The sequence below is a fragment of the Pseudoalteromonas sp. L23 genome (genome assembly GCF_021728455.1).
In the GTDB taxonomy this organism is placed as follows: Bacteria; Pseudomonadota; Gammaproteobacteria; order Enterobacterales; family Alteromonadaceae; genus Pseudoalteromonas.
Map to the genome: position 1 here is coordinate 346,029 of NZ_JAKKCW010000002.1, position 57,671 is coordinate 403,699.

The window sequence follows — 57,671 nt, forward strand, 5'->3', positions numbered from 1 at the left end:
GTTAAAGTAAAAGAGCCTCAAGCTGTTGAGCGCGCCATGTTACGTGAAGACCAAATCCTATTTACTTACCTTCACCTAGCACCAGACCTTCCACAAACAGAAGATCTAATCAAGAGCGGTGCTATCTGTATTGCATACGAAACGGTAACTGATACGCGTGGTGGTCTTCCATTGCTAGCGCCAATGTCAGAAGTTGCTGGTCGTATGTCAATTCAAGCTGGTGCTCAAGCGCTTGAAAAGTCGCGTGAAGGCCGTGGTATGCTGCTAGGTGGCGTGCCTGGTGTTGAACCAGCTAAAGTCGTTGTGATCGGCGGTGGTATGGTTGGTCGTAACGCAGCGCAAATGGCTGTAGGTCTAGGCGCAGACGTTACTATTCTTGACCGTAACATCGATGTTCTACGTTCTTTAAATGCACAGTTTGGTAGCCAAGCTAAAGTTATCTACTCAACTGCTGATGCACTTGAAAAACACGTACTAGAAGCAGATCTTGTGATCGGTGGCGTACTAATTCCAGGTGCAGCGGCTCCTAAGCTTGTAACTGCAGAGCACATCAAAGCGATGAAGCCAGGTGCTGCTATTGTTGACGTTGCAATCGACCAAGGCGGCTGTATTGCTACTTCTAAAGCGACTACACACGCAGATCCAACATACATTGTTGATGACGTAGTTCACTACTGTGTAGCTAACATGCCTGGTGCTGTACCTCGTACTTCAACGTTTGCACTTAACAATGCAACGCTTCCGTACATCATCAAGCTTGCAAACTTAGGCTACAAACAAGCGCTACTTAATGACAAACACTTTATGGACGGCCTAAACGTTCTGAAAGGTCAAGTAACGTGTAAAGAAGTGGCAGAAGGCTTCAACATGGAATATGTTGACCCACGCGCTGCACTAGAAAATGCTTAATTTTGAATTTTAAGTAGTAAAAAGGGCTTCACTTGAAGCCCTTTTTGTTTGCTGTTAGTTTGTCTCAAAATTCACTTCGGTATCTTGCGTCAACGTAACGTCTTTTGTTTGATACAAACTAAAATCTGCATCTATCGTTTCGGCATCATCTAAATGACCTAAGCACGAATACCCTAGTTTGTAGTCTCCAGAACCAATAAATGCTATCTCATATTCACTCTCAGCATCTAAGTTTGCGGTTGCTACTGGCGCTGAATCTTCATCACTGATGTCGCTTGGCACTGCAACATCCGTTTTATAAAGATAAACAACATGTTTGTACTCTCCGACAAGAGGGGCTAGGTCTGCGTTATCTGCTATACATGCATTTTTCACAGACTCGCTAACCATACCCTCAATCTCGAAACTGGTTAACAGATTTTCCAAACGGACAGCTGTTGGTTTTAGATAAACGGTGTCATCATTTGTGCGCTTCAATAGCGCCTTATTTAAGTCAAACTCCAATACGATTTGGTTTTCACCTTCATTTAACGAGAAGTTATTGAGTTGGATTTCACCCACACCATCATTACCTTTACGGGTTACGGCTAGCGGTGCTTGGCTACCATCTAAAAAACGAACGCTAGAGGTTAAATCAAAATTAGACCCCGCACCACCGTTTACAACATCGGCTCTGATCCACTCATAATCACCGGCATCGATCTCTTGGTCGTTTACAACCAAATAGATATCATCACCCGTATACTCAAGCAGATTGATCTTCATTGGATTACCCTGCGCATCCAAGGTATCAAATGTCACATCTTCTTTTCCAGATGCTCTAAATGTCAGCCGTTGAATAACAAGGTTGACTTCTGCAAGATTATTCACAGCAGCATCTGAAACACCAACACTTACGGTGGTTTTTTGAGTTGGTTGTGAGGTGTTGTTGTCGTTTGAGTCAGAACCTGAACCGCCACCGCATGCAGCGAGTATCATTGCCGAGGCAATCGCTGTTAAAACTGGTTTGTACATGATGTTTTCTCCTCTTCTAAGTCTTAAAGAATAGGAATTGCGCCATGAATAGATAATTAATATAAACGCAATAATTTGAAATACCTTCAAATGCAGTGCAGAAGGTTTGGCATTTTCTTATTAAATGTCATAAGTTTAATGTATCAAACTTATTGGAGTGTGGCCGTGAAGTTTAAACACAAAGTCGTATCCGTCTCTGCGCTTGTGCTGCTTGCAGCATTACTGATCTTATCTGTTATTCAATATATTTCCGTGCAATCAGCAATCAAAGCGCAAACCGAACAAAGTGTGAATGAAATAATTCAGGGAATCGGTAATACTGTCACTGCGCAAATGAAAGGAGCAACCGATCTCGCCGCTCTTGCTACCAACCTCGTAGCTTCCACTGACACCTTAGACGCGGCCTTCCCTATTCTCTCGCAGCCACAGCTCACAACCTCTTTCCTATTGATAGGTTATGGTGAAGAGCAAACAGGAAAATATGTAGCAAGCGATCCAAATTGGAACCCAGGTGCAAACTGGGATCCGAGAAAGCGGCCTTGGTATACCGACGCAAAAACTGCACGAAAGCTCATTATCACAGCACCTTACGCTGATGCGGTAAGTAACGAAATCGTGGTATCAATTGGTACACCTGTATTTAAACAAGGCCAATTTAACGGCGCAATTTTTTACGACGTTAGTTTGGCAAAACTCGGCGAAATGATTAACTCGTTTAACCTGCTAGACGCGGGTTTTGCCTTTATGGTGAGTAAAGACGGGTCGACTATCTCACACCCTGATGTAAAACTAAATGGTAAGTCTTCTCGTGCATTTCTCGGTGACATAAGTATCTCAGAAAATATCCAATACGTTGAAGTTAACGGCGAAGACAAATTAGTGCAGTTTAAAGAGGTCGAAGGCTTAGATTGGTATTTAGGGGTGATGCTGGATGAAGACACCGTTTTTGCTGCACTTTCACGACTGCAAAGAGATGCAGCCATATTTGCCTTTATTTCTGTGGCACTCGCGACTGTGCTACTTTCTTTTGTGATTAGTTTATTATTAAAGCCACTCGATGAAATCAACACTGCCATGGCTGCTATCGCACGTGGTAATGCAGACTTAACCGTACGATTAAATACCGAGCATGAACCCGAATTTGCAGCACTGGCGCAAAATTTTAATGCCTTTACCAGCAGCTTACAGTCTTTGATAGCGAATATTCAAGGTTTAGGCCATGAGGTATTAAACGATGCTCAACAAACATCTAAGGTCGCAAATAAAGCCAAACTTTCCATTCAAGAGCAATTAGCGAGTATCAAAGTCCTTGATGAAGCAACAACACACATGTCTGCAACTGAGCATCAAGTAACACAATCTGCCCATGAAGCCGCTGAAGCAATTAAAACCACCGATCAAGTTGCTCGCCAAGGAGAAACAATCGTTGCAGAAACAACGGAAACAATTCAAGAGCTATCTAATCAAATCAGTTCGGCAATGACCGTAGTTACTGAGTTAGAAAGCTCGTCTACGGCTATTGAACAAATACTATCTGTTATCAACAGTATCGCCGAGCAAACCAACCTCCTAGCGCTCAATGCAGCCATTGAAGCCGCAAGGGCTGGTGAGTCTGGTCGCGGCTTTGCCGTCGTTGCAGATGAAGTGAGATCGCTTGCACAAAGAACACAAGAAGCCACAACTGAAATCCGTGGAATGATAAGTCAACTGCAGTCGGGTTCTGAAAGCGCGGTCACTGTAATGAAGCAAAGCCAACATTATGTCGATAAAACGGTTGAAAAGGCAGACCAAACCAAAGCCGCGCTTGAAGATATGCGCAGCGCCATTCGCCACATTGTCGATTTGAACTCTCGTATTGCTGATATGCTGAATGAGCAAAATGACATTGTAAATAACGTGAATAGTAGTAGCTCATCAATTCGTGGTATTTCCGAGTCGGTGTATAGCGAAGCTAAGAGCGTTGATGCCACCATGCAGTCTCAAGTAGAAAAGATAACAACCCAAGAACAACTACTAGAGCAATTCAAGGTTTGATTATCGGTAAACTAAACCGTTACTATAGAGACAGTTGTAAAGCGGCGCGATGCCAAGAGATAAAACATGAAAGCGAATTTGCAGGAATTATTTGAACAGTATTTTCAGATAGCTGAACAGGTTCAGATCAACCTCTATCCGGTTGATGACAATATGGTTCCAGAGAACGAATATCAATTAGAAGCTGCAATTCCGCCGCTATTTAAGCTCGCGAACGAAATTAATGAGTTAGATCTTAATGCCCTGCGACCACTTCGTAATCTGGGTGATATTGCCAATGAGTTAGCAGCTTATTTGCAGGCGCAATCACGTAAGATTGATTTAATTATCAGCCACATTCTCGCAACTGAAGAACCTGACGACAGTCATCTATTTTGTGACAGCTACGGCGGTGGCGGCCTGACCGCAACGTTAGAAGCAGATTATGAGGTCGGACAATCATTGCGAACTAAAATATTTTTGCGCAATGAAGCCAGTGCTATCTTTTGCTACTCACAAGTCATTGACAAGCAAGATGGTAAATTCACCCTCGCCTTTACCGCTATTAGAGAAGCGGATCAAGAGTTGCTCGTACGGGCGAGCTTACACGCCCAGACCAGACAACTTAAGCTAAAGCAGCAAAAAGACCAATAAGGCATTTAACGCATTAGGTGCCTTCTTTAAATGCTCAATTATCTTCATAAAACTTACTGACACACCTGAGGTTAATGATAAACTATAGGCTTATTATTATATGGTGATGATTTAATGAGTTTTACTTTACTCCCAGAATGGGCACCACAAGACGCAATCATGCTTACTTGGCCGCATTCTGATACCGATTGGAGCGACATTCTCAGTGACGTTGAACCTGTGTACGTTGCACTTTGCCAACATATTACCCAAGTTCAAGAAGTCGTTATCGTGGCGCATAATGAAGCGCTAAAACAGCATATCGAAAACTTACTCAGCACAGCTGAGGTTAGCTTAGCTAAGTGTCACTTTGTTGTTACGCCTTGTAATGACACATGGGCCCGTGACCACGGTCCACTTACAACGCAAACAAGTACAGGAAATCTATGTATCAAAGATTTCACCTTTACAGGTTGGGGTAACAAGTTTGCTGCGGATTTAGACAATAAGATCAATCAGCAGCTTGCCAAACAGGTCCTCAACCCAAACTGTACCTTTGAACAGGTCAACGTGGTACTTGAAGGCGGCGGTATTGAGATTAACGAGTCCAATGTCTTATTGACCACTTCAGAGTGTCTGTTGAACCCAAATCGCAATCCACATCTAAGTAAAACCGAATTAGAACTATTGTTGCAAAAAGAGTTGGGTGCTGAGTCATTTTTGTGGATAGATCATGGATACTTAGCCGGTGATGATACTGACAGTCATATCGACACTTTAGTGCGTTTTGCACCGGATAACACCTTGGTATATGTTAAGTGCGATGACAAATTAGACGAGCACTATGATGCCCTCAATAAAATGGAACAGCAGCTACGCACATTCCGCACCCCAAATGGCGCTCCATACCGTTTGATTAGTTTACCTTGGCCTAGTGCTAAGTTTGATAATGAGGGTGAGAGATTACCTGCCACCTATGCAAACTATCTGATCTTGAATAAAACGGTGTTAGTACCTATCTATGGCGATGACAAAGATCAAGAAGCGCTAGACAAAGTCTCTCTTGCCCACCCAGAAAGAACGGTAATTGGCGTTAACTGCCTACCAATCATCCATCAATTCGGTAGCCTGCACTGTATTACGATGCAGTTACCAAAAGGTTTTTTAAGGTAAGTACCATGACTGAAAAAAACATCAAAGTTGGTATTGTTCAACATAGTAACTCTACAGATCTCGTAAATAACTTTGCGAAAACCTGTGACGGTATCCGAAAAGCCGTTAGTCAGGGTGCTAAGCTTATCGTGCTACAAGAATTGCACCGCAGCTTGTATTTTTGCCAGACTGAAGACACCGCTCTCTTCGACTTAGCGGAAACCATTCCAGGCCCAAGCACAGACTCACTAGGCGCACTTGCAAAAGAGCTTAATGTTGTCATCGTTGCGTCGTTATTTGAAAAGCGTGCAACAGGGCTTTATCACAACACCGCTGTTGTACTTGAGTCTGACGGTACGATTGCCGGCAAATACCGTAAAATGCACATTCCCGATGACCCAGGTTTTTATGAAAAGTTTTACTTCACCCCTGGCGACATGGGCTTTACTCCAATTCAGACTTCTGTTGGCAAATTAGGCGTACTGGTGTGTTGGGATCAATGGTTCCCAGAAGGTGCGCGTCTGATGGCGATGGCAGGCGCTGAGTTTTTAATTTACCCAACGGCAATTGGCTGGGATCCTCGCGATGACAAAGCAGAGCAAATCCGTCAACGAGATGCTTGGATAATTGCGCAGCGTGCACATGCAGTTTCTAACGGAGTACCTGTGATTAGCGTTAACCGTGTTGGCCATGAATCAGCTCCTTCGGGTCAAAGTGAAGGTATTCAATTCTGGGGCAATTCTTTTGTTACCGGTCCGCAAGGTGAAATGTTATTGCATGCATCTGAAGAAGCTGAGGAAATCTCGGTTGTTGATGTTGATCTTGCACGCAGTGAATCCGTTCGTCGCATCTGGCCGTATTTAAGAGACAGACGAATCGATCACTATCAGGATCTTTGCAAAATTTATCGCGATTAATAAATAGGAGTAATCAATGGCGAATGTGCAATGGAACAATTTACCTTGGGTAAAATCAAACAAGGATAAAATTTCGTGGGGTAATTTGGTTGGCAGTAGCTTATCACTGTGTTTGAGTGAGCACATCCAACAACATGACAACTTAGTTGTACTCGTCACCCCCGACACCCCCTCTGCACTTCGCCTTGAGCATGAACTGGCGTATCTTTTAAAAGATACGCCAGTCATGATGTTTCCTGACTGGGAAACATTACCCTATGATCACTTTTCACCACATCAAGATATTATTTCTCAGCGTCTTGCGACGCTAAATACACTCAAACAGGAAAAGCAATCCGTACTCATCATTCCTGTTTCAACCCTTATGCTACGTACCGCACCACCTAGCTTTATCCACGGCATGAGTCTTCAGGTAAAAAAAGGTGACACAGTAGACGCACAAAGCTTGCGTGATACCTTAACTCAAGCGGGTTATCGTCATGTTCAGCAGGTAATGGAACATGGTGAGTTTGCTGTTCGAGGCTCCATTATCGATTTATACCCCATGGGTAGCCCACTCCCCTTTAGACTAGATTTCTTTGACGATGAGTTAGACTCAATTCGTCATTTTGATATCGAAAGCCAACGCTCAAACGATGAGATTGATGCTATCGATTTATTACCGGCACACGAATTCCCAACCAATGCAGAAGACATTGAACGATTTAGAATTAATTACCGTGAAGCGTTTGGCGCAAGTAGTGAAAAAGACAGCATCTATATGCAGGTTAGTAAAGGAAACTGGCCTGCGGGTATAGAGTATTATTTGCCGCTCTTTTTCGATTCGTTAGCGACGGTGTTTGACTATTTGCCTGAAGATACCGTATTTATGCCTTTTGGCGACATTGAATCTGCGGCGCAAACCTTTTGGCAAGACGTATCTAAACGCTACGAAAGTCGCCGGGTTGACCCACTTCGTCCGCTACTTTCACCAGCCAAGCTATATCAGCCAATAGAGACCTTGTTTGAAGGCCTTAACGGCTTCTCTCGAATAAAGCTTAGTCAAGCGATGCTGGGGACCAAAGGGGGCAATAGCAATGTCGCAGCTGAATTAATCGACGATGTTCGCATTGAGCATAAACAAGCTAATCCATATCAAAAAATCCTCGATTACATCGCTGCTGAGAAAAAACAAAAGTCTCGCGTGTTATTCAGTGTTGAATCAGAGGGCCGACGAGAGTCACTGCTTACCTTATTAAAACCAACAGGGCTAAAGCTTAAGCCTTATAAGCGCATTGCAGAATTTGTATCTAGCGACTCAGATGTTGGTGTGGTCGTCACTCCACTCGCTACCAGTGTGAAACTACTGGATAAAAAATCGCTGTCTATCATCACCGAGCAAGAACTGTTAGGTGTTAAAATCTCCCAAAAACGCCGCCGCAAACATAAATACGAGCAAGGGCAAGATGCGCTGATCCGAAACCTCGCTGAGTTAAAAGAAGGTCAACCTATTGTTCATTTAGATCATGGTGTAGGTCGCTATTTAGGGCTAGAAACCATAGATGCAGCGGGTATTGCTACCGAGTTTGTGACGATCATCTATGCCAATGACGCTAAACTTTATGTGCCTGTCTCTTCACTCCATATGCTCAGTCGTTACTCTGGAGGTGAAGAAGCTTCTGCACCACTTCATAAACTGGGTAATGACGCGTGGGAAAAAGCAAAACGCAAAGCGGCTGAAAAAGTCAGAGATGTTGCTGCTGAACTCCTAGACATATACGCAAAACGTCAAAGTAAACCGGGTTATGCATTTAAGCTAGATGCGAGTGCCTATCGAGACTTTTCCGATAGCTTCCCATTTGAAGAGACAGACGATCAACGCAATGCAATTACAGCCGTACTTGCGGACATGCAATCAAGCCTAGCGATGGACAGACTTGTTTGTGGCGATGTTGGCTTTGGTAAAACCGAAGTGGCCATGCGTGCTGCGTTTGTTGCCGTCAACGATAGCAAACAAGTGGCCGTCTTAGTGCCAACTACGCTACTTGCCCAACAACACTTTGAGAACTTTAAAGACCGTTTTGCCGATCTGCCAGTTGAAGTCGGTGTGCTTTCGCGCTTTAACTCAGCGAAAGAACAAAAAGAGACGTTACAAAAACTTGAAGAAGGCAAAATTGATATTGTGATAGGCACCCATAAGCTTATTCAAGAAAACATCAAGTTCGCCGATTTAGGTCTGCTGATTGTCGACGAAGAACACCGCTTCGGTGTGAGACAAAAAGAAAAGATTAAGCAGCTAAGAGCAGATGTCGACATTCTTACCCTGACCGCAACCCCAATCCCGCGTACGCTGAATATGGCGATGAGTGGTATGCGTGATCTCTCTATTATTGCAACACCTCCAGCCAAACGATTAGCGGTAAAGACTTTTGTACGAGAGCGCAACGACGAGCTTATTCGCGAAGCAATTCTGCGTGAAATAAAGCGCGGTGGACAGGTTTACTTCCTCCACAATAACGTCGAGACGATAGATAAGGTCACCGCTGATATCTCGGCACTCGTGCCAGAAGCTAACGTTACTACTGCCCACGGGCAAATGCGTGAAAAAGAACTTGAGCACTTGATGGGTGAATTCTATCACCAAAAGTATAACGTGCTTGTATGTACAACCATTATTGAAACCGGTATCGATATACCCTCTGCTAATACCATCATTATGGATAGGGCCGATAAACTCGGATTGGCACAATTACATCAGCTTCGCGGCCGTGTAGGACGAAGCCATCACCAAGCATACGCATACCTACTCACGAAGAATAGCCAAGCCTTAACTAAAGACGCGGTCAAGCGCTTACAAGCCATAGAACAACTCGAAGACTTAGGCGCGGGCTTTGCCCTTGCCACCCACGATTTAGAGATCCGTGGTGCGGGTGAGCTACTGGGAGATGACCAAAGCGGTCAAATTCAAACCGTTGGCTTCACGCTGTATATGGAAATGCTAGAACAAGCAGTTGAAGCCTTAAAAAATGGCAAAGAGCCAACACTCGATAACCTACTTCAGCAGCAAAGTGAGGTTGATCTTAAGTTCCCAGCACTGCTACCGGACGATTACATTCACGATGTAAATATTCGTCTTAGCATGTATAAACGCATCGCAAGCACTAAGTCGCTGGCGGAACTTGATGAGCTGCAAATCGAATTAATCGACCGTTTTGGACTGCTTCCAGATGCGGCGAAAAACCTTTTTGCGGTGCAGTCTGTTAAGCTAAAGGCAACTCAATTGGGCATTAACAAGGTCGAAGCAAACCCCAAAGGTGGCTTCTTTGAGTTCAGTAGTCATACAAAAGTTAACCCAACATTCATCATAGGATTGATACAAAGTAGCCCGTCAACCTATAGAATGGAAGGCGCGAATAAACTGAAGTTCCTGATCGAAGAAAAAAATGGCCAAGAGAGATTAAAACTGGTTAATGCGATGATTGATGACTTTGAGAAAAAGGCTGTAGCATGAAAACAATAAAAAGTCTGGCCATCCTAGCGGCTTTGGTAAGTAGCGCGTCTGCACATGCCACCCGTTGGTTTGAAGTAGAAATGATAGCATTTGAGCAAGAGCCTAGTTTCTCTTTGCGAGAAGACTTTAGTATTGAACCTGAACCGCTCAATAAAAAAACCATCAAGTCACTATTATTCGACGGTTTTAATACCACCGGCTATAAACTATGCTTGGAAGGCAGTGAGCAGTTTGCTGAGCAAGATTTTATTCGAGGATTAACGTCGGGCGCGCACTCCAGCTCTTGCGATCCAGATGCAAACTATGTTGAAAAATTCGGCACTTTGCCTCTTTCACCAAAAGTTGAGCCACAAGAACACATGGACTCTATCTACTTGTTGGATGAGTCCCAGCTTAATTTTTCCAACAAGATTGCAGAGCTAAAACGTAAAGGGCTCAAGCCACTGTTGCACACTGGTTGGCGATTCCCAGAACAAAGTAATAAGCGTGCTCCTAATATCGAGGTTATTGCTGGCAAACAGTTCGCATCGCCATCCAGTTATAGTGTAATAGAAAATGACGATCAGTTTTCGTCACTATCGAAGCGTTTTAATATCGAAGAATCGAAAGAGCATGTGCATTGGCAGCTTGAAGGCTTGATTAAAATTCACGTGAGACATTACCTTTACGTGACCACAGATTTAGATTTAAAGTACGAAGACGGTAACGATATTCGTACTGCTCGTATGTCTCAATATACGCGCGTGTATAGCGGCGACATACATTACTTAGATCACCCTAAACTTGGGGTCATCTTTCAAATAAGAAAATACAAACATTAGACGGGCAACCCTATGAAAAAATTACTAACTGCTGCTGCGCTACTTACCCTAGTCGGCTGTTCTAAAGTAAGTTTAGAAAACTACAACAAACTAGAAGTGGGCATGGACAAAGCTGAAGTTGAGAATATTCTTGGCTCTGCTGATAACTGTGAAGAGAAAACACTACATACCAATTGTATTTGGGGAAGCGAAGACAAGCATATTAAAGTAACGCTACTTTCTGACAAAGTCACCCTTTATTCAAAGAAAGGGTTAAACTAACCACAACTCAGTGCTTTATCGTTTATGTGATAGAGCACTCTAGTGTTGAGTTCCGAGAAGCAACTTAAGCTAAACCTAAAAAATCGTGTAAATTTCATATAGTACTAATCAAAATCACAATTTAGGAAAAGCGAAAGGTATTCCTTCAAATTCGCTTCGCAACAAAACCACCAGAGTAGCAAGTTTAATAACGATTTGTCTTAATACTTACTCAATCTGTAGGAGCGAATCTGACGCTAACTGCGTTAAGAACTGCTTATTTAGAACAACTAAATAGAAAAGCTTTTGGCTTCCCTAGATGGATGTAGGTACCTTGGAGAGTAGTTGGATGTATCAGTGGTATTATCGGCAAATATCACTTAATTAAGCAAATTGGTATAAGTGAAAGTTTATGAAAAAAAGAGTACTACTTTGAGTACTCTTTTCTCGTATTTAGATTAGAAATTATATTTCAAATTCACAAACACTTTACGACCCCAAGGATCATAGAGTGAAGAGTTTGCACCTCGGCCATCTACGTAATCTGGTAGAATTTTGTCGAATACGTTTCTAAACCCAACCTCTACTGAAGCTTTGTCGAAGCGATACTTAGCAGAAATGTCATGCGTTATAAAGCTACCAGTATATGAATGCTCCTGGTCTTCTTTCGACTCACCTCTTTCTTCTCCAGACTCAGTCAGTGTATCTTCTAAATCAATCAAAGCTGAGCGATCAATAAATCTTGCATACCATGTTGCAGACCAGTTATCTTGAGCATAAGTTGCTCTGAACGTACTTTGCCATTCTGGATCACCAAGCTCGCCATGTTCGCGTTTTACAAGCTCAGGGCGGTTTTGGAATTGGAATGTATTTCTTTCGATCAAATGGCTAACAAACCACTTTAATTTCAGATCACCAGGAAGTCCAATAGATGTCAGATCTGTATTATAATGAATATCAGCTTCAACACCTTTAACTTTTAGTTTAGCTGTATTTAAGTAACCAGACTCAACACGCGTAATTGACATAGTAGCCGGATCGCGAGTTACTTGTCCGCAGAAAACAGTATCTAGATCAGGACCATCTACACAGTTATCCGCTACGGTTTGTATTGTTAGCGATTGAATTGCGTCTGTGATCTCAATATCAAAGTAATCAATACTCGCCGACAGCCCCTCAATTGGCGTGAATACAAAGCCTAAAGTTAACGACTCAGCTTCTTCTGGGTTGAGATTTGGGTTACCGCCTGTAAGCGTCTCTTTTGATACATTATCTTCAGCTTGGAAATTAGCCGGGATCCCTAATGCCGCACAGTTCTTGACACGGTTTGGGTTATCGGAAATATTATCGACGTCACATGGATCGGTAACTCGACCAAAACCTGGTGATCTTGGAGAGAACGACTCTGCAATGTTTGGTGCTCTAACCGCTTCGCCGAAAGTACCACGTAAGCTATAGCCTTCTAATGGAGACCACATAAAACCAACTTTCCAAGCATCAGCTTCACCGGTATGTGAGTAATCAGCTCTTCTGAACGCTGCATCAACAGAAAGTTCATGTGCTAAAAATACATCAGCCAAAATTGGTAGGCGTGTCTCGACGAACCATTCTGATACATCATACTCGCCATATACATTTGGTGTAGCAGAATTTGATAATACATTTGAGCGAGTTAATTCATCGGTGATAGTCTCTGACGACTCCCAACGCTTCTCATAACCAAACGCAAATCCAACTGCACCACCTTGTAATTCAAAAAACTCAGCGGTATCGAACGATGCAGAGCCTCCCACGAAACGCTGTTTCACAGCATCGCTTCTGGTAACATCGGCTGTGATCCAATCCATAGCTTCAGCTGAGGCTTGGCCAAATCCAAATGGATTGTAAGGTACACATCCGCCAATATTTACTGTCTCAGGACTCTGGTAACCTTCCGGCTGAGCTTCAGAAACATTGCTACGGCAGTCTGCTTTACCCGTATTCGGATCGATCACCGCATCGATTGCTGCCGCCCAATTCCCCAAAATTAAATCATTTTCAGTAATTCGGTCATTTTCAGTGCGGCCGTATGAGTAATACACATCGTAATCAAATATTGTGTCACTCAGAGTAAAGGCACCACGTAACCCAGACATAAGCGTAAACGTTTCTCGTTTGTTTTTAGCCGAACGGTTACCAATTTCGTCTAGAAATTTATTAATTTGAACTTCTTCTAGTCCACGATCTGCAAATACTTTCTTATCTGCAGCAGATAAGTAAGGGTTATCTGCCACTTTGATTCTATTTTGGCCAAATCGAAAACTTGGCTGGAATTGTTGAGCGATATCAGAGCGAACGTACTTGAAATCACCATAAAGCTCTACATTATCGTTAAAGGCATAGTTAAACAACGCCCCTGTTGAAACTTTGTCACGCTGAGGAAGATAGTTCACATAGTCTTCAGGAGAGAAACAATATTTACAACCATCAGGGAAGCTTGCAAACGCACTATTGGCGAATAAGCCTCGAGTTGGCATGAACTCACCAATGCCGTCATTCGAGAATGTGTAGTTAATACCGCCACCTCTCAATACACCATTAGGGCTAACATACTCCGACACAACGTTTGGAACCCAAAGCTCATCAAAGATCCCGTCATCTTCACCAGTATTTTCAGGATTTGGCATATGACCACCAAGATTGAAGTTTGGCATATCTTTTGTCATAACTTCTTCTATGGTGTCTTTTGTTACGAAAAAGGTTACATTCCCTTTGCCGTCCTCTGAATTCACACCACCAACTAAGCTATATGCGCTATTTTTACTGCCCACGCCCTCTGTTGAGTCGCTGTAACTAGCGCTTAGCTCTAGACCTTCAAAATCTTTCTTCAAGATAATGTTAACAACACCTGATACCGCATCAGAGCCATAAACTGCTGACGCACCACCAGTTGTCACTTCAACTGTTTTAATCAATGCGGAAGGTATAGTCGATAGGTCAACTGTAGAAGAACCGGCTTCACCCGAAACATGTCTCTTACCATTAACGAGCACAAGGGTTCTATCTACTCCAAGCCTTCTCAAATCTACAGTACTCATACCTGCAGAACCGTTACTATTTGAGTTGGCTCGAATTGTTCCGGTCGCACCAATCGCAGGTAATTCTGCAAGTACAGAAGCTAGGTCTGGAATACCCGCTTGTTCAATTTCCTCACCAGTTATTGAAATAATGGGCGCTGGTTGACTCAACTCAAAACGGGCAATACGTGAACCTGTAATCTGAATCTTTTCAACTTTATCAAGTGATTCATCTGAAGCAACTTCTTCTGCAATCGCTGTTGATGCAATGATACCTGTCAATGAGATGGCTAATGCAGAGTGAATAGCTTTACTCAGTTTGCTTTTTTTCATATAGACTTTCCCTAATTATACTTTTTCTTTGAGACAAAATTAGTCTCGCGATCAGATTAACTTAATTTAAAAAAAAGCAAATACAACTAAACGCAATTTCCATTATCCCCAAAAAGTGTACAAATTTATTTTTACACTTTTACTACACAGAGCTAACCCGCATCCATTGTTAATTAGTTGAAAAAATACCATTTTAGTCATCCCACCCACTCTAGTAATTGTAAAGAAATAAATACGAAGTACAATTATTGTAATGGGATCTTTTTAATATTTTTTTGCAAAATAATTAGCAGTTGCTTCTTAAGCTCTATTCCAATTATCTTTTATATACAAAGAGTTAGAATGTAGAAATGCAGATACTTTGACGATAGCTGGTGACGTAGCAGTGTTATCGAAAAGGCTTTCTTGCTTCAGAATAGCTCTCTAAATTAAGCAAACAGGTATTACAAGTTTGCTTTCACGGTGGTTTACATATATATATGGCGGGAAATAAAAAAGGGCCGTAAAGGCCCTTTACAACAAGTAGAAACTAGCAAAAACAAGGACTAGCGCATTGCCATCATCATTTTAGCCGGTTCCTCTAGGAAGGTTTTCCATAAATTATTGAAACGTGCGATCGTGCCACCATCAATAATGCGATGGTCGCCAGACCAACTTACTTGCATGATAGAGCGCGCAACTACATTACCTTGTGCATCGAAGCGTGGTAACTGCTGCACTTTGCCAAGCGCGACGATAGCAACTTCTGGTTTATTAATAATCGGTGTAGCAACCGTGCCACCAATCGCCCCTATATTTGAGATTGAGATAGTACCGCCTTTCAGTGAATCAGGAGATACACGCCCTTCTCTCGCCGCTTCTGTCAGCTCAGTAACAGACTGGGCAACTTCTACAATCGATTTGCTTTGGCACGATTTAATATTTGGTACAAGAAGACCGAGCTTGCTGTCCACCGCCATACCAATATTGTGGTCATCAAAATAAGTGATTTCCGTACAGTCATCATTTACTTTTGCATTCAAAATTGGGAATTCGTTGATTGCAAGTGACAACGCCTTGATAAAAAATGGCATCATCGTCAGCTTCACGCCTTGTTTGGCATATTGCTCTTTCAAAGCACCACGAAGTGCAATTAAATCGGTTAAGTCAATCTCGTCACAGTAAGTGAAATGTGGGATCGTCGAAACAGAGGCCACCATCTGTTTGGCCATCGCCGCTTTCATACCACGTAGAGCTTCAACTCTTTTACCACCTTCTGAGGTAGGAGCCGGCTTTTGTGTTTGAGACTGTATCGTTGTGTTAGCTTCATTCGTGGTCGAAGCACCACTTACACCGTGCTCAAGGAAATGTTCGATGTCCTCTTTATACACACGACCATTTTTACCAGAGCCTGGTACTTCAGAGAGGTCAACACCAACTTCGCGCGCCTTGCGGCGTACTGCCGGAGAGGCAATCGCTTTACCATTTTTCGGTAAACTACGCGTAGCCTCATCGTTTGCGGTAGCAGCTTGTACTGTACTTTCTTTAGGCTTGTGGACATCAGCGAGTGGATCGTCTGATTTTCCGGCGTGAGATGACGCCAACTTCATTTGAAATAGCGGACTATGCACCTGTGCTATTTCACCTTTTTGATAATAGAGTTTTTCAACAATACCATCGTACTTGGCTGGAATTTGCACTAGCGCCTTGTCAGTCATTACATCACAAACGGCCTGATCTTCTTTGATTTCATCGCCTTCAGCAACAAGCCATTCAACGATTTCGCACTCAACAATGCCTTCACCAATATCAGGTAAGATAAAGTCTTCAAGTACAGCACTGGTTGAAGTAGTTGGCGAGGACTGAGGTGCCGATTGCTCCGGCTGAGCAGCTTGCTCGCCGGCAACATCCATTGCAAATAAAGGCTCATGCACCTTTGCAATTTCACCTTTTTCGTAATGCAGCTTGGTGATCACACCGTCATGTACCGCAGGGATCTGCACTAGTGCCTTATCCGTCATTACGTCACAAATAGGTTGATCTTCTTTTACTTCGTCACCAACAGCCACCAACCACTCGACGATTTCGCACTCTACGATGCCTTCACCAATATCTGGTAAGATAAATTCTTTAGCCATAACTTATCCTTAAAATTCCATAGAACGTTTGATAGCGGCGAACACTTTCAGTGCATCTGGCACATACTCTTTTTCAAGTGCTAGAGGGTATGGCGTATCTAATCCACAAACTCGCTCAATTGGAGATTCTAAATGCAGGAAACACTCTTTTTGTATGGTTGCTGCGATCTCAGCACCAAAACCATTTGTGATTGGCGCTTCGTGGCTCACGACCAAACGACCCGTTTTAACCACTGACTTGGCTACCGTGTCCATATCCCAAGGAAGAATACTTCTTAAGTCGATTATTTCACAGCTAATACCCGCTTCTTCAGCTTTTTGTGCCGCTTGTTCTATGATTTCCATCTGCGCGCCCCAAGCCAATAGCGTTATGTCAGTACCTTCTTTAATTACTTCAGCTTTACCAAGCTCAATGCTGTAATCTTCTTCTGGCACTTCACCAACAGAAGCGCGATATAAGCGCTTAGGTTCAAAGAAAATAACCGGGTTATCATCTTTAATGGCAGCACGCAGAAGGCCTTTTGCTTGATACGGGTTACGCGGTACTACAATTTTAAGACCTGGTGTATGTGCAAAGTAAGCTTCCGGTGATTGTGAATGATATAGACCACCTGCAATACCACCACCGTATGGCGTACGAATTGTTAAGTTACCCACATCAAACTCATTACCTGAGCGATAACGGAACTTGGCCGACTCGTTCACGATTTGGTCAAATGCTGGGAAGATATAATCCGCAAATTGAATTTCAGCAAGCGCAGGAGCACCAATCGCTGCAAGACCATTGGCAAAACCTAAAATACCTTGCTCGGTCAATGGCGTATTAAAAACACGGTGTTTACCATATTTTTCTTGAAGGCCTGAAGTTGCTCGGAATACACCTCCAAAGTAGCCGACGTCTTCACCAAAAATACAAGCCTGTGGATGCTCCGCCATCGTGATATCTAGCGCCGAATTAATGGCGTGTAGCATATTCATTTTAGCCATTATTTAATTCTCCCTGCTGTGACTGGGTATGCGTCTGGATAAGCTTTAATATGCGCTTTCAATTCATCATACTGTTTCTGCAGCGATGGAATTGGCGTGTCATAAACATCTGAGACCAGATCTTCTAATGCAGGCTTCTGTACTTTCTCTGCAACCTTCAATGCAGCCAAGATATCTTCACGGATTTTCTCTTTTTCCGCATCATCTTGGGCTTCATCCAGCCAACCTTGTTTTAGAAGCCATTGCTTAAATCGATTTACTGGGCAACTATTTTTAAATTCAGCTTCTTCGTCTTTAGTACGATAACCAGACGGATCATCAGATGTTGAATGTGCACCCAAACGATATGCGATAGACTCAATCATCACAGGCTCACCGTTTTCAACTGCGATTTTACGCGCGGCTTGTGTTGCGGCGTAAACAGCAAGCGCATCGGCACCATCCACACGGATGGTCTTAATACCATAGCCCACACCGCGAGCAGCAATACCATCACCTTTGAACTGTTCATCCGCAGGTGTTGAAATCGCATAACCGTTATTACGTGCATAAAAGATGACCGGTGAACCATGCACCGCGGCCATGTTTAGACCAGCGTGGAAGTCACCTTCTGACGCAGCACCTTCGCCAAAATAGCAAATCGTGACGTTGTCAATTTCAGACGTTAGCTCGCCAGTTTCTTTATCAATGTGTTTTAGCTTTTGGCCGTATGCATAGCCCGTTGCTTGAGGAATTTGCGTTCCTAGCGGCGACGAAATAGTCAGGTAATGTAATTCTTTAGAACCATAATGCACAGGCATTTGGCGGCCTTTGCCTAAGTCCTTCTCATTCGAGAATAGCTGATTCATAAACTGCTCAAGCGAAAAACCACGATAGTGAATTGCAGCTTGCTCACGGTACTGAGCCATGATCATGTCATCTTCTTTAAGCGCCGCAGCACTTGCCGTAACAGCGGCTTCTTCGCCAAGACATTGCATGTAGAAGCTAATACGTCCTTGACGCTGAGCCCCTTGCATACGCTCGTCAAGTAAACGGATAAACCGCATTGTTGAGTAAATTCTTAATGCCGTTTCTTTATCAATATCAGGTGCTGTTGCACCGTCTAAAACATCGCCTTGGTCACTTAAAATCTTTAATGTAGGGATATTGAGTGCATGACCATCTATAAATTCCAGCGCATGGCTGATATTTAAGGATATATTATTGGGGTTAGTCATAACCTACCTTCTCTTGTTGTCATAACAAACTTACGGAGTTCAAACCCGACTTTCTCATACGAGATCTGGCTTCAGATTGCGTAAGACGAAAAGAGTCTTAACTCACCTCGCATTTATGATTGTGTTAATTGGTCTTGATCACATTCGTGGTTAGTATGAATAACTGGTCTAACAACTTATCAAAGACTGAATAATATTTGCGATTTAAGTAAGTAAATTAAATTAAAGCGTTTCAACTTTACGTTAACGTAAACGGTTATTCAACTAATCCTAGATGAATAACCGTGAAAATGCATCAATGTTTTTGGAAAGATTTTGATACGAAGGCAAGTAGAATTTTACATCTATGATTTATATAAAGTTTTCATCAACCTCTAACGGGATAACCGTTAGTAATGCACGTTGCCCCAAAGCAACATTGGCATTTGGGAAGATAATAGCTTCCCCCTCAACTTCAGCGAAATATTGCTTATCTCCGTCCGTCGCTAGTAATTCACCTTTTGAAAACCCTGTAAAATTCTCAGCAGAATCAGCGAATGGAAAAGAAAATTCGGCTTGAGTACGATTGATCGTACGATGAACCGTAAACAGCTCGAACTCATCTGCATTAAATTCTTTATATTTTACTTTTTCTTGGCTAATTAATGCTTTTAGCGTTTCTTTGGTTTTTGCAAAGCTTGCCATGTTATTCTCACCAAATGGCTTAACCTGCCCAAGTTCGATAGTGAAAGCGTCGGCCCCAAACTGGTAAGAAGAAAAGTAACTAAATGTCGTAGCAGCCGAGCGCATCATTAATACAGTGTTGACACCGCATGACAATAAAAATTGCAGCTGCGATTTCTTCCACGGCTTACCATGTAAAAATGGATAGACTGCAAACTTTTCGTTTTTAGATCCTCGAATAGCAGTGTGAAGGTCGTAATGACATCGATAGCGCTCACCGCTTCCCTGTTCAAAAAAAGCCCTAACATAACCTTCTAGTTTTTGAGCTCTGACCTTTTCTGGATTATCTGTTTCTTGATTATGTGCGCCGTTAAATAGGCGGTTTAGATTTTCATCGACAAAACGCTGGCCAATATTAATGGATTTCGGGTTACCGAAAATAAATAACACCCGTTGTGCCAACGCTAGTCTGCCAGTAATAATATGTTGGATAAGCTCATCACATATCTCAATTGGCGCGGTTTCATTGCCGTGCACAGCGCTCGATAGCACAATATCTTTCGTTGTTTCACCTACAGGCGTAAACTGGATCACACCAGTATCATGGACTTCCACCAAAGTACCGTTGTCTAAAGTGAAGTTCACGGGTTCCAGTGTAAATTCGTTATTTCTTGTGATAGTGAGAAAGTCACCGCTTTGTTTTAATTCTGCTAAGTACGTCATAATTCCAAATTGATGTTGTTGAGTAATACCAATTATCTTAATTAAGTGATCTATTTTGAGGCGAGAAAATCTTGTCGATAACAAGGCTAAAATTTTGCTATTTAGTTATTCTAAATAAGAAATTTTTAACGCGGTTAGCGTCAGATTTACTCCTTCAAATTGAGCAAGTATTACGACTAATTGGTATAACCCGCATAGGGATACAAAAAAGCCATACGAGTAGTATGGCTTGTAGAAGCTTTTTGTTAACTAATCACTGAGTCAACCAATGTCTTTGCCTCATGTTCAAGTTCAGCTAAATGCGCGTCACCTTTAAATGATTCAAGATAAATTTTGTAGATATCTTCAGTACCCGATGGACGCGCCGCAAACCAACCATTTTCGGTAACGACTTTAAGGCCACCAATAGCCGCGCCGTTACCAGGGGCATTGGTTAATATCTGAGTAATTTTATCACCTGCCAGGGTGTCCGCCTTGATATTGTCCGCGCTTAATGCCTTAAGCTTTGCTTTTTGCTCAGTATTTGCGGGTGCATCAATACGTTTGTATACAGGTGCGCCAAATGCTTGTTCAAAAGCGTGATAATGCTGAGATGGCGATTTACCTGTGACAGCTAGGATTTCGGCGGCGAGTAACCCCATGATAAAACCGTCTTTGTCAGTACACCATGTGGTGCCATCTTTTCTTAAAAACGCAGCGCCAGCACTCTCTTCACCGCCAAACGCGAGCTCTCCAGCCGCTAACCCGTCTACAAACCATTTAAAGCCTACTGGCACTTCGTAAACTTCTCGGCCGTTTGCGCCACACACTTTGTCAATCATGGCACTAGATACCAGTGTTTTACCGATTTTTACTGAGCTCTTCCAGCTTCGGTGTTTAATGAGGTAGTCAATTGCAACCGCTAAAAAGTGATTAGGATTCATCAGGCCATCAGGGGTAACAATGCCATGTCTGTCGAAGTCTGGATCATTACCAATACCGATATCGTAGTCATCTTTCAGTGCTATCAAATTAGCCATTGCATAAGGTGACGAACAGTCCATGCGCACCTTGCCGTCTTTATCAAGTGGCATGAAGGCAAAACTTGGGTCGACGACATCATTTACAACCGTCAGCTTCAAGTCATAGTGTTTGGCGATCACTGGCCAGAAATTAACACCTGAACCACCAAGAGGATCCACACCAATATTAACACCAGCTCGAGCAATGGCTTCCATATCAATTATGTTACCCAAGTCTTCAACATATGGAGTGATCAGATCTTCGTACTTGATAAATCCAGATCTTCTCGCTTTAGCAAACGGAAATAGTTCAACTTCAACCAAATCTTCGAGTAGTAACTGATTCGCCCTATCTTCAATCCATTTGGTGACATCGGTATCGGCAGGTCCACCATTCGGAGGATTATATTTAAACCCGCCATCTTCTGGCGGGTTATGTGATGGCGTAACGACAATTCCATCTGCAAGCTCATGAGGATTGACTAAATTGTGCGAGACAATCGCATGGCTGATCACAGGGGTTGGTGTGTAGTCATCATTTTCTTGTGTGATGACTTGTACTTCGTTGGCAACCAAGACCTCAATAGCCGAGTTAAAAGCGGCTTCCGACAACGCATGAGTGTCTTTACCAAGAAAAAGCGGACCGTAAATATTGTTGTTTTTACGGTAATCGCAGATCGCTTGAGTGATGGCCAGAATATGCGACTCATTAAACTTAAAATTAAGTGAGCAACCTCGGTGGCCACTTGTGCCAAAGGCGACACAATGCTCTGGATGCGCTTCTAAGTCAGGCTCATTTAAATAGTACGATGAAACCAGCTTAGGTACATTTACCAATAATTCTTTCGATACCTTTTTGCCAGCTTGCGGATGGATCGCCATAAGATTTCCTTACTTATAGGTAGTCTCTAATTTTCTCGGCAGCTTCATCTGTGTAACCTAACACCTTAGCTACTTCATGAAGCATCATTTTCTTTCTAGTCGTATTTGAATTTGTCATCACCCAATATTCGCTGTCTGCTATATTTTTCGGGTTCATACTGCTACCACTTTCGAGTAGTGCATTTTTACTCGTGGCGAAGTAAATCCTATCGCGGCCTTTAATTTCGAGCACACAATTAAATTCGGATTTATGTGTACGATGAAGCGCGGATAGGATAAACAAAAATCGCCCAACCACGCCCTTTTGCATGGCAAGCTCTTCTTTATTTAGAATATTAAAGACATTCGCAACGGGTTTTACAGGTTGGCTTGGTGTTTTTGTTTGTGACTCAGCTGTAATTTCTGGTACTTGTTTTTCTTCCTGCTGTGCGACGGCTTTAGATTCTGTCCCAGAAGTAAGTTTTAATAAACGACGTAAAATCTCAGAAGCACTTTCTCCAATACTTTGTGTGTTACTTGCAATGTATTGATATAGCTCGTCATCTATTTCTATCTTTTTCATGCGTTTCCTGTCATCTATGCTAATTAGGAGCAACTCATTTCAATTGTCACTTAGTATATCCAAATTTAACTTATTACTCTATGGCTTTGCATTTTTACTCTTCAATGTCACAATTAGCGCCAATTTTGGAGGATTTATGCAGTTAAACTATCAACAAATTGGCGACCAAGCCAAACCTAGTGTATTTGTTATGCACGGACTCTTTGGTTCCTTGGAAAATTTGAATGTGGTGGCAAAAGCACTTGCTGAACATTTCAGTGTGATTAACGTCGATTTGAGAAATCACGGTCGCTCTTTTCATGATGAGCAAATGTCCTATCCAATAATGGCAAACGACATCAAAGCGTTATTGGATGAGTTAAAACTGGATAAAGTCAGCCTAGTTGGCCACTCAATGGGTGGTAAAGTGGCAATGCAATTCGCCCAATTATTCCCAGAAAGCATCAACAAACTTGTCGTATTAGATATTGCGCCTGTTGATTATCACTCAAGGCATGACGCAATAATTGCCGCGCTTAACGAAGTGCAGAAAAGTGATGTATCAAGTCGTAGTGAAGCAGATACCATAATGTCCCAATATATTGAAACAGTCGGCGTGCGTCAGTTTTTGCTTAAAAGTTTGGCAAAAAATGAAGAAGGTAAGCTTACTTGGCGTTTTAATTTAGATGTAATTACTGAAAAATACGACGCAATTACATCTAATATTAATGAAACGCATTCCTGTTTATGCGATACTTTGTTCATTAAAGGGAATAACTCTGACTATATCCTGCCTGAGCATAGGGAGCCCATCGCTCGTTTTTTCCCAAATGCGCGAGCAAAAATAATACAAGGTGCGGGCCATTGGCTACATGCTGAAAAGCCTGAAGCTGTAAATCGCTCAATTATTGATTTTCTTCAATAAAACGAATTGAATTTACCGTTATAAACTTAATTTATGCATGTAGGTTATGGTATAGTAGCCGCCGTTTAAGTATTGAGTAGAGCTCAGATGGTCAGTCAATTTATAAATGAATTTGAAACGCTAGGGCTGTGGTTTGCGCTAGCTGGTATATTCTTTTTCATCGGTATGGCGATTCAGGACGTACTGAAAAAAGGTGATGTGCCAAAGTTCGGACGCTACATCGTTTGGCTAGTGCTGTTTCTCGGCTGTTCTGGATTTATAGCAAAAGGCTTGATCCAAGTATTTTGGCAAGGCGCAGGTGTTGGATAATGGCCAAGGCTGAAACTGATAGAACAACTATCGACCTATTTGAAAATGAAAAACGTCCAGGACGTCCTAAGACGAATCCACTGCCACGAGAAGTGCAGTTAAAGGTTAACAAGCGCAATCAAATTAAGAGGGATCGCGCGCGTGGCCTAAAAAGAGTAGAATTTAAGGTTTCATCAGAGTTGTATCAAGCGCTAAGTGATATGGCGGAGTCGCAAAACATTAGTCGAAGTGCACTCATCGAGACCATCTTACAAGAAAAGTTAGCGGTTAATAGATAGAAGGTAAGAAATTAATGGCAAGCGTAGGTATTTTTTTCGGCAGTGATACTGGTAACACAGAACACGTTGCTAAAATGATTCAAAAAGAGCTAGGTAAAAAGCTCGTAGACGTAAAGGACATTGCTAAAAGCAGTAAAGAAGAGATTGCCGAATTCGATTTACTACTTTTCGGTATTCCAACATGGTACTACGGCGAAGCTCAGTGTGATTGGGATGATTTTTTCCCTGAACTTGAAGAAGTCGATTTCGAAGGTAAGTTAGTTGCTATTTTCGGCTGTGGCGACCAAGAAGATTATGCTGAATATTTCCTTGACGCGATGGGCATGGTTAATGACATCGTCACCGAACGTGGCGCTATTGTTGTTGGCCATTGGTCTACCGATGGTTATGACTTTGAAGCGTCAAAAGCTGTCGTTGAAGATGGTAAGTTTGTTGGCCTTGGTATTGATGAAGATCGCCAGCCTGAGCTAACAGAGCAACGCGTTAAACAGTGGTGTGCACAAGTATATGACGAAATGTGCTTAAGCGAGCTGGAAGATTAATTCCATTTGCTTTGCACTTGCTGCCCGAGCAAGTTATTCTTAGGTTATAGCGTCGTGAATATTGACCTAAGACAAATTATAACTAACAGATTGAGACAGATTTAATGACTGATCACAACTTAGAGCTTAAAAAGGCTGGTTTAAAAGTAACGCTTCCACGCATCAAAATTTTAGAGATCCTTCAGTCTCCTGATAATCAACACATCAGTGCAGAAGATGTGTACAAGATCTTATTGGACAAAGGTGAAGAAATTGGCCTAGCTACAGTATATCGCGTGCTAAACCAATTTGATGATGCTGGTATTGTAACACGTCACCACTTTGAAGGCGGTAAATCTGTTTTCGAGCTGTCTGGCAGCACGCACCATGATCACTTGGTATGTTTAAAATGTGGCAAAGTTGTCGAATTTGAAGATGACGTTATTGAAACACGCCAAGAAGAAATCGCGAACAGCAATGGCATCAAACTCACGAATCACTCACTATATTTATACGGTGAGTGTGAAGATAAAGAAGCGTGCAAAAAGTACGCTGAGGAAAATGGTAACTAACCTACCTTTTCGCCAATTTAAGCATTAAGCCAGCAAATTGCTGGCTTTTTTAATTTGTTGCATAAACACCACCTTCCATTTATATGGTCACTATATTCTAGAGTACAATTCCAGCTGATCTTTGTATGCTTTTTTAAAAGCAGCTCTAGAAACACATTGCTCTAGATACTTTCGGCAATAGCTATATTGTTTTAGCCCATCAAACCTATCGACCAAACGAAGCACGTCAGCCATCGCGATGTCTGCAACAGAAAATTGCTCAGCCAACCAAGTTTTTCCACGAAGATATTCATTCATGTGTTTCAAACGGCTATGTAAAAATCGCTCTATCGCTTTGCTGCTATCACTCTCAAAAGTATCTTCAGAAAATTTCAAAATTGTCCATGGAAGGCTCGCCATTTCAACAGAGTTGAGCGCGGCGAATAACCACTGTATTACCGATGACCTATTTTCTGTCGATATTAACTCATCGTTATGTTCAGCGATGTATAACAGACAAGCACCACTTTCAAATATCTCCTTATCTTCATGGCTAAGCCAAGGAACTTGACCAAATGGTTGATGTAAATAATGCGCATTTTCTCGTTCATTGAATGCGGTAAGTTCTATATCATAGGGTATGCCCGCCTCTTCTAGCGCCCAGCGCAAGCGAATATCCCTGACATATCCTCTTGGCAGCTCAGGCACCCAATCAAAAGTGGTAATGGTAAAGTTCGGCATATATCAGCTCCATGTCTATTGGGCTGATAACTCAGCCCAATTTAATAACTAAGATTAACACTCTACTATTGTCATAAAGCCACCATAGATAAGCCTTTTACCATCAAACGGCATTGGATTAGCTTCTTGATCGCAAATAGGATCTTTAAATACTTCTGCCATTCCAGCATCACGCACTTCTTTTGAAGGCCAAGTGATCCAGGAAAACACCACTGTTTCATCAGGCTTACATTTTACAGCCATTGGAAAAGAGGTAAGCGTACCATCAGGGACATCATCCCCCCAGGCCTCGACAACGCGTTCTGCTCCAAATTTTTTAAACACTTTTGCCGCTTTGCTGGCGTGTGCTTGATATTCTTCACGCTTACTGGTGGGTACAGCGCATACAAAACCATCTATATAACTCATCTTTGACCCCTCTATTATTCTCGTCTTTGTGCTTCATAGCTGACATTGTTCTCGTCTTGTAACTCGCGAACAGGCCGAATTTCAATGCTGCCATAGCGCGCTGGCGGAATTTTGCTAGCCGCTTGGATGGCCTCATTTAAGTCTTTGACATCAAGTAAATAAAACCCCGCAAGCTGCTCTTTAGTCTCTGCAAATGGGCCATCGGTAATATCGACTTTACCCGCTCATACCCGCAAGGTTGTCGCACTTTGAGTTGAGAGCAACGCGTTGCCCCCTATCATCTGCTCGCGCTCTTTTAATGATTCCCCACACGCGATACATTCACGGTTAAGTGCGTCCCATTCATCTTGTGAGAGCTTTTCCATTGCTTGTTCATCGTAATAAACCAAAGCGACATATTTCATAGTGTGTCCAGCTCCTTATTAATTAGTATCTGAATAGCGAACGTCTTTTGCTGCTCGATCTGACTTAGCTATTCCGTGCTCAAGGTTAATTAGTATTACTAGGTAACATCACCATCCACGCAACACCAAATTTATCAACGACTTGACCATAAAGGGGGGACCAAAATGTTTCTTGTAATGGCATTCTGACCGTGCCACCATCGGCTAGCGCATTAAATACTCTGTGGACTTCTTGTTCAGAATCAATGGTTATAGACTGGCTAAATCCTGCAAACGAAGCATCATCACCACAGCCGTCAGATGCAAAAATCTTCATATCGCCAATGCTAAACTCACAGTGCATTACTTTATCTGAGAAGTTTTCTGGTATCGCACCATCAGGAATAGGATCTGGACTTTCGTTAAAACGCATAAGCAGACCGACTTTGGCATATAGATGCTGTTGATAGTATTCAAGTGCCTCTTCGGTACGCCCTGCAAAAAACAAATAATTGCAAACATGTGCAGTTTGCATCGCAATCTTTTGTCTTAATTGTTCTTCGCCTGCGAGGATTTCGCCGCTGGGATCGATACCTGCAAAGTCAGCCATTTCATAAAACGGTCTAACTTCAATATCAGATTCCTCATTCATGGGATTAGGACAGCGCTTAACCCATTCTAGCGCCTCTTCCATTGATGTAACTTCCCATACCCAATAACCTGCAATTAACTCATTAGTCTCTGCAAAAGGCCCTTTAGTTACTATGCGCTCTTCGCCTTTAAAACGAACGCGAACTCCCTCTTTACTCGGCTTTAAACCATCACCAGAAGTCATTATTCCAGCATCAACTAATGCATTATTGAATTCTCCCATCGCAGCCATTAATTCCGCGGTTGGTAACTCTCCTGCTTCAGACCCTTCACTTGCTTTTACAATCACCATTACTTTCATCGTCAATTCTCCTGTTGTCTTTTATAAATAGAGCTGAATAACCAAAGGTTACCTGCGGTATTAATAAATAAAGTGCTCTATACACTCTAGTCGAATGCATTCTTTAGAGATCGACAAAGTAAGGAAAATTTTCTTAATTAATTTTCACCGAGCTTGAGAAGCTTTTGTTTGAGAACCCTTTGCTCTGGTAATTGCGTTGTTAAGTTGAGAGCCGTTTTAAATGCATTAATCGCACTAGCCGTTCTGCCAGCACGAGATAATAGTTCGCCATAAGCCGCATGAGCCAAGTGATACCTTTGCATTTCTTTGTGCTCAAATAGCCGCTCTATAATGGTAATACCCGCATCTGGCCCCTCTTTCATAGCGATTGCAACCGCTTGGTTGAGCTCAATAACAGGAGAAGGGCTCACTTTGTGTAGCTGAGCATATAATTCAACAATCTGTGACCAATCTGTCGCCGCTGCAGTTGTCGCAACAGCATGAGTCGCAGAGATAGCCGCCTGAATGGTGTAAAAGCCATATTCACCGGCGCGCATTATTTCAGCGACCAACTGCGTACCTTCGGTGATCATACCTTTACTCCAAAGGTTTCGGTCTTGATCTTCCAGTAAAATGATGTCACCGCTGGCATTGGTGCGCGCCGCCTTTCTTGCATCATTCAAGAGCATCAAGGCGAGTAACCCCGCCACTTCTGGATCTGGTGTTAGAGAATAAAGTAAACGAGTTAAGCGGATGGCCTCGGACGTCAGTTCACTGCGTATTGCAAGTTCGCCTTGTGTTGCTGAATACCCTTCATTAAAGACCAGATAGATAACCGTAAGCACCGCATCAAGTCGGTTGTTAAAGTCAGTGTCGTCTGGCAGCTCGAACGGAATACGGGCATCACGGATCTTCGCTTTGCCGCGCACAATTCGTTGTGCCATTGTTGTGTTAGACACCAAAAATGCACTGGCAATTTCTTCTGTTGTTAGTCCACAGACCTCCCGCAGAGTAAGCGCAACTTGTACTTTTGGATCAATAGCCGGATGGCAGCAGGTAAAAATTAATCGCAATTGGTCGTCTTCAATTACATTGGCGTTTTGCTCTTGAGCGTGGCCTGCGATATCAGAAACCCCATCCACTTCAGTAGCAGCAACTTCTAGCTTTTCTCTTTGACGTTGCTGTTTACGTATTGCATCAATGGCTTTAAAGCGACCAGTAGAAATTAACCAAGGGACTGGATTTTCTGGCATGCCTTGAGTAGGCCAATGTTTTAACGCCACATTAAACGCGTCTTGCAATGCTTCTTCCGCTAACTCAAAGTCACCTAGAAGGCGGATCAGTGTGGCGTAAATTTTCCGGCTTTCTTGCTTGTACAGCACTTCGATAGACTTACGAATAGCATTGCTATCGCAAGCGAGTTGATTGCTCATCACTTTCCTTCGTCAGCTAGGTTATCGCTATTTGAATTGGTATAGTCACTATTTCATAAATCAGCAAGAGCCTCAATAACTGGCCAGAAGCGGTACTAACACCTAAGTGTTAACGACAAATGTTTTGGGATTTTTGGGAAAGAAAAAGTCAGGCTGGCGGTCGCATAGAGCAAACTCACGTGTATTTTTATAGGGCAGCTTCATAAACCCTGCTACGCCATAATCTTGAATACTAACCGCGTATTGCATGATCCGAGTCAATAGCGCCTTAAATTGCGCTGCTTTATTAGCATCAAGTAGCCGGTAGTAATAATGAATTTTCATCCTATCTTGCAACGATTCAAAAATGATGCAACCTGTATGGTGGATCTGATTTAACTCGAACACGCATTGAATTATCTGTCTTGGCAGCTGCAGTTGCTCGTCTGGATCTTTGCCGTCTTCAAAGTATGAATGCGGGCGTGTAATTTCATTGCTCGAAATATCGCTAACGCTAAACTCTAGTTCTGGCAGATGGTCAAATTGGAACGCACCGGTGCCGTCACGAGTCAATTGAATAGTTTGCCGCGCGTCGAATAAACAACATTTAAATAAACCTTTTTGTTTGATCCCCTGCGCGAGCATTACGGTGGCGTTCAACGCGTCTTTAAATGCAAGACTCAATGTTTCATCGTGTAAAATAAGACTCGACTCAACAAATACTTGCGCGTCTTTCCAGTGAAAACTGAGACCACCAACGACCGGATATTTTGCCAGCCTGCTGATTGAGGCCAAAAAGGCTTTCTCGGTATCGCCGGTATCAAACAAAAACTCTTTATAATATCTATCTAATTGCGCGTCGTTTACGTCTCTTAGATTGTGTTTATCGTCAGCACGACGTAAAAACTGCTTGCGTGAGCTATAGACGACCGTTTCAGGTTTAACTGCGGTTTCGTAGGTCCAAAAAGGAATGCGGGATTTTTTCTCTGACAGTGTTAAATCAGGTAAATACATTTTTGCCATTGCTGGCATATTACGAACAAAATAATCCCCTGCGCTATCCCTCGTTGCTTTGTCTTTGCTAAGCATGCCATCTAGCACTTGCGCAAATACTTTTGGCAGCCCCAAAGCGCTAGCAGGAATGACCTGAGCACCAAAGCGACATGATTGTGCACTAGCCAGTGCATAAATCGTCGATGCAACGCCTTGTTCATCAAAACGAGGAGAAGATTGTGCACCCGACATTTGCTCATCGCCAATAAAGTACACATCTCCCATCCGAGCGTTAGTCGTACTTACATCAGATGACATCAAATCCATAATATTGCTGGCAATGGGTTCGCCATGCACGTCCACCTGAGCATAGACTGAGCTTCCCCAATCAACCAAAGAGAAACCATCGGAAGCTTCATCCCAAACGATATTAGATGGTTTAATATCTCCATGAACGATAGGCTGAGGAGACATGCCATTGCGACGCTCGCGCAAATCAACCAACACATTTCTGAGTTTTAACGCGAGGCTTACCAACTCATGCGCTTTAAAACGGCCCTTTTTGAGTGAGATCTTTTCTAAATCTTCACCAGGGGCACGCTCCATCATCAAAATGCCTTGCTTCTTTACTCGCTCGAAGGCATAGAAGTTTGGCACCATAGGGTTGTCAATTTGCGACAACATATAGCCTTCATCTTCAAGCCTATCACGCACACTTTGGGCAAGCGTGATCCGAGAAAATTTAAACACCCAGTCTTTCCCCATATCACTTCTACCAGCAAATACGAAGCCAAATGCACCAGAGCCAATTACCTCAACATGTTTATAGCCAAGTTGGCTCAATTGTTTTTTACAGATATTCAGCCATTGACGATGCTTTTTTGCATCATGATGAGACAGTAAGTAGATGGACTGCTGTTCGTTGATATAGAAGTGTTGGATGGATTTTTCAGACATAATTGTACGTAGGAAAAGCAATAAAAAAGGTCGACATTAGCCGACCTCATTCAGTATTAACCTTGCTGTTCTATCTTAGCCCACGAATCACGTAGACCAACAGTTTGGTTAAACATTAGCGCTTCTGACTTGTTATCACGACAGAAGTAACCTAAACGCTCAAACTGATAACCTTGCTCAGGCTTAGCGTTTGCAAGTGCTGGCTCAAGTTTGGCATTTGCAATGGTTACCAAAGAGTCTGGGTTTAACACTTCCGTGAAATCTTCAGCAGCCGCTGGGTTTGGCACAGTAAATAGACGATCATACTGACGCACTGGCGCTTCAATACAATGTGAAGCAGATACCCAGTGAATTACGCCTTTTACCTTGCGGCCATCTTCTGGGTTTTTACCTAAAGTATCAGGGTCGTAACTACAGTAGATTGTCGTAATATTACCGTTTTCGTCTTCTTCAATGCGCTCAGCTTTAATCACATAAGCATTACGAAGACGCACTTCTTTACCTAGCACCAAACGTTTGAACTTTTTGTTCGCTTCTACGCGGAAATCTTCTTGTTCAATGTAGACTTCGCGCGTAAACGGTAGCTCACGCTCGCCCATGTCTAATGTTGGGTGATTAGGCGCTTGTAGCATTTCAACTTTATCTGCATCAAAGTTTTCAATTACTAGCTTAACAGGGTCGAGTACCGCCATTGCGCGTGGTGCATTTTCGTTTAAGTCATCACGGATACACGCTTCAAGCATACCCATTTCAACCATGTTGTCCATTTTGGTTACGCCAATGCGCTTACAAAATTCGCGAATTGCAGCTGGTGTATAACCACGACGACGAAGCCCTGCAATTGTCGGCATGCGTGGGTCGTCCCATCCTTCAACATGGTTATTAACAACCAAGTCATTAAGCTTACGTTTCGACATCACCGTGTATTCAAGATTTAAACGAGAAAACTCGATTTGCTGCGGATGACACGCAATGCTGATGTTATCTAGCACCCAGTCGTACAAACGGCGATTATCTTGGAACTCTAATGTACAAAGTGAATGCGTGATCCCTTCAAGCGCATCGGAAATACAGTGCGTAAAGTCATACATCGGATAGATGCACCACTTATCACCAGTTTGATGATGGTGTGCAAAACGTACACGATAGATGATAGGGTCGCGAAGCACCATAAATGAGCTTGCCATGTCAATCTTAGCACGAAGAACACATTCCCCTTCTTTAAACTCGCCATTTCTCATTTTTTCAAATAAGGCTAAGTTCTCTTCAGGTGAAGTGTCACGATAAGGGCTATTTTTGCCAGGCTCAGTCAGCGTGCCACGATATTCACGCGCCTGCTCAGGCGACAGGAAGCAAACATACGCTTTACCGTTTTCAATTAGCTCTACGGCGTAGCTATACAACTTGTCGAAGTAGTTTGATGAATAACAAATTTCACCATCCCACTCAAAGCCAAGCCACTGGACATCTTCTTGGATAGATTTAACGTAGTTGATGTCTTCTTTTTCTGGGTTGGTATCGTCAAAGCGTAAGTTGCACTTACCTTGATAATCTTGGGCAATACCAAAATTTAAGCAAATTGATTTAGCATGGCCAATGTGTAAAAAGCCATTTGGCTCAGGTGGAAAACGTGTGTGCGTAGACGCATGTTTGCCACTGGCAAGATCCGCATCAATAATGTTGCGAATAAAGTTTGATGGGCGATTTTCAGTTTCCGCCATAGGAAATCTTTCCTCTGAATTATGCTCTTAGTTAACCTCGGCATTATTACAAAAACTCAGCCGAACTTACAGCAATTATCTGCGCTGTATCAGGATTTATTCATTTGGTTAAATGTTCATCAGATTTTTGTGACAAATTTTGTTCTAGCGCAATATTTCCGTCACAACTTCATCCTATAGTTGCGCCATCTCAGTGTTTATACCACAAACACTGCTTAAGTCACGTTACCGAGGAAAGGACAAAAGTAATGGCTTCAATGAATTTGAATCGTGTTTATATATCAACTAAGGCTAGGAACAACCACTATATTCTTGCTGAGTTTAAACCGGATGATGCATTCTATGCATGTTTTGACTCCAGCAGCGCGTGTTACGAGCGTTTGTCTCGCCAGCTATTCGCACTGTGTGACGAATATGAGCTGCATAATGTACATGTAATTGCGAACGATAAATTGCCGGTGGTGCGTTACCACGACGAAGCCTATACCATGCAAACAGAAAAGCAGATTTTGTTTTTCTACAACCCTAAGTTCCACGAAGCGCACCAAACTTATCTCAATGACGGATACCAAGCGCGTAAAATCCGCTTATTATTTTTAGCCACGGGAAATGAATTACGCGCCAATGCAGCGACCTTCCACAACAAAGTGAAAAAGGTGCTTGATGCACTTAAAGAAGGCTTTTCTCCGCTAGAACCTCAGTTTAGAGTGAGAGACCATCAACATTTAACCTATGATCTCTTTGCCAAAGCGAAAGGTGACAAAGAGTCGTATGGTTATAAATTGCGTGCACTTTACCCACGTTATCAAGCCAGAAACTGCACGTTACCAGAAGAATATAGTGAAATGACCTACGCGACCTTTAACATTCCAGTGTCACGTGCAATAAAAACAGAGTTCCAAAGCCAAATGCGCCCTAGTGATTACGGACAATTCTATCGTACACTAGAAGATACATTTCTTTCTTCTTGCGCCGATAAACAGCTTAATATGGTAGCAATGGTAGCCGATGGCCGTTTGCCTATCATCAGAAGCGCCAAAATCGATAAGTCCGATACTAACCGAGAGCTACAAAAGCTGAGTTTTGATACCGGCTCCGGTGACAATCAAATTTACTCGCTGTTTAACGAAGCAAACCTAGTGGACACCATTCGCTTTGTGATCGTTGCCAATGACAAAGACAAAAAAGACATGGGCTATGGTCGTTTTATGAATCACGTAGAAACGGCTATTAAACGCTTTGTTTCGCAACTTCCTGTTAATGTTGAAAAGCAAGATATCAACGTACGCTTCTTCCAACATATTAGTTACGACTACTAGCCATTAAATAAGGTTTGGGCGCTTCCGAGCAAGTCATTGCGCCCTTTCTTTACCAGAATAATATAAGCATCAATTTAAACGACGAGATAATTAATACTGGTAATTAAAATTATAATTTTTTATACCAAGTGAGGCCTGAATACGGTTGCTGCAGCAAACTTTTTAACCGACTTTGCAAACTACCACTATGGATCTCGAGTTTGTGATGATCGGGGTCATAAATGTAGAGCGAGTCTCCTTCGCTGCTATTTTGCTGCCATACGCCAACCCCGTTTTCCAATAATGTTTTAGAAAAAGTCGTAAAGTCTTCGGCAGCAATATTGAACGCTATATGACTGTAATCTGAGCTCGGAGATGGCTCTCCTAAAGATAAACAAAGCCATACTTCACCAAGCGCTAAATACGCGCCTTTGTCCCAAGTTACCCAAAGCTCAAACCCTAGCAAACCGCAGTAAAAATCCAGTGATGTATTTAGGTTAGATACCGCTATTGTGATGTGATTTAAGCCTGATAACATATTTACTCCTAACGTTTTTATCCCAAATACGAAAAAAGCCGCGACCAAAGGTACAACGGCTTTAACAACCAGAATTATTTTTCTTGATGTAGGCTAGCTACAAAAAGAAGCGTTACAGCGCCTGTTCAAGCTCTGGTAACGCATCAAATAGATCCGCAACAAGGCCATAATCAGCCACTTGGAAAATCGGGGCTTCTGGATCTTTGTTGATAGCGACAATGACCTTAGAATCTTTCATACCTGCAAGATGTTGAATAGCGCCGCTGATCCCAACTGCAATATATAAGTTAGGCGCCACAATCTTACCGGTTTGGCCCACCTGCATATCGTTAGGCACAAAGCCCGCGTCAACAGCAGCACGCGATGCACCAATTGCGGCCCCTAGTTTGTCAGCAATACCATTTAGCAAGGCAAAGTTTTCACCGTTTTGCATACCACGGCCACCTGAAATAACAACCGGTGCGGCAGTTAATTCAGGGCGCTCAGATTCAGTTTGTTCAATGCTCACAAACTCACTCACTTGAGAGGCAATACTTTGCGAGCGATCCTCAATGTCACATGCTGCTTGAGTCTCTACGGCATCAAATGCTGATGCACGCACAGTGATAACTTTTTGTGAGTCTAATGATTTTACAGTCGCAATTGCATTACCCGCATAAATTGGACGCTTAAAGGTGTCTGCATCAATCACATCGATAATTTCTGAGATCTGTGATTTGTCGAGTAACGCCGCGACACGTGGCGCGATATTTTTACCTGTGGTAGACGCTGAAAACAAAATGTGTGAAAAGTCACTTGCTAATTCAACAACTAGCTCAGATGTGTTTTCTGCCAACTGATGTTCGAATGAAGCATCATCAACAGCAACCACCTTTTTTACACCAGCGATCTGTGCAGAGTGATTGGCAGCCTCAGCGATGTTGTGACCTGCAACTAATACGGTGATGTCGCTTGCTATTTTTGTTGCAGCAGCAACCACCTTAGCGGTTTCAGGTTTCAATACACCATTTTCGTGCTCAGCAATAACTAATACGCTCATGAGATCACCTTTGCTTCTGTTTTTAACTTGTTTACTAACTCTTCAACGCTCTCAACCATCACGCCACCAGAGCGCTTAGCTGGCTCTTCAACTTTCACCAATTCAATACGAGGAGCTAAATCAACGCCTAACGAATCCGCTGCGATTACGTCTAGTGGTTTACGCTTAGCTTTCATGATATTTGGCAGTGAAGCATAACGAGGCTCATTCAAACGCAAGTCTGTTGTCACGATCGCTGGAAGTGATAGCGACACCGTTTGCAAACCGCCATCAACTTCACGCGTCACTTGTACTTTATCGCCTTCAACTACAACTTTAGAGGCAAAAGTGCCCTGAGCACGCTTAGTTAACGCCGCTAGCATTTGTCCTGTTTGGTTATTATCAGAATCGATAGACTGTTTACCTAGAATGACCAGCTCTGGACTTTCTTGTTCCACTACCTTAGCCAGTAGTTTTGCAATGTGCAGAGATTCAAGCTTTGCGTCTGTTTCAATGTGAACTGCTTTATCTGCACCTAGTGCAAGCGCCGTTCTTAGCTGCTCTTGACAAGCTTTATCGCCAATTGATACGGCAATAACTTCCGTTGCGGTGCCCGCTTCTTTTAAACGAACCGCCTCTTCTACCGCGATTTCACAAAATGGGTTGATCGCCATTTTGACATTGCTCAAATCAACATCACTGTTGTCAGATTTGACTCTTGCCTTTACGTTGTAATCAATCACGCGTTTGATTGGCACAAGTACTTTCATGGTTACTCCATCATCTGGTTATTCTCTAAGCTGACGTCTACGTCAACAAATTATTTTATTGGTTTCAGACTACTTCCTGTTGACGTAAACGTCAACCTCAAATAACCTTAGTTTAACGAAAATCAAACTAAAGCCTCTCTTTAGTTAATCTACCGTCAAATAGTGTGAGGTTAATAATGGTCGAACGTGAAACCATGGAGTTTGATGTTGTGATAGTTGGTGCAGGTCCTGCGGGCCTGTCTTGCGCTATCCGACTCGCTCAACAGGCTCAAGAAAAACAACAAGAATTAATGATTTGTGTAGTCGAAAAAGGCTCTGAAGTAGGTGCACATGTCTTGTCAGGTGCAGTGTTTGAAACCAAAGCACTAGACGAACTTATCCCTGATTGGGCTGCAAAAGGCGCTCCCGTGACAACAAAAGTGACGGGTGACGACATTTATTTATTCAAAAATGAAATCAATGCCACCAAACTGCCTCATCTAGTGGTACCAAAAACATTTAAAAATGACGGCAACTATATTGTTTCTATGGGTAATGTTTGCCGTTGGCTCGCTGAACAAGCAGAACAACTTGGCATTGAAATTTTCCCAGGCTTTAGCGCCCACTCTCTAATAATAGAAGAGCAACAAGTTAAAGGTATTATTACCGGTGATATGGGCCTAGATAGAGATGGCCAGCCTAAAGACAGCTACATGCCTGGAATGGAGCTTAGAGCGAAATATACCGTATTTGCTGAAGGTTGCCGTGGCCACTTAGGCAAACAACTTATAGCTGAATTTAAACTGGATAAAGACGCCTCCCCTCAACACTATGGCATCGGCTTTAAGGAAATTTGGCAAGTAGACCCAAGCAAGCATAAAGAAGGTCTTGTTGTACACGGCACAGGTTGGCCACTCGACAATGATACCCATGGCGGTTCATTTATGTATCATGCTGAAAACAATCAAGTCGTGGTCGGGTTAATCATCGACTTAAATTACACTAATCCACACCTAAGTCCATTTGATGAGTTTCAGCGTATGAAGCATCACGACACCTTTGCGAGTGTACTTGAAGGTGGTGAGCGCATTGCCTATGGTGCTCGAGCAATCGCCAAAGGTGGCTTTCACAGCCTACCTAAAATGCATTTCCCAGGTGGTTTACTGACTGGCTGTGACGCAGGTACCCTCAACTTTGCCAAAATTAAAGGCAACCATACTGCAATGAAGTCAGGTATGCTTGCAGCCGATGCCATCATTGAGGCATTAGGCCAAGAAAGCGCTCCGTCAGACTTGGTAAGTTTTGCCGACAAATTTAAGGCAAGTTGGCTTTATGATGAGCTTTATCAATCTCGTAACTTTGGCCCAGCAATGCATAAGTTAGGTCGTATTATGGGTGGCGCCTACAATATGATCGACCAAAACATTTTCTCAGGTTCGCTACCATTTACTATTAAGGACGAACATCAGGATCACGCACAGCTTAAGCTTGCATCTGAATCGCAAACTATAAGTTACCCAAAGCCGGATGGTAAATTAAGTTTTGACAAACTTTCTTCCGTATTTTTATCGAATACCAATCATGAAGAAGTGCAACCATGTCATTTACAGTTAAAAGATTCTGAAATACCAATCAAAGTGAATTTAGCTAAGTTTGATGAGCCTGCGCAGCGCTACTGCCCTGCAGGCGTGTATGAAGTAAACGAAAACGAGCAAGGTGAGAAGCAGTTTGTTATCAATTCGCAAAACTGTATTCATTGCAAAACCTGCGATATTAAAGATCCGAGCCAAAATATTACCTGGGTCACCCCAGAAGGGGCTGGTGGTCCGAACTATCCAAACATGTAATATCAATAAATCCTAAATTGCGGGGGCGAAATGCCCCTTTCTTTCCTATACTTAGCGTATATTTTTAAAAATAGAGCTGAGCCTATGCCACAACAATCCGTCACCTTTCGATTTTTAGCAGAGCCCACCGACGTCAACTTTGGCGGTAAAGTACACGGTGGTATGGTCATGAAATGGATTGATCAAGCTGGGTATGCTTGCGCCGCGGGTTGGAGCGGCAGCTATTGCGTTACCGTTTCAGTTGCGGGCATGCGTTTCCACCGTCCGATTCTTGTGGGTCAGATTGTTGAGGTTTCCGCGCGCATTGCCCATACCGGGAACACCAGTATGCAGATTTTTATTCAGGTGCGCTGTGGTGATCCAAAAACGCAACGACTTGTCGAAACCAATCACTGTATTATCAGCTTTATCGCCATGGACCAAGCTGGGTATCCAATTCAAATTCCTCAGTTTAAAGCGAAAACCGAAGAGGAGAAAAAATTAGAAGCCTATGCGGTGAAAATGAAGGAAATAGCGATCCAGACCGAATCGCTATTAGAAGAAACCTTGTCCGATAGTAAATAACATGAAGGTTTGATAACAAAAATTAAAGTGTAGAAGTTCAACTACGATTGAACTTCTAGCAGTTTAAAGGCGCTATTCGGCTCACCAAAAACCACGACATTACACTCACCCCAACTTTTCGATATTTGCCACTGCATATTTTCAGCAAATTTAAATTGTGAGAACTGGTTACAATGACGAACTTCGGGGCATTTGGACGGATTTCTTGCAAGTGGACCAGCATTAACAATGTTGACAAGTGCAAATTGGATTCGCTCTATGCAGAGATACTAAAACTGCTGAAACTAAGTACCATTGAACTAGCGATTTAATCCAATTTTACATTTAAAAGCTTATCCAACAAAGAACATTACTTATTCAAACTTTAAGTTAAATAGCAATTTCACAAAAGGTTTCTTGCAAGAGAAAAAATAACTTTTTCACTAGCAGCTAGCGCATCGCGTTTGCTTAAATTACCTTCTTTTAATAATTGTAAGCTTACTTTTTCAGCCTCTTGACTGAGCAGTACATCCATTTTAGTTGGACTTACTACCCCTTCTGTTAAATCATTAATTATTGCTTGCAATGCAGCTCTACGCTCCGATATAGCGCGGATCAAAATAGGCTTTAAAGGGGATGATTTACAGAGCACTTCTTGACAACTTTGGTCAACCTTTCTATGAAACTCCATTATTTACACTCATCTCGTTTCAGGCGATTAAATGCTTGTAATTTTTCTCGTAAACCTTGAATTGGCTTTATATCTTCTACCAATTGCTTGTACTCGTACGCTCGAGTACCAATAATTTGTTCGTTATCTGTGCGTAAACTCGAACGTAAGCCATTTTGGGGCGAAAAAGTGTGCCGATTCATGTTGCGACTTCCACCAGCAATTCCATTGTTTACAAGGTTATGCGAAAAATCTGAATAGATAAATTACATGACATTACAGGGCTAATTACGAGCAGGGTTTTGTGAAAGTCAGGATCAATAGTAAACTTCGCTCATCTTAATTAAAACAGAGACCATAGTGGAACAAATCACTATCGAGCCCATCGGCTTTATCCAATCTCCTTATAAACAGAAGTTCGCTATACCGAGACAACCAAGGCTTGTCCCAGAGGCAAAAGCCAAGCTTAGATTTGTTGGTGAATTCAATCGCGAAGAATTTGTTCGTGGTATTGAAGCGTTCACGCATATATGGTTGTTGTTTCGTTTTCATGAAACCGCTGATAAAGGTTACTCCGCACTTGTACGTCCTCCGAGACTCGGTGGCAATGAACGTAAAGGCGTGTTTGCGACTAGAGCGACTTTTCGACCCAATGGGATTGGCATGAGTGCAGTAAAGCTCGAGGGCGTAGAGTATAAAAATGGTCAGCTGGATCTATTGCTCTCCGGCGTAGATTTATTGGACGGTACACCAATCATTGATATTAAGCCGTACCTTCCCTATTCAGATGCCTTGGTGGATGCCACGGCTGGCTTTGCTGATACTCGGCCAGAAACGCAAATGTCTGTTAGTTTCTCAGACGAGGCCAACATTTTTATCGAAAAACAGAAAAACTATCCTGAACTTCGACAGTTCATTACCAATGTACTGAAGCAGGACCCTCGTCCGGCTTATAAAAAGAAACGCACATCAAAGCAGGACTATGGTATGAGTTTGTATGATTTTAATATTCGCTGGACTGTGGATGGTGAGCATAACCATGTCACTGAAATATCGTTAGCAAAATAGCAAATTCAGCGGCTTGCCAATAAACTTATAAATTATGAAGATGTTTAGGTATTAAAGCTTTTTAAGCGGCTACTGCACTGCTAGAATAGCCGCCAATAAGAGAACAATAAGTAACTTATACTGGAATAAGAATGCGTACGAGTGAATATATATTAGCGACTCTAAAAGAGACGCCGTCTGATGCAGAGGTGGTAAGCCACCAGCTAATGCTTAGAGCGGGTATGATCCGTAAATTGGCTTCAGGTCTTTATACTTGGCTACCATCAGGCCTAAAAGTTTTCCGCAAAGTAGAGAGAATTGTCCGTGAAGAAATGGACAAAGCGGGAGCGATTGAGCTGCTAATGCCAGTGATCCAGCCTGCAGAGCTATGGGAAGAGTCAGGCCGTTGGGAACAGTTTGGTCCCGAACTACTTCGTATTAATGACCGTCATGGCCGTCCATTTGCACTTGGTCCAACGCATGAAGAAGTGATCACTGATCTTGTACGTCGTGAAATCAACAGCTATAAGCAACTGCCGATCACACTTTATCAAGTCAGTACGAAAGTACGTGACGAAGTTCGTCCACGTTTTGGTGTGATGCGCGCGCGTGAATTCACCATGAAGGATGCCTATTCATTCCATATGACTGATGAGTGCCTTGAAAAAACGTATCACAAGATGTTCCAAGCTTACTGCAACATTTTTGATCGTTTAGGCGTTGACTACCGTCCTGTTATTGCTGACAGTGGTTCAATTGGCGGCAACCTATCGCATGAGTTCCATGTACTTGCAGAGTCTGGTGAAGATGCAATCGCATTCAGTGATGAAAGTGACTACGCTGCAAACATTGAAAAGGCAGAAGCACTTGCACCAACTGAAACTCGCCCAGCGCCAAGTAAAGAACTTAATACGTTTGACACGCCAGAAGCTTTCACCATCGCTGAACTAAAAGCAAAACATGGCGTTAAACCACACCGTGGTGTGAAAACACTCATCGTGTATGGCGCACCAGACGAAGACGGTAAACGTGGGCTTGTCGCGCTTATCGTTCGTGGCGATCATGACTTAAATGAGCTTAAAGCTGAGAAATTAGCACTAGTGGATTCACCGCTCGAGATGGCAAGCGAAGAAGACATTGTTAACGCTATTGGTGCAAAACCAGGCTCTTTGGGACCTGTCGGTCTTTCAATGCCTATCATTGTCGACCGTAGCGCAGCTATCATGGCTGATTTTGTTGCCGGTGCAAACAAAGATGGTGTTCACTATAGTGGGATCAACTGGGACAGAGACGTAAGCGCTTATACTGTTGAAGATATCCGTAACGTGGTTGAAGGCGATCCAAGCCCTTGTGGTAAAGGTAAAATCCTTATCAAACGTGGTATCGAAGTAGGTCACGTGTTCCAACTTGGTACTAAGTACTCTGAAACGATGAAAGCTGGTGTACTTGGCGAAGAAGGGAAAAACCAAACATTAACCATGGGTTGTTATGGTATTGGTGTTTCTCGTATCGTTGCCGCAGCAATCGAGCAAAATAACGATGATTACGGTATCAAATGGCCTGTTGCTATTGCGCCATTTGAGTTGGCAATCGTGCCAATGAATATGCATAAGTCTCACCGTATCCCAGAGATCGCAGAAAAGTTCTATACAGATCTACAAAATGCGGGAATTGATGTGTTATTCGACGACCGTAAAGAGCGTCCGGGGGTTATGTTTAACGATATGGAACTTATCGGTGTTCCTTATACCCTAGTGATTGGCGAGCGTAATCTTGATGAAAATAAGGTTGAGCTGAAAAATCGTCAAACTGGCGAAAAACTGATGCTGGATATTGGATCTGCGGTTGAAACAATCGTTAATGCAATTAGAAGTAAATAAACCTACGTAAATTGCATGACAAAAGAGCATACAGATGTATGCTCTTTTGTCATATTAGCTTCTCCTAACTGCCCCGCCACTGTCATCTTTGCCTCTTAGCATTGTCATTATTACGCTAAAGAGCCAAGCCATGAAAACAACATACTATCCGAGTATTTGGATCTCAGATGTACACTTGGGCTACAAGGACTGTAAAGCAAAGTTCTTGCTAGATTTTCTCAACAAAACCGAATGTGATGTACTCTATCTGGTTGGTGATATCGTTGATCTATGGTCAATGAAACGCCAGTTTTTTTGGGATCCATCCCACTATCAGGTATTAGAATGCATACAAAAAAAAGCGAGATCTGGTACACGCGTTATCTACATACCGGGTAATCACGACGAAACCTTCAGAAACTATGTTGGGCAAACGCTTTTTAAAGTCGAAGTGCATAAAACCTTTATTCATACCACTTCCGCAGGTAAGCGGTTTTTATTACTACACGGTGATGATTTTGACTCGGCAACAAGATACAACAAACTGATCAGTATCATTGGGGATGCCGCTTATGATTTTCTACTCTTCTTAAATCGCTGGACCAATCGCGTACGACGTTTATATGGCGGTCATTATTGGTCGCTTGCATCTTGGCTGAAAAAGCGCGTGCATAAAGCCAGAGAGGCCATTGCCGCATTCGAGAACGCAGCAATTCATGAAGCGAAGAAACAAGGTGTCGACGGTATTATCTGCGGGCATATCCACCAACCAGAGATCCGTGTCGTAGATGGTATTGTGTACTGCAACGATGGTGATTGGATAGAAAACTGCACGGCATTGGTTGAAAACCAAGAAGGTCGTATCGAATTGCTGCATTGGTCAGATGTACAATCTGTCCTCAACGTAGTTGAAATTGACAATGTTAAAACCGATAATGTTGAAGCCGCTTAATAGCGGCTTCAGTTCTTCCAGTCACTCTTCTTTTAATAGCTTATGCAGTAAGTCAGTACGCTTATTGATACGCTTGTTTTGCACGTATGCCTCTGCGCTTAAGCCCATCATTAAAATCAAAAAGATGTATAATACCAATTGAATTAATTCTCTAATCAATTTGAAGGGTGAAATAGCATATTAGCTTCGTTAAAAATTTCTCATCTAGAACAACTAAATAGCAAAATTTTTGCCTTGCTACTAAAGCTATTTCCCCGCTTCAAGATAGATCATTTACTTAATACAACTGGTATAAAACGGGTTGTTCAATAATTTCTGGATAGCGATAGATTAAAAATACTATTGCCACTAGCATACCGATATTCTGGTAGAATCGCCGCTTTTGTCAGGTGTGTTATATCACAAATGTGGTCATTGCCCAGACAATAATACCGATAATAAATACTAGAATACCATATCGAAAGTGCCTCACCATTGGGAACACCGCTTTATCCGTTCGTTCGATAGACAAAGGATATTGCCAATGCGTTAACGCAAGTAAGAGTGGCTCGGCTTCTACGCTCATGCCAGAGAGTGAAACCGTCGCACCATACTCAGTATCAAAGACCAAATCAACAATATGATTACGACGAGTCGAAGAGGTTAACCTATCTAAATCGCTGACTGTAAACGTATTCCAGTGTACCTTAATATTGTTAACTTCATCCTTTTTTACCTCTCGTGCTTGTTTATCTGTAAACAGTAACGCAGGTAGCAGCAAACTATTTTCCTCAACCTTAATTTGGTTACAGGGTGAGTGATAGACAAAATAGTGTTTATTACTGATAAATAAAGACGTCAACCAATAGCTAAAGTACGTGAGCACCAAAAATACCAAACCCGCTATGTAATTTTGTGACGAGTAAAGAATAAAGCAGGTCATTAGAGCAAAAGCCCCTACCACCATCCAAACAATATGCAGCTTATGCTTAGGCGTCGGTAGTGCACATCGTAACACGGAGAATCGCTCTTCAATATCGCGATTGCTATTCATAAACAAAGGAAATAATCTTGCAAGGCTAGTTGGAGTTGAGCGCGTAGTTGATCTCCTATCTGTATCAGCTGTTCGTTGAACGTTACGGTCAAAACCTGATGCAGACAAAAGCGCGTTGAGTTCATCAGTTTGCCGCAAACACGAAAATGAATAGACCGCAGGCTCCTCACTTTCTGAAAGATAACTTATACCGATATAATTGAGTTGCTTGTTACAATCCAAAGATACATCAGTCACAGTAGGAAGTGGTATCACACACTCATCTATTCGCCGAATACTTACATTCAATAACGATAGTTGTTTAGTGATAACAAAGTGCTTTTGTGCAAGGTCAAACATTAAACGATTACGGTATGAAAATAGTAACAAAGAAATCACTAAGTAGATCAGAGCTTCCAAAAAGCTTGACCCGACTGAGTGCAACACCGACGAAAACAAGAATAAAATGGCTATGCCGTTAGTAACCGATTCACTGACTGACTTAAGTACCGAGGTTGATGTCATCCTACATTCCTTGAGTGACTAAAATTGAAACCTACGACTTCCGCAAGCTATCCAAATAAACAGCAGGCTAAGTTACAAAAAGTTAAGCGCTGAATAAGGCGTTTATCGTACAGAAAAACGCCATAATTCTCAATGACTCACACCTAACTGAAGCTTTACCTAAACAAAACGGTTTCTTTATTAAACCATTTAACGCAGCACACGAGTAACCCAGCAGCTAAAACAGCAGAAGCGCCAAAAATTAATGCGACGTAACCATAATCAACCGTGCCTTTGATGATTTCTTTAATCGCTAATGCGACATTGGTAATTGGGATCAATGCAGTTTTAGCGGTTAGCTCCATATTTGGCATTAAAGACATCACAATGGGAATGAAGATCCCCATGCTGAGTGGTCCCATGTAGTTTTGTGCTTCTTTAAAGGTTCTGGCGTAAATTGAGATGGCAAGTGTTAGCGACGAAAGCATCACAGCAACAGGAAGCAACAGTGCAAAAATCAAGACAAAGTCTAATAATGCAACCGACGAGAAGGCGTTTTTAATTACGTCTAGCTCGACAAAGCTACTGGCAATTCCTATCCACAGCGCCATGCTGGAGACCGTGATAAGCGCACAGAATATTGAACTGCTCAATACGGTTAAAAATTTACCTAACACCAGCTCCGTGCGTGAGATTGGTGTTAATAACAGCGTCTCTAAAGTGCCACGCTCTTTCTCTCCAGCGCCTAAATCAATAGCTGGATAGCTCGCCCCCATCAATACCAACGGAATTAACATGTAAGGGATAAACGCACCTAACTTCTCGCCTAAATTTTCGCGTTTGTCAGCAGTATCCACTTTAGTAATCGATATGGGTTGGAGCACTGCCGCTTGCTCCGCTTGCGACAATCCCAGTGAGGTTAACTTCACCGCTCTGAGTTCATCAGAAAACTTCTTAGCAAGTTTAGACAAGCGGTCGTAAATAAAGTTGATAGATTGCGCATCGTTAAACACGATTTTCCATTCACTTTTTACGCCAGACTCTAGATTTTCAACCGGATCGGATGGAATAAAAATCCCAACATCGATCACGCCACTTCGTACCGCATCACTCAATGCTTCGACGCTATCAAGCTTGAGCTCACCTGCATATTTCTTAAAACTTTTATGATAAAAAACCTGCTCAGAGAACTTTTCAGCATAGGCTTCATTTGCGATGTAATACGTATGAACTTCTTGCTTCGCTTCCATGGCGGCTTGTGAAGCCATAAAGCCGACTAAAGCCATAATCACGGGAAATACCAACATCGGTAGTGCAATCACAAAAAACAGTGTTTTGCGGTCGCGCAGCAGCTCTCTAATTTCTTTTAAAAATACCTCAAACATGCTGTGCTCCCGTTAACAAATTTAAAAATGCTTGATTTAGCTCTTCACTTTGCCCCTTCACTTTAAACTCAGCTAAACTGCCATCAAAACAGGTGATCCCTTTATCGATCACAGACACCCTATCGCACAATAATGCAACTTCATCTAAGTGATGGGTAGAAAATATAACGGGTGTACCACGCGCTTTGAGGTCGCGAATAAAAGAGATAACCGTTTGTGTGGTCATAATATCAAGACCCGTCGTTGGCTCGTCTAATACGACGACTTTAGGATTGTGTACCACCGCCCGTGCAATATTGGTCTTTTGTTTCATACCGGTCGATAGGTGTTCAGCCCTTTTATCTAAAAAGGTTTCCATTTCCAGGCGCTGAAACAGCTCATCGCATTTCGCTTTTAATGCTTTTCCTTTTAAACCATGGAGTCGTGCAAAATATTCAACATTTTCTTTGGCGGTAAGACGTCCATATAAACCAGTTGACCCTGATAAAAAACCGATGGCTTTGCGTGCAACAACTGGCTTTTTCACAATATCCTGACCATCCACTAAAATAGTACCGGCATCCGGCGTCAGTGCAGTTGAGAGCATACGCAAAGTGGTGGTTTTTCCCGCCCCATTGGGGCCGAGCAATCCAAGTACTTCACCTTGCCCACAGTGCAGGTTAACCTCTTCTACACTGTGAAAAAAACCATCACGCTCGCGAGGATCCGTCTGACTCTTTTTCTTTTTGTGCTCGCGAGTCAGGGCGAAGCGTTTTTTTAATCCATTGATAGTTATCATGCTATTTCCTTCTTTTCGGCCTGAAATAGTCCGTATTTTGATAAAACTCTAAATCTTGTGGCTCATGCCAGTTTGGGATCCCAAGCAGCGGAATAGGTGACATTTTGGTATTGTCTTCAAGCAGCCCATCATTGATCAGTGCAACCAATTTATCATCTAACCAACGATATTGTTCGCTTAGTGAAAGTTGCCAAAATGCGGCATCAACATTGATACACACCAGTTTTCCCGTCAGCCCAATAAAGGGATTGGTTAGCATCTCGTAGTTTGCGTGGCCAAATACGAAAGGTTTTAGGTTTTGCTGCCATTCTGAACGATTATCGTAAAATACATTCTGCCATTGGTGTGATTTAAAGGCATCACGCCATTTATCATCATCGATTGCCAACACCAAACCACACTCATCAAAGAGTGTTAACGCGTTACGCTTTTTACTCCGCTGCTTTAAACCAAACTGTGCTATTTCTTCGATATGTAGGGCATTTAACAAAGCTTTTGTTTTTGGGAATAAACACCAAATCAACGCGCCAAATAAATCGTGCCAGTTTTGACTACGCGTCGGTACCTGATGGGTTTCAAAGATAATCTCTTCATAGTATTTATCGCCAAAGTCTATCGTTTCATCGGCCACAAAGCGGGTATCATATTGTTGCAAGCTAATGCTGTTTACGTGAGAAGACAGCCACTGGGGGCTTGGCCAGGCTTGTTGACTTTTTAAGTCAAAAAGCTGATTTAAATGGGAAAATGGCTCAGCATGTAAACATGTAACCTGCCACGCCTCAGGCGCTGTAAACTTTTTCATTTGATTGAGATACTTATCATGCAATTAGCCGACTATTTTACTGAAGCGCTTGATACTTGGCAAAAGCCAATTGTAAATGAGCGTAACAGGCTACGTCACACGCTAAAATGAGGATAGCGATTAAAAACAATGCAATGATCTGTTCCACAACGGTTGTTTCATTAATTTCTATCTCCTCTAGCCGTCTTGTCCCGCTCGAACTTTTACGCATTTTATGTTACTACTTATGGGTTCCTAACAAGTAAAAGAAAGGCAATTATGAAACTTAAACTGACGCTCAGCGCTCTATCTATGGCGGTGCTGGCGGGCTGTGTTAGCACTAGCAATAGCCCCCAAGACATCGATACTGCATACAATAGTATTAACGATGCTCAACTCAGAGCCCATATTAAAACCCTTGCCTCTGACGAATTTGGCGGCCGTGCTCCGTCAACAAAAGGTGAAGAGCTAACGCTTGCCTATTTAACCAAACATTTTAAAGCGCTTGGCTATCAGCCTGGCAATGGCAACAGCTTCTTGCAAGAAGTGCCACTGGTTTCGCTTGAAGCCGATCCTAATATGACGTTAACAATCGGTGGCAAAAACTACGAATATAAGAAAGACATGGTGATGGGCTCGGCCCGTATCAGCGAACTCGAATCAATCAAAGATTCAGAGCTGGTTTTTGTTGGCTATGGCGTAAATGCCCCAGAGTACGACTGGAATGACTACGAAGGCCTAGACGTGAAAGGCAAGACAGTGGTGATGCTAGTAAACGATCCAGGCTTTGCTAATCCTGATTCGGGTAAATTTACCGGTGAAGCTATGACCTATTATGGTCGTTGGACGTACAAATACGAAGAAGCTTCACGCCAAGGCGCAGCAGGTGCGATTATTGTTCACGAAACAGCGCCGGCTTCTTATCCTTGGAGCGTAGTAGAAAATTCTTGGAGTGGCCCACAGTTTGGCTTCCAAAAAGAAAATAACAATATGGACCGCGTTGCGGTTGAAGGTTGGGTAACGGTAGACGTTGCTAAAGAGCTGTTTCAAAAGGCTGGACTTGATTTTGACACAGCAAAGAAAAAAGCTGCTGAAGGCGCATACCACGTGGATATGGGCAACCTAAGCGCGTCAGTTACCGTCAAAAACACCATCAAAAAATCAACTTCGTATAACTTTATCGCCACCCTGCCAGGTAGTAATAAGTCAGACGAGCACATCATCTACTCAGCACACTGGGATCATTTAGGTACCGATCCAAACCGTAAAGGTGACCAAATTTATAATGGTGCGCATGATAATGCCAGCGGCACAGGCGGTATGATTGAGGTAGCTGAAGCCTTTACTAAACTGCCAACTCGCCCTAGCCGTTCAATTACGTTTTTGGCTGTGACGGCTGAAGAGCAAGGTCTGTTAGGCTCAAAATTTTATGCCGCAAACCCTGTTATTCCAGCAGAGAAAACCGTTGCTAACATCAATATGGATAGCCTAAATTTATTGGGTAAAGTAACAGACATCAGCGTAGTTGGTATTGGTAAATCTGAGCTTGATGAAATACTAGAAACCGCAGCAAAAGCGCAAGACCGTGTCGTTTCGGGAGATCCGCGTCCTGCCGCTGGTGGTTACTATCGCTCTGATCACTTCGCATTTGCGAACATGGGTGTGCCTGCAATGTACGCAGGTGGTGGAACTGAAGCACGTGACGAAGAGACTGAAACCTATCGTAAACGTATGGGTTTAGTATTGCGCGGTTGTTATCATCAGCCGTGTGACCGCTACCGTGAAGAGTGGGATTTAAGTGGGGCGATACAGGATCTACAGCTGTTCTTTAAAGTTGGCTATGATGTCTCTGAGCAAGACGCTTGGCCAAAATGGAAAGCAACCGCAGAGTTTCAAAGAAAATAATGCAAATGATATTGATTTTCATTTAAAATGAAATTAAAGTGCAACTTAGACAATACACGGGTTGCACTTTATGTTTTCATCTCTACTTCGATACTCTCAACCAGCACATGGCGCTAAGGTGAGTTTGTTGTTCAACAAGCGGTTGATTTTACCCCTCGTTATTATTGTACTAATGGCATTTGAAACGGCGAGACCAATTGTGGTCAGCGCGCTGAGCGATGCATTCTTTCAAGTCAGCGTTTTTGTTGCCGCTACCCTGCTCGTGTACTACTTTCTTGTTGACAGAATTCCACAGCTTAATCTCAGTTATCTGAGTACCAAATCCCCTATTCTCGAAATAGCCATGGCCTCAATATTAGGCGCGCTGCCCGGCTGTGGTGGCGCGATTATCGTGGTCACCCAATTTACCAAAAAACAAGCGAGCTTTGCTTCAGTTGTCGCAGTGCTTACTGCGACGATGGGAGATGCTGCGTTTTTACTGCTCGCCAAAGAGCCGCTGACAGGCCTCACTATCATTGCGATGGGCGTTGGTGTGGGTATTGTGAGTGGGCTATGTGTGCACTTAATTCATCAACCCGACTTTTGTGTCCCGCAGACCATCAATGAGGTCGAAGAAGAAACCTTACACGCGAGCCGTGCGTTTAGTCTAAGCCGTAAGGTGTGGAAGCTGTGCTTACTACCTAGTCTTGCAATTGCACTCGCGATTGCTTTTAACGTCGATTTAGCACCTTTTGATGCAGAAATTGCTTGGCTTGGTGCAGCATTATGCCTTTTTGCTGTTTGTGTGTGGGCACTTAATTCAAAGGGCGTAAGCTATAAAGATATCACCTGTGAGGAAGGTGAATGCGACCCACCGTCAAAACTCACTAGAGTGCTACAGGACACGCATTTTGTGACCGCTTGGGTCGTTGCAAGCTTTTTGCTTTACGAGCTATCTACTGCGTATTTAGGGCTTGATCTCGCGGTTTGGTTTAAAGACTATGCGCTGTATGCACCACTGGTGGCCATTCTTGTCGGATTATTACCAGGCTGTGGCCCCCAAATTGTTGTTACAACGCTTTACCTGCAAGGTGTCGTGCCATTTAGTGCCCTGGCAGCCAATGCCGTTGCTAACGATGGCGATGCGTTATTTCCAGCGATAGCACTGGCACCAAGGGCGGCGCTATTTGCCACCATCTACTCTGCAGTGCCTGCATTTATCGTGGGCTACGGCCTCTACTACATTAACTTGGCTTAATACTTGAGTACGTCGACGAAATGCTCTGACGCAGCTCAGTGCGCTGGTGTTAACAAGACTCAGTGCGCTGGCTCATACACGATCTGGCAGTTTAGGGTTATGAGTTCAACCAAATATGACCGTTCGTAACTGATTAATTGCCGAAAGAGCGAATAGCGGGTGGTCAAATAAACTTATTTTTGGACAAAAATGTTTTAGGTCGTCGGCTGTATTAGACGAATTTCGAATAAAAATTTCTATGGGCTAGCACCGCATTAAGTAGTGAGAAACGCAATACAAAAGCCTCAGCATGCCACCTTAATCACTAAAATCAACGCATAGCGAAAATGCCACGCGTTGCGAATCACTCTTATACAGACTGTTAGGGCTGAAACTCTTTCATTTGCCCATTTTCCAATATATGCTCAATAACCCCATATGATTCAGATGCTGAGATTTTTACAAATCCACTTTCTTTCAGTCTAGTAATAGCAATATCGGCTGACATTTCTGCACTGATAGGGAAAAAAGCACCCTCCGGTTCAGAATGCATAAAAAAGTCACCTAGTGGGGCTTTGCAGTGTTGACAATGATTCATGTAGTAAAATGAATCGGTCGTTGCGGAATAATCCAAGTAATAACTTTTGAAGTGTAGATCCAAGTATACTCTCAGTCTCTCTGGGATAAAGCTGACGTATAAATACTTGGTTAATCCTTCAGAGCGCTCATCACTTTCAGTGTCGATTGTGCCATGACTAGCAAAGGTAATGACTTCAGATGGTTTGTCGCACTTCCAGCAAAGCTCTGTCGATTGAAGCAGATAAAATGGAGAGATAGCTTTTTGCGATGCATGATCATCATAAATCGGTAGCCAATTTTCGAATGGTCCCGTATCTAAACCTTTTGGAACAAACCACTTCTTTCTCTCTGAGTGCCAACGAGCGCCCAACGACTTTACTTTCTCTTTATCCTCAAATGGAACTTCTAAATATGTTATTTCATCCATAAAAAGCTACCTATTTCGATAAGCCCTAACGCCGCGTAAAGGCGTGGAATAACGTTTGCTACGCTTGAGCTAAGCGAAATCGGCACACGTTATGGAATCGCTCTTAAACGCTTTGTTATGTACGTAGTTTGATATCTTGCGTTGAAAACAAAGGTTTTACTTGCTTGGCTTCATCTTGATAACGATTTCGTGTATCCCACAAGTCCACAGCATGTTGAATGTTAAGCCAAAACTCAGGTGTATTCCCAAGTGCAGCCGCTAACTTGATTGCAAGTGGAGCAGTCAGAGTACCACCATTAATTAAGTTACTGATGGTGTTCCTATGTACACCCATAGCTTCTGCTAATGTTTTTGATGTAATCTCCATTGGCTCCAAGAATTCAACTTTGAGCATTTCTCCTACACCAACTGGACGACGTTTAGTTCTGCGCATTATCCTAACCTCAGTACTTATGAGGGTCTAAATAGGTGTCTTCTGCTACACCGTCAACCCACTTAAAAATCAAACGATACTGTTTATTCACCCGTATCGAACACCAACCTTTCAGATTGCCTTCAAGATGTTCAAACCGATTACCCGGTGGAACTCTTAGATCTGATTCAGCTTTTGCTGCATCTAGGATTTCAAGCTTTCGATACAGCGCATTCTCTATAGTTTTAGGAATCAAGCGATGACGCTTATCTTCCTCATAAAATGCTTCAAGCCAATCATCTTTAAAATTTACTGACATATCCTCGCACTGTTTTACTGTGCATCTATAGTGAAATACTATCGCACAAAAGAGATGTGCACAAGTTGGAAGGACAAGAAAGTACATAACGCCGCAAATAAACGGCAAAAATTAGTTGGCTATAATTTGTGAGGAACGAGCAAAGCCAACTGGTTTTTGTCCGAGCTTTTAAGTTGCTTTGTTATATGACCAATAGCTTCTATTTTGAAAAAAGCTTTTTGAATAACTCTTCTGATTGCTTAATGCCTTCATCGGTCAATTGCACTGACTTTGCCTTACCAACCGGATCACAAATTAGACCTTTTTCATAAAGCCTATTCATAACTTCCCAGTCAATTTGTTTCCAAGCTCGGCCATAATCATGCAAGGTGAGATGTAATAAAGCTAAAGCTGCTTCATCTATTTTATTTTCATCTATATCCATTCAACACTCCAAAACCTGATGGGCATATAACGAGCCTGTAGAATAACTCGTTTCAAATTTGTTTTTGTAATCAACAAACGATAACTGAGTTCCTATTTTGATTCAATCGTTTAGTTGGGTGTGAGTTGTTATTTTAGGGCGTTTTTTTAAGCTGGTTTGTTGTGGCTTGAGAAGCGCTTCGGAGCTGTTAAGTCAGGTTATTCTTGGCTTACGACACCCTTTCTCGTAACTTTTCGATATTGTGAACAAGGCAGTATAGCTGCCATTGAGCATTGACTTTTACTTGGCCGCGTAATGTGAGCTTATTCATCCCTTTATTCACCGTGATGTTGCCGAATACAGGTTCGATACATCCAAGTCGTTTGCTGTATTGTCGTCGCCCCATTGGGCTGTCTATTTTAACCTTCATTTTGTCGATATAGCTGAGTTTTTTACGTGATTCATCATTTTTAAACTGTACTTGTCGGCCTGTTTTTATCGGAGGCTTTCGCATGCACTGCTGTTGTAGTGGACATACTTTGCAATCTTTTAAGTAACCACAGAATCGCGTGTATTCTTGGTTGTAGCTTTTTACATTGATACCGCTTCGCCACATCTCGTTCCCTGCGGGACAGCGGCAGGTTTGTGTTGCTTCATCATAATGGAAGTCGTCTGAGGTAAATAAGCGTGGCTTGCCTTTACTGCGTTTTAATCGGCGCTTTTCTTGCTCTGTTTCGTAGGTTTCGCTCTCTTTAAACAGTGGGTTGCGTTTTCTAAATTGGTTATCAGCTATGTAAGTATCAAAGCCACTTTGCGCCATGAATTCAAGGTTCGCTTCACTATTAAATCCACTGTCTGCGGTAAATTTAATGGCCTGTTTGTTAGAGAATTTATCACTGTTCAGTTTTTCAAGTTGTCGTTTTAATTGCTCAACGGCTGGCTGCAGTGTTTGTTGCTCGCCCACCGAGCCCCATGCCTGTGCTTGTAGTATAATTTGATGTTTATCATCGTTTATCGCTATCCCGTTATAGCCTTGAATTGTGCCTTTTGACGTGGTCATTTTCGCGCTGTCTGGGTCGGTAATATTACTTTTAACCGGCTTACCTTTACTGCCTATTTTTCTGTATCTGTGGCGAGGAACCTTGTGATTTTCGCCACGCTTTTATCTAGCTTTTCTTTTTGCTTCAAGTCCTGAGTGACTAGCTCTTCACTTAGGCCGTCTTGTGCTTGATGGCGCTCAATTATGCGTTTGCTTGCGCGTTCTAATTTGGCTTTTCTACGGCCTAGCTCATCGAGTGTACCGCTCCACTCCTTGCTCGCATTCGACTTTAACTTGCAGCCATCAATGGCAAACATGTTGCGGCCTATCAAGCCTTCTTCATCACATATCATCAGCACTTGTGTGAATAGCGGTTCAATCTGTTCGTGCATTTTAGCCACAAAACCCGCTATTGATGTGTAATGCGGCTGAAGATCCCCTGACACACTCATGAACAGAATATTGTTCTCACAAGCCTTGGCTATTCGCCGACTACTGATTAAACCATGTGCATAGCCCAGTAAAATAACCTTTAACATCACCGCGGGCGGATACGCCGCAGCGCCTGTTTTGTCGTTGTTATACCAAGCGTCAAAGCCCGACAAGTCGAGTTTATTTTCGACAATATAACAAAGGGCATATTCAAAGGTTCCCGGCAAAATTTGCTCAGCGAAATTGATTGGAATAAATTTATTTTGGCAGGATAAGTCTGGCTTGTAGTTGGCCATTACAGATTACCGTGGGTGAATAATAGCTATTAGATCACAGTAACTTACTCGATTCAAGGTTAAGAAACAGTCAATCCAAAACCAATAATCCAGTACCTGAAAAGAGTAATTCTACAGCCTCAACGCCCTGCTAAACGGCACAAAATGCTTGGCTAAAATTTGCGAGGAACGAGCACAGCCAAGCTTTTTGTGTCCGCCCTTTAAGCACTTTGTTAAGTTACTAAAACTCTAAGCAATATACGCCTGCTTCACTAGCCCATTTTTTAATTTCAGATATGACACTATCGTTTTGAATGTAAAAAACATTCGTGTAATCCCAACTTTCAAAATACACTGCATTAAATTCGGGTAGAACTAATTTGCAGAATTTATCTGACGAATCGTTATCACCCGCTGGTTGTAAGTAATCTAACATAGCTTCTTGAGAGCTAAATTTTCTAAAGCATGGGTAACACTTATCCCATTTGCCTTTGAACTTGAAATTAAGCACTTCAGTATTTGCTGCCATTATTTTAGCAAAATTGTACAACGCTTCATTTCTCTGCAAATGCACTTCTCTTGAAGGGTAATCATTTTGAAACTCTTCACGAGTTAACCAATGAGCAAAAACCGATACGGCTACTCTTTTATAGTGAGATGAATCTTCGGCACCGTAAATCTCAAATAGTTCTGGGAAATTGGAGTTAAGCTCTTTTTGCCTATATTTGCTTAAATTTATAAATTTACGCACGCACAATCCTAGTAACTTAACGCCGCAATATGGGGCGTATAAATGCTTGGCTAAAATTAGCGAAGAATAAGCGCCAACCAAGCGTTAGACGTCCCATTTATAATTGCCTTGTTAGCTATACTATGCACCAATATAAGAGTTGATTAAAACACCAGACATACCAACTACGATAAAACCGAAAAAGAAAATAATGACGGTTCGCTCTGGTATCGCATGCACAATTAAAGACGGCATTTGTTTAAAAATGACTAAAGGCGGAACAAACAATACAGAATGACATTCAAATTTTTGATATTGCTTCCATACTTTTAAAAGAAACAACTTTACGCCTGTTAAATACATTAATACAAAGGTAGAAGCACCCAGCACCTCGATTAAAGCCATTAACTCCATGCCCATCATGATTTCAGGGCCAGCCATTAAGAAAACAATAATTATTGCTAGTGAATGCCAAATGCTTTTTGACATTAAATCTTTGATTCGTTCAAACACTAACCCCTCCTTGTATAGCTAACGCCCCACTTAGGGGCAAATACCGATGTTATTGCATGGCACTTCAACACCGAAATCAATGCATACCAAAAATGCCACGCGTGCTGAATCCCTCTTGAACTGTTTGTTAGCTTTTCACACTTCGAATGCTACGCTGCAGCAAGCTCTTCGATAACCTCACCAGCTTTTTGTATTAACTGCTTATCAGATGGCAATGATATAACTTTCCTATTTTTAGCTATATCTCTTATCACTGGCTCAAATTCATTTCGCGCAAATCCCTCGCGATCACTTGAGGCATACATATCGCGCAGGAAGTCGGGTACATCGTTTGATTTAAACTCACCAATAACCGTTTCCGCTTCCTCTTCATTTAATAGGTAATCAAACGCGAGTTTTCCAAAAACTTCTTCAACTATTCCTAGCATCTCCTTCGCATCGTCCTCAATAAACTCATCAAGAATAGCTGATGCAGCAGCATTAGCAGCCGTCCCTCCTGCAAAAGCCCCTAATAAACCACCAATAATGCCTCCTGCCGCAGTACCTATTACAGGTATAGCTGAACCTAGAGCTGCCCCTCCAGCAGCCCCAGCCATCCAGCCTCCTGTACCTCCCGCAACACCTGAAGCGGTAGATGCAACATTCTTAAATAGTTGCGCCCCAGAACAGCGGCCTTGGAACATGCGAACAAAATCGACAGACGAAATAACTAAAGTTGTGACGACACCCGTAACAATATTTCCGCGCAGAAGCTTGCTGACATGGTTCATTGCTGCGGCTCCATATATTGCATTGCCCGAACGCAGACCATTAGCTATCCAAGCGGCAGCTTTTGGCCCCATTTGTTGAACGACCCAATCCGTAGCACCTCGCAACCCTTGCTCAATTCCTGTTCGACCAAGTTGAGCAGTAATAATACTGCTAACCCAAGCAACACCACCGACTTTTAATCCAACATAACAAGAAGATTCCAGAGCTTTCTCCCAGTCTTCCCCGTTCCACAAACTGACAGCAAAAGAAACGGCGGCAGAAATACCCATAGCCGTTCCAGCTAATTTGATCCCGTTAACAGCGTCATAGGTTAGACTTTCGATGGTGCCAAATTTTGCAATATTACGCACTTGTTCATAGGTGAAAGTGCCCTTTTTGACAATATCTTTAGCCAACTCTGGATCTGTTACGCCTGGAACCTGACCTTTCTTAATTCTGTTTTCCATAGCTTGTACTGCAGAATCATATTTATCAGAAGGAACTTCGATCTGCATAGGGGTACCATCACTGTTCAGATAACGAAAAGTTCCCTCTTCAAAACATTCACTGATACACTTTGATCCAGAATTACAATATTTGGTTTGAATCTTTACGCCATCAACTAATCTGTCAGCTCCATTTTTAGCATTATCTCCTCCCACAATTTTGGCATCTTTACCAGTAAAAACATCATATAGATGGTTGGCTTTTTCTGCTGCGAATCCATGTCCTCGGCTTGCACCCAAAATAACATTTTCCGCATAGTTTTCTGAGCTTCCAATCACTCCAGCTGCAGTACCAACAGCCTCTTCACTTTTAAATTTGGAAGCTCGTTTAAGGTTTTCTCCACC

The 57,671-nt window shown here is 42.6% G+C and carries 56 protein-coding genes (2 of these 56 cut by a window edge); 21 read left to right on the forward strand and 35 right to left on the reverse strand.

Translation table 11 applies throughout. The features are described 5' to 3' along the window. Positions 1-909: the 3' portion of an alanine dehydrogenase gene (ald, locus tag L3V43_RS05365; protein WP_102056785.1), read on the forward strand. It extends 213 nt beyond the left edge of the window; 909 of the gene's 1,122 nt are visible here — the last part of the coding sequence; its start codon lies off the left edge, out of view; the stop codon is at positions 907-909. 54 nt (positions 910-963) lie between these two features. On the opposite strand, the gene L3V43_RS05370 is transcribed toward ald, so the two are convergent. Further along, entirely contained in the window at positions 964-1,923 is a 960-nt protein-coding gene (locus L3V43_RS05370) for a DUF4382 domain-containing protein (RefSeq protein ID WP_206472913.1), read from the reverse strand. A 165-nt stretch (positions 1,924-2,088) separates the two neighbouring features. Between L3V43_RS05370 and L3V43_RS05375 the strand changes: the two genes are divergently transcribed. The 7 genes from L3V43_RS05375 (at position 2,089) to L3V43_RS05405 (ending at position 11,210) form a co-directional block, all read left to right on the forward strand. Further along, positions 2,089-3,957: a methyl-accepting chemotaxis protein gene (locus tag L3V43_RS05375; RefSeq protein ID WP_237116107.1), complete on the forward strand. Its 1,869-nt coding sequence runs from the start codon at positions 2,089-2,091 to the stop codon at positions 3,955-3,957. 66 nt (positions 3,958-4,023) lie between these two features. Continuing rightward, on the forward strand, positions 4,024-4,590 hold the full coding sequence (locus tag L3V43_RS05380) for a PilZ domain-containing protein (protein WP_237116108.1): 567 nt from the start codon (positions 4,024-4,026) through the stop codon (positions 4,588-4,590). Between the two features lie 114 nt (positions 4,591-4,704). Further along, complete coding sequence (locus tag L3V43_RS05385) at positions 4,705-5,742, forward strand: agmatine deiminase family protein (protein ID WP_237116109.1); 1,038 nt, start codon at positions 4,705-4,707, stop codon at positions 5,740-5,742. A 5-nt stretch (positions 5,743-5,747) separates the two neighbouring features. Next, positions 5,748-6,638, forward strand: coding sequence for a carbon-nitrogen hydrolase (locus tag L3V43_RS05390; RefSeq protein ID WP_237116110.1), 891 nt, complete (start codon positions 5,748-5,750; stop codon positions 6,636-6,638). Positions 6,639-6,654: 16 nt separating this feature from the next. Continuing rightward, a complete protein-coding gene (mfd, locus tag L3V43_RS05395) occupies positions 6,655-10,128 on the forward strand; it encodes a transcription-repair coupling factor (protein ID WP_235367443.1) in 3,474 nt (1,157 codons plus the stop codon). Beyond that, positions 10,125-10,949 (forward strand): CsiV family protein, encoded by an 825-nt coding sequence (locus L3V43_RS05400; RefSeq protein ID WP_102056779.1) that lies wholly within the window; start codon positions 10,125-10,127, stop codon positions 10,947-10,949. Before mfd ends, L3V43_RS05400 begins: the two co-directional genes overlap by 4 nt. A 12-nt stretch (positions 10,950-10,961) precedes the next feature. Continuing rightward, the gene (locus tag L3V43_RS05405; RefSeq protein WP_102056778.1) at positions 10,962-11,210 is read left to right on the forward strand and encodes a DUF3862 domain-containing protein; all 249 of its coding nucleotides are present in this window, start codon (positions 10,962-10,964) and stop codon (positions 11,208-11,210) included. Between the two features lie 437 nt (positions 11,211-11,647). On the opposite strand, the gene L3V43_RS05410 is transcribed toward L3V43_RS05405, so the two are convergent. The 7 genes from L3V43_RS05410 to seqA form a co-directional block, all read right to left on the reverse strand. Beyond that, positions 11,648-14,578 carry a TonB-dependent receptor gene (locus tag L3V43_RS05410; RefSeq protein ID WP_235367445.1) on the reverse strand — a complete coding sequence of 977 codons (2,931 nt, stop codon included), beginning with the start codon at positions 14,576-14,578 and terminating at the stop codon, positions 11,648-11,650. Between the two features lie 545 nt (positions 14,579-15,123). Further along, a complete protein-coding gene (locus tag L3V43_RS05415) occupies positions 15,124-16,695 on the reverse strand; it encodes a dihydrolipoyllysine-residue acetyltransferase (RefSeq protein ID WP_237116111.1) in 1,572 nt (523 codons plus the stop codon). A 9-nt stretch (positions 16,696-16,704) separates the two neighbouring features. Further along, complete coding sequence (locus L3V43_RS05420) at positions 16,705-17,682, reverse strand: alpha-ketoacid dehydrogenase subunit beta (RefSeq protein WP_102056775.1); 978 nt, start codon at positions 17,680-17,682, stop codon at positions 16,705-16,707. Continuing rightward, entirely contained in the window at positions 17,682-18,899 is a 1,218-nt protein-coding gene (locus L3V43_RS05425; RefSeq protein ID WP_010372716.1) for a thiamine pyrophosphate-dependent dehydrogenase E1 component subunit alpha, read from the reverse strand. The genes L3V43_RS05420 and L3V43_RS05425 overlap by 1 nt, the downstream gene beginning before the upstream one ends. Positions 18,900-19,250: 351 nt before the next feature. Further along, positions 19,251-20,285, reverse strand: a complete 1,035-nt coding sequence (gene astE / locus L3V43_RS05430; RefSeq protein WP_102056774.1) for a succinylglutamate desuccinylase — start codon at positions 20,283-20,285, stop codon at positions 19,251-19,253. Between the two features lie 245 nt (positions 20,286-20,530). Beyond that, a complete protein-coding gene (gene pgm, locus L3V43_RS05435) occupies positions 20,531-22,168 on the reverse strand; it encodes a phosphoglucomutase (alpha-D-glucose-1,6-bisphosphate-dependent) (protein ID WP_237116112.1) in 1,638 nt (545 codons plus the stop codon). Between the two features lie 13 nt (positions 22,169-22,181). Further along, positions 22,182-22,730 carry a replication initiation negative regulator SeqA gene (seqA, locus tag L3V43_RS05440; protein ID WP_010604716.1) on the reverse strand — a complete coding sequence of 183 codons (549 nt, stop codon included), beginning with the start codon at positions 22,728-22,730 and terminating at the stop codon, positions 22,182-22,184. A 136-nt stretch (positions 22,731-22,866) separates the two neighbouring features. Between seqA and L3V43_RS05445 the strand changes: the two genes are divergently transcribed. From L3V43_RS05445 to fur, 5 genes are all read left to right on the forward strand, one after another. After that, entirely contained in the window at positions 22,867-23,634 is a 768-nt protein-coding gene (locus L3V43_RS05445; protein ID WP_206472903.1) for an alpha/beta fold hydrolase, read from the forward strand. An 87-nt stretch (positions 23,635-23,721) separates the two neighbouring features. Further along, positions 23,722-23,943: a DUF2788 domain-containing protein gene (locus L3V43_RS05450; RefSeq protein ID WP_010372701.1), complete on the forward strand. Its 222-nt coding sequence runs from the start codon at positions 23,722-23,724 to the stop codon at positions 23,941-23,943. Continuing rightward, a complete protein-coding gene (gene ybfE / locus L3V43_RS05455; RefSeq protein ID WP_010372698.1) occupies positions 23,943-24,221 on the forward strand; it encodes a LexA regulated protein in 279 nt (92 codons plus the stop codon). The genes L3V43_RS05450 and ybfE overlap by 1 nt, the downstream gene beginning before the upstream one ends. A 14-nt stretch (positions 24,222-24,235) precedes the next feature. Continuing rightward, positions 24,236-24,763 (forward strand): flavodoxin FldA, encoded by a 528-nt coding sequence (gene fldA, locus L3V43_RS05460; RefSeq protein WP_010604714.1) that lies wholly within the window; start codon positions 24,236-24,238, stop codon positions 24,761-24,763. Between the two features lie 104 nt (positions 24,764-24,867). Beyond that, positions 24,868-25,314: a ferric iron uptake transcriptional regulator gene (gene fur / locus L3V43_RS05465; protein ID WP_010372691.1), complete on the forward strand. Its 447-nt coding sequence runs from the start codon at positions 24,868-24,870 to the stop codon at positions 25,312-25,314. A gap of 90 nt (positions 25,315-25,404) precedes the next feature. Here fur and L3V43_RS05470 read toward each other — a convergent pair whose 3' ends face one another. From L3V43_RS05470 to glnS, 8 genes are all read right to left on the reverse strand, one after another. Continuing rightward, on the reverse strand, positions 25,405-26,034 hold the full coding sequence (locus L3V43_RS05470) for a glutathione S-transferase family protein (protein ID WP_102056772.1): 630 nt from the start codon (positions 26,032-26,034) through the stop codon (positions 25,405-25,407). Between the two features lie 54 nt (positions 26,035-26,088). Then, positions 26,089-26,442: a DUF1428 domain-containing protein gene (locus tag L3V43_RS05475; RefSeq protein ID WP_102056771.1), complete on the reverse strand. Its 354-nt coding sequence runs from the start codon at positions 26,440-26,442 to the stop codon at positions 26,089-26,091. 14 nt (positions 26,443-26,456) lie between these two features. Beyond that, the gene (locus tag L3V43_RS05480) at positions 26,457-26,651 is read right to left on the reverse strand and encodes a YciI family protein (protein ID WP_237116201.1); all 195 of its coding nucleotides are present in this window, start codon (positions 26,649-26,651) and stop codon (positions 26,457-26,459) included. Between the two features lie 15 nt (positions 26,652-26,666). Beyond that, the gene (locus L3V43_RS05485) at positions 26,667-26,846 is read right to left on the reverse strand and encodes a hypothetical protein (protein WP_237116113.1); all 180 of its coding nucleotides are present in this window, start codon (positions 26,844-26,846) and stop codon (positions 26,667-26,669) included. Positions 26,847-26,931: 85 nt separating this feature from the next. After that, positions 26,932-27,777: a YciI family protein gene (locus L3V43_RS05490; RefSeq protein WP_102056770.1), complete on the reverse strand. Its 846-nt coding sequence runs from the start codon at positions 27,775-27,777 to the stop codon at positions 26,932-26,934. 137 nt (positions 27,778-27,914) lie between these two features. Next, entirely contained in the window at positions 27,915-29,189 is a 1,275-nt protein-coding gene (locus L3V43_RS05495; RefSeq protein WP_237116114.1) for an RNA polymerase sigma factor, read from the reverse strand. A 102-nt stretch (positions 29,190-29,291) separates the two neighbouring features. Continuing rightward, positions 29,292-31,118 (reverse strand): serine/threonine protein kinase, encoded by a 1,827-nt coding sequence (locus tag L3V43_RS05500; RefSeq protein ID WP_237116115.1) that lies wholly within the window; start codon positions 31,116-31,118, stop codon positions 29,292-29,294. 56 nt (positions 31,119-31,174) lie between these two features. After that, on the reverse strand, positions 31,175-32,839 hold the full coding sequence (gene glnS / locus L3V43_RS05505; protein WP_211868904.1) for a glutamine--tRNA ligase: 1,665 nt from the start codon (positions 32,837-32,839) through the stop codon (positions 31,175-31,177). Between the two features lie 248 nt (positions 32,840-33,087). On the opposite strand from glnS, the gene L3V43_RS05510 reads away from it, so the two are divergent. Continuing rightward, entirely contained in the window at positions 33,088-34,158 is a 1,071-nt protein-coding gene (locus tag L3V43_RS05510; protein ID WP_237116116.1) for a DUF3083 family protein, read from the forward strand. A 109-nt stretch (positions 34,159-34,267) separates the two neighbouring features. On the opposite strand, the gene fos is transcribed toward L3V43_RS05510, so the two are convergent. From fos to L3V43_RS05525, 3 genes are all read right to left on the reverse strand, one after another. Then, the gene (gene fos, locus L3V43_RS05515) at positions 34,268-34,675 is read right to left on the reverse strand and encodes a fosfomycin resistance glutathione transferase (RefSeq protein WP_237116117.1); all 408 of its coding nucleotides are present in this window, start codon (positions 34,673-34,675) and stop codon (positions 34,268-34,270) included. A 112-nt stretch (positions 34,676-34,787) separates the two neighbouring features. Then, the gene (locus L3V43_RS05520; RefSeq protein WP_010604705.1) at positions 34,788-35,714 is read right to left on the reverse strand and encodes an FAD-binding protein; all 927 of its coding nucleotides are present in this window, start codon (positions 35,712-35,714) and stop codon (positions 34,788-34,790) included. Then, positions 35,711-36,463 (reverse strand): electron transfer flavoprotein subunit beta/FixA family protein, encoded by a 753-nt coding sequence (locus L3V43_RS05525; RefSeq protein ID WP_174168906.1) that lies wholly within the window; start codon positions 36,461-36,463, stop codon positions 35,711-35,713. Before L3V43_RS05525 ends, L3V43_RS05520 begins: the two co-directional genes overlap by 4 nt. 176 nt (positions 36,464-36,639) lie before the next feature. Between L3V43_RS05525 and L3V43_RS05530 the strand changes: the two genes are divergently transcribed. Together L3V43_RS05530 and L3V43_RS05535 are read left to right on the forward strand one after the other, a co-directional pair. Then, complete coding sequence (locus L3V43_RS05530) at positions 36,640-38,289, forward strand: electron transfer flavoprotein-ubiquinone oxidoreductase (protein WP_237116118.1); 1,650 nt, start codon at positions 36,640-36,642, stop codon at positions 38,287-38,289. An 84-nt stretch (positions 38,290-38,373) separates the two neighbouring features. Beyond that, positions 38,374-38,853 carry an acyl-CoA thioesterase gene (locus L3V43_RS05535; RefSeq protein ID WP_010372647.1) on the forward strand — a complete coding sequence of 160 codons (480 nt, stop codon included), beginning with the start codon at positions 38,374-38,376 and terminating at the stop codon, positions 38,851-38,853. Between the two features lie 382 nt (positions 38,854-39,235). On the opposite strand, the gene L3V43_RS05540 is transcribed toward L3V43_RS05535, so the two are convergent. Continuing rightward, complete coding sequence (locus tag L3V43_RS05540) at positions 39,236-39,523, reverse strand: hypothetical protein (protein WP_102056762.1); 288 nt, start codon at positions 39,521-39,523, stop codon at positions 39,236-39,238. Continuing rightward, a complete protein-coding gene (locus L3V43_RS05545) occupies positions 39,523-39,705 on the reverse strand; it encodes a hypothetical protein (protein ID WP_102056761.1) in 183 nt (60 codons plus the stop codon). Before L3V43_RS05545 ends, L3V43_RS05540 begins: the two co-directional genes overlap by 1 nt. A 157-nt stretch (positions 39,706-39,862) precedes the next feature. Between L3V43_RS05545 and tsaA the strand changes: the two genes are divergently transcribed. From tsaA to L3V43_RS05560, 3 genes are all read left to right on the forward strand, one after another. Continuing rightward, complete coding sequence (gene tsaA / locus L3V43_RS05550; protein ID WP_237116119.1) at positions 39,863-40,570, forward strand: tRNA (N6-threonylcarbamoyladenosine(37)-N6)-methyltransferase TrmO; 708 nt, start codon at positions 39,863-39,865, stop codon at positions 40,568-40,570. 131 nt (positions 40,571-40,701) lie between these two features. Further along, a complete protein-coding gene (locus L3V43_RS05555; RefSeq protein ID WP_206472887.1) occupies positions 40,702-42,429 on the forward strand; it encodes a proline--tRNA ligase in 1,728 nt (575 codons plus the stop codon). A gap of 130 nt (positions 42,430-42,559) precedes the next feature. Continuing rightward, positions 42,560-43,360, forward strand: coding sequence for a UDP-2,3-diacylglucosamine diphosphatase (locus tag L3V43_RS05560; RefSeq protein WP_102056759.1), 801 nt, complete (start codon positions 42,560-42,562; stop codon positions 43,358-43,360). 394 nt (positions 43,361-43,754) lie between these two features. Here the strand turns inward: L3V43_RS05560 and L3V43_RS05565 are convergent, their stop codons facing one another. The 5 genes from L3V43_RS05565 to L3V43_RS05585 form a co-directional block, all read right to left on the reverse strand. Further along, positions 43,755-44,897 carry a hypothetical protein gene (locus tag L3V43_RS05565; protein ID WP_237116120.1) on the reverse strand — a complete coding sequence of 381 codons (1,143 nt, stop codon included), beginning with the start codon at positions 44,895-44,897 and terminating at the stop codon, positions 43,755-43,757. 155 nt (positions 44,898-45,052) lie between these two features. Continuing rightward, on the reverse strand, positions 45,053-46,261 hold the full coding sequence (locus L3V43_RS05570) for an ABC transporter permease (protein ID WP_102056757.1): 1,209 nt from the start codon (positions 46,259-46,261) through the stop codon (positions 45,053-45,055). Then, a complete protein-coding gene (locus tag L3V43_RS05575) occupies positions 46,254-47,039 on the reverse strand; it encodes an ATP-binding cassette domain-containing protein (protein WP_102056756.1) in 786 nt (261 codons plus the stop codon). The genes L3V43_RS05570 and L3V43_RS05575 overlap by 8 nt, the downstream gene beginning before the upstream one ends. A 1-nt stretch (position 47,040) precedes the next feature. Continuing rightward, positions 47,041-47,841 (reverse strand): DUF3025 domain-containing protein, encoded by an 801-nt coding sequence (locus tag L3V43_RS05580; protein WP_237116121.1) that lies wholly within the window; start codon positions 47,839-47,841, stop codon positions 47,041-47,043. A gap of 37 nt (positions 47,842-47,878) precedes the next feature. After that, positions 47,879-48,052, reverse strand: a complete 174-nt coding sequence (locus L3V43_RS05585) for a hypothetical protein (protein ID WP_158299109.1) — start codon at positions 48,050-48,052, stop codon at positions 47,879-47,881. A gap of 47 nt (positions 48,053-48,099) precedes the next feature. On the opposite strand from L3V43_RS05585, the gene L3V43_RS05590 reads away from it, so the two are divergent. Together L3V43_RS05590 and L3V43_RS05595 are read left to right on the forward strand one after the other, a co-directional pair. After that, positions 48,100-49,725, forward strand: a complete 1,626-nt coding sequence (locus L3V43_RS05590) for a M28 family metallopeptidase (RefSeq protein ID WP_237116122.1) — start codon at positions 48,100-48,102, stop codon at positions 49,723-49,725. Between the two features lie 70 nt (positions 49,726-49,795). After that, on the forward strand, positions 49,796-50,962 hold the full coding sequence (locus tag L3V43_RS05595; RefSeq protein WP_211868886.1) for a putative manganese transporter: 1,167 nt from the start codon (positions 49,796-49,798) through the stop codon (positions 50,960-50,962). Between the two features lie 361 nt (positions 50,963-51,323). On the opposite strand, the gene L3V43_RS05600 is transcribed toward L3V43_RS05595, so the two are convergent. The 9 genes from L3V43_RS05600 to L3V43_RS05640 form a co-directional block, all read right to left on the reverse strand. After that, positions 51,324-51,947 carry a DUF5710 domain-containing protein gene (locus L3V43_RS05600; protein ID WP_102056752.1) on the reverse strand — a complete coding sequence of 208 codons (624 nt, stop codon included), beginning with the start codon at positions 51,945-51,947 and terminating at the stop codon, positions 51,324-51,326. A gap of 115 nt (positions 51,948-52,062) precedes the next feature. Beyond that, the gene (locus L3V43_RS05605) at positions 52,063-52,380 is read right to left on the reverse strand and encodes a HigA family addiction module antitoxin (RefSeq protein ID WP_099029135.1); all 318 of its coding nucleotides are present in this window, start codon (positions 52,378-52,380) and stop codon (positions 52,063-52,065) included. A 10-nt stretch (positions 52,381-52,390) separates the two neighbouring features. Beyond that, positions 52,391-52,678 (reverse strand): type II toxin-antitoxin system RelE/ParE family toxin, encoded by a 288-nt coding sequence (locus L3V43_RS05610; protein ID WP_174168916.1) that lies wholly within the window; start codon positions 52,676-52,678, stop codon positions 52,391-52,393. 199 nt (positions 52,679-52,877) lie between these two features. Next, positions 52,878-53,102: a DUF6429 family protein gene (locus tag L3V43_RS05615; RefSeq protein ID WP_099029137.1), complete on the reverse strand. Its 225-nt coding sequence runs from the start codon at positions 53,100-53,102 to the stop codon at positions 52,878-52,880. Positions 53,103-53,310: 208 nt separating this feature from the next. Continuing rightward, on the reverse strand, positions 53,311-54,141 hold the full coding sequence (locus L3V43_RS05620) for a transposase (protein WP_237116123.1): 831 nt from the start codon (positions 54,139-54,141) through the stop codon (positions 53,311-53,313). A gap of 53 nt (positions 54,142-54,194) precedes the next feature. After that, positions 54,195-54,848, reverse strand: a complete 654-nt coding sequence (locus tag L3V43_RS05625; RefSeq protein ID WP_237116124.1) for a transposase — start codon at positions 54,846-54,848, stop codon at positions 54,195-54,197. A 220-nt stretch (positions 54,849-55,068) separates the two neighbouring features. Continuing rightward, positions 55,069-55,578, reverse strand: a complete 510-nt coding sequence (locus L3V43_RS05630) for a hypothetical protein (protein ID WP_102056748.1) — start codon at positions 55,576-55,578, stop codon at positions 55,069-55,071. 120 nt (positions 55,579-55,698) lie between these two features. Next, a complete protein-coding gene (locus L3V43_RS05635) occupies positions 55,699-56,070 on the reverse strand; it encodes a hypothetical protein (protein WP_237116125.1) in 372 nt (123 codons plus the stop codon). Positions 56,071-56,219: 149 nt separating this feature from the next. Continuing rightward, positions 56,220-57,671: the 3' portion of a hypothetical protein gene (locus L3V43_RS05640; protein WP_237116126.1), read on the reverse strand. 78 nt of this gene lie beyond the right edge of the window; 1,452 of the gene's 1,530 nt are visible here — the last part of the coding sequence; the start codon falls outside the window, past its right edge; it ends in the stop codon at positions 56,220-56,222.

Excerpts from the sequence above, each read along its gene's own strand:
- L3V43_RS05370 (WP_206472913.1), bottom strand. The coding sequence starts at position 1,923 with ATGTACAAACCAGTTTTAACAGCGATTGCCTCGGCAATGATACTCGCT.
- L3V43_RS05380 (WP_237116108.1), top strand. The coding sequence starts at position 4,024 with ATGAAAGCGAATTTGCAGGAATTATTTGAACAGTATTTTCAGATAGCT.
- L3V43_RS05385 (WP_237116109.1), top strand. The coding sequence starts at position 4,705 with ATGAGTTTTACTTTACTCCCAGAATGGGCACCACAAGACGCAATCATG.
- L3V43_RS05390 (WP_237116110.1), top strand. The coding sequence starts at position 5,748 with ATGACTGAAAAAAACATCAAAGTTGGTATTGTTCAACATAGTAACTCT.
- mfd (WP_235367443.1), top strand. The coding sequence starts at position 6,655 with ATGGCGAATGTGCAATGGAACAATTTACCTTGGGTAAAATCAAACAAG.
- L3V43_RS05400 (WP_102056779.1), top strand. The coding sequence starts at position 10,125 with ATGAAAACAATAAAAAGTCTGGCCATCCTAGCGGCTTTGGTAAGTAGC.
- L3V43_RS05405 (WP_102056778.1), top strand. The coding sequence starts at position 10,962 with ATGAAAAAATTACTAACTGCTGCTGCGCTACTTACCCTAGTCGGCTGT.
- L3V43_RS05410 (WP_235367445.1), bottom strand. The coding sequence starts at position 14,578 with ATGAAAAAAAGCAAACTGAGTAAAGCTATTCACTCTGCATTAGCCATC.
- L3V43_RS05415 (WP_237116111.1), bottom strand. The coding sequence starts at position 16,695 with ATGGCTAAAGAATTTATCTTACCAGATATTGGTGAAGGCATCGTAGAG.
- L3V43_RS05420 (WP_102056775.1), bottom strand. The coding sequence starts at position 17,682 with ATGGCTAAAATGAATATGCTACACGCCATTAATTCGGCGCTAGATATC.
- L3V43_RS05425 (WP_010372716.1), bottom strand. The coding sequence starts at position 18,899 with ATGACTAACCCCAATAATATATCCTTAAATATCAGCCATGCGCTGGAA.
- astE (WP_102056774.1), bottom strand. The coding sequence starts at position 20,285 with ATGACGTACTTAGCAGAATTAAAACAAAGCGGTGACTTTCTCACTATC.
- pgm (WP_237116112.1), bottom strand. The coding sequence starts at position 22,168 with ATGGCGATCCATCCGCAAGCTGGCAAAAAGGTATCGAAAGAATTATTG.
- seqA (WP_010604716.1), bottom strand. The coding sequence starts at position 22,730 with ATGAAAAAGATAGAAATAGATGACGAGCTATATCAATACATTGCAAGT.
- L3V43_RS05445 (WP_206472903.1), top strand. The coding sequence starts at position 22,867 with ATGCAGTTAAACTATCAACAAATTGGCGACCAAGCCAAACCTAGTGTA.
- L3V43_RS05450 (WP_010372701.1), top strand. The coding sequence starts at position 23,722 with ATGGTCAGTCAATTTATAAATGAATTTGAAACGCTAGGGCTGTGGTTT.
- ybfE (WP_010372698.1), top strand. The coding sequence starts at position 23,943 with ATGGCCAAGGCTGAAACTGATAGAACAACTATCGACCTATTTGAAAAT.
- fldA (WP_010604714.1), top strand. The coding sequence starts at position 24,236 with ATGGCAAGCGTAGGTATTTTTTTCGGCAGTGATACTGGTAACACAGAA.
- fur (WP_010372691.1), top strand. The coding sequence starts at position 24,868 with ATGACTGATCACAACTTAGAGCTTAAAAAGGCTGGTTTAAAAGTAACG.
- L3V43_RS05470 (WP_102056772.1), bottom strand. The coding sequence starts at position 26,034 with ATGCCGAACTTTACCATTACCACTTTTGATTGGGTGCCTGAGCTGCCA.
- L3V43_RS05475 (WP_102056771.1), bottom strand. The coding sequence starts at position 26,442 with ATGAGTTATATAGATGGTTTTGTATGCGCTGTACCCACCAGTAAGCGT.
- L3V43_RS05485 (WP_237116113.1), bottom strand. The coding sequence starts at position 26,846 with ATGAAATATGTCGCTTTGGTTTATTACGATGAACAAGCAATGGAAAAG.
- L3V43_RS05490 (WP_102056770.1), bottom strand. The coding sequence starts at position 27,777 with ATGAAAGTAATGGTGATTGTAAAAGCAAGTGAAGGGTCTGAAGCAGGA.
- L3V43_RS05495 (WP_237116114.1), bottom strand. The coding sequence starts at position 29,189 with ATGAGCAATCAACTCGCTTGCGATAGCAATGCTATTCGTAAGTCTATC.
- L3V43_RS05500 (WP_237116115.1), bottom strand. The coding sequence starts at position 31,118 with ATGTCTGAAAAATCCATCCAACACTTCTATATCAACGAACAGCAGTCC.
- glnS (WP_211868904.1), bottom strand. The coding sequence starts at position 32,839 with ATGGCGGAAACTGAAAATCGCCCATCAAACTTTATTCGCAACATTATT.
- L3V43_RS05510 (WP_237116116.1), top strand. The coding sequence starts at position 33,088 with ATGGCTTCAATGAATTTGAATCGTGTTTATATATCAACTAAGGCTAGG.
- fos (WP_237116117.1), bottom strand. The coding sequence starts at position 34,675 with ATGTTATCAGGCTTAAATCACATCACAATAGCGGTATCTAACCTAAAT.
- L3V43_RS05520 (WP_010604705.1), bottom strand. The coding sequence starts at position 35,714 with ATGAGCGTATTAGTTATTGCTGAGCACGAAAATGGTGTATTGAAACCT.
- L3V43_RS05525 (WP_174168906.1), bottom strand. The coding sequence starts at position 36,463 with ATGAAAGTACTTGTGCCAATCAAACGCGTGATTGATTACAACGTAAAG.
- L3V43_RS05530 (WP_237116118.1), top strand. The coding sequence starts at position 36,640 with ATGGTCGAACGTGAAACCATGGAGTTTGATGTTGTGATAGTTGGTGCA.
- L3V43_RS05535 (WP_010372647.1), top strand. The coding sequence starts at position 38,374 with ATGCCACAACAATCCGTCACCTTTCGATTTTTAGCAGAGCCCACCGAC.
- L3V43_RS05540 (WP_102056762.1), bottom strand. The coding sequence starts at position 39,523 with ATGGAGTTTCATAGAAAGGTTGACCAAAGTTGTCAAGAAGTGCTCTGT.
- L3V43_RS05545 (WP_102056761.1), bottom strand. The coding sequence starts at position 39,705 with ATGAATCGGCACACTTTTTCGCCCCAAAATGGCTTACGTTCGAGTTTA.
- L3V43_RS05555 (WP_206472887.1), top strand. The coding sequence starts at position 40,702 with ATGCGTACGAGTGAATATATATTAGCGACTCTAAAAGAGACGCCGTCT.
- L3V43_RS05560 (WP_102056759.1), top strand. The coding sequence starts at position 42,560 with ATGAAAACAACATACTATCCGAGTATTTGGATCTCAGATGTACACTTG.
- L3V43_RS05565 (WP_237116120.1), bottom strand. The coding sequence starts at position 44,897 with ATGACATCAACCTCGGTACTTAAGTCAGTCAGTGAATCGGTTACTAAC.
- L3V43_RS05570 (WP_102056757.1), bottom strand. The coding sequence starts at position 46,261 with ATGTTTGAGGTATTTTTAAAAGAAATTAGAGAGCTGCTGCGCGACCGC.
- L3V43_RS05575 (WP_102056756.1), bottom strand. The coding sequence starts at position 47,039 with ATGATAACTATCAATGGATTAAAAAAACGCTTCGCCCTGACTCGCGAG.
- L3V43_RS05580 (WP_237116121.1), bottom strand. The coding sequence starts at position 47,841 with ATGAAAAAGTTTACAGCGCCTGAGGCGTGGCAGGTTACATGTTTACAT.
- L3V43_RS05585 (WP_158299109.1), bottom strand. The coding sequence starts at position 48,052 with ATGCGTAAAAGTTCGAGCGGGACAAGACGGCTAGAGGAGATAGAAATT.
- L3V43_RS05590 (WP_237116122.1), top strand. The coding sequence starts at position 48,100 with ATGAAACTTAAACTGACGCTCAGCGCTCTATCTATGGCGGTGCTGGCG.
- L3V43_RS05595 (WP_211868886.1), top strand. The coding sequence starts at position 49,796 with ATGTTTTCATCTCTACTTCGATACTCTCAACCAGCACATGGCGCTAAG.
- L3V43_RS05600 (WP_102056752.1), bottom strand. The coding sequence starts at position 51,947 with ATGGATGAAATAACATATTTAGAAGTTCCATTTGAGGATAAAGAGAAA.
- L3V43_RS05605 (WP_099029135.1), bottom strand. The coding sequence starts at position 52,380 with ATGCGCAGAACTAAACGTCGTCCAGTTGGTGTAGGAGAAATGCTCAAA.
- L3V43_RS05610 (WP_174168916.1), bottom strand. The coding sequence starts at position 52,678 with ATGTCAGTAAATTTTAAAGATGATTGGCTTGAAGCATTTTATGAGGAA.
- L3V43_RS05615 (WP_099029137.1), bottom strand. The coding sequence starts at position 53,102 with ATGGATATAGATGAAAATAAAATAGATGAAGCAGCTTTAGCTTTATTA.
- L3V43_RS05620 (WP_237116123.1), bottom strand. The coding sequence starts at position 54,141 with ATGACCACGTCAAAAGGCACAATTCAAGGCTATAACGGGATAGCGATA.
- L3V43_RS05625 (WP_237116124.1), bottom strand. The coding sequence starts at position 54,848 with ATGGCCAACTACAAGCCAGACTTATCCTGCCAAAATAAATTTATTCCA.